Annotated in this window: 43 protein-coding genes, 1 pseudogene and 2 riboswitches (2 of these 46 cut by a window edge); of the genes and pseudogenes, 21 read left to right on the forward strand and 23 right to left on the reverse strand. The window is 60.7% G+C overall.

Going from position 1 to position 57,671, the window contains the following annotated elements:
- Positions 1 to 1,546, reverse strand: partial view of an NADP-dependent glyceraldehyde-3-phosphate dehydrogenase gene (locus B723_RS19035; RefSeq protein ID WP_017339205.1) — the 5' portion only. 80 nt of this gene lie to the left of the window's left edge; 1,546 of the gene's 1,626 nt are visible here — the first part of the coding sequence; the start codon lies at positions 1,544 to 1,546; its stop codon lies off the left edge, out of view.
- Positions 1,547 to 1,732: 186 nt separating this feature from the next.
- On the opposite strand from B723_RS19035, the gene B723_RS19040 reads away from it, so the two are divergent.
- The 6 genes from B723_RS19040 (at position 1,733) to B723_RS19065 (ending at position 9,414) form a co-directional block, all read left to right on the forward strand.
- Positions 1,733 to 2,620, forward strand: a complete 888-nt coding sequence (locus B723_RS19040) for a Dyp-type peroxidase (protein ID WP_017339204.1) — start codon at positions 1,733 to 1,735, stop codon at positions 2,618 to 2,620.
- A 16-nt stretch (positions 2,621 to 2,636) separates the two neighbouring features.
- Positions 2,637 to 3,605, forward strand: a complete 969-nt coding sequence (locus tag B723_RS19045; protein ID WP_017339203.1) for a Gfo/Idh/MocA family protein — start codon at positions 2,637 to 2,639, stop codon at positions 3,603 to 3,605.
- A gap of 77 nt (positions 3,606 to 3,682) precedes the next feature.
- Positions 3,683 to 4,300 (forward strand): transcriptional repressor LexA, encoded by a 618-nt coding sequence (lexA, locus tag B723_RS19050; RefSeq protein WP_017339202.1) that lies wholly within the window; start codon positions 3,683 to 3,685, stop codon positions 4,298 to 4,300.
- Entirely contained in the window at positions 4,300 to 4,917 is a 618-nt protein-coding gene (imuA, locus tag B723_RS19055; RefSeq protein WP_017339201.1) for a translesion DNA synthesis-associated protein ImuA, read from the forward strand. The genes lexA and imuA overlap by 1 nt, the downstream gene beginning before the upstream one ends.
- A 7-nt stretch (positions 4,918 to 4,924) precedes the next feature.
- Entirely contained in the window at positions 4,925 to 6,340 is a 1,416-nt protein-coding gene (locus B723_RS19060) for a Y-family DNA polymerase (RefSeq protein ID WP_017339200.1), read from the forward strand.
- Positions 6,316 to 9,414 (forward strand): error-prone DNA polymerase, encoded by a 3,099-nt coding sequence (locus tag B723_RS19065; protein ID WP_162491067.1) that lies wholly within the window; start codon positions 6,316 to 6,318, stop codon positions 9,412 to 9,414. The genes B723_RS19060 and B723_RS19065 overlap by 25 nt, the downstream gene beginning before the upstream one ends.
- Positions 9,415 to 9,639: 225 nt before the next feature.
- On the opposite strand, the gene B723_RS19070 is transcribed toward B723_RS19065, so the two are convergent.
- The 7 genes from B723_RS19070 to B723_RS19100 all read right to left on the reverse strand — a co-directional run bounded on the left by B723_RS19070 (position 9,640) and on the right by B723_RS19100 (position 16,987).
- Positions 9,640 to 10,302 (reverse strand): flavin reductase family protein, encoded by a 663-nt coding sequence (locus tag B723_RS19070; RefSeq protein WP_017339198.1) that lies wholly within the window; start codon positions 10,300 to 10,302, stop codon positions 9,640 to 9,642.
- Positions 10,303 to 10,314: 12 nt separating this feature from the next.
- Positions 10,315 to 11,802, reverse strand: a complete 1,488-nt coding sequence (locus B723_RS19075) for an amidohydrolase family protein (protein WP_017339197.1) — start codon at positions 11,800 to 11,802, stop codon at positions 10,315 to 10,317.
- Complete coding sequence (locus tag B723_RS19080) at positions 11,799 to 12,995, reverse strand: amidohydrolase family protein (protein ID WP_017339196.1); 1,197 nt, start codon at positions 12,993 to 12,995, stop codon at positions 11,799 to 11,801. Before B723_RS19080 ends, B723_RS19075 begins: the two co-directional genes overlap by 4 nt.
- A gap of 132 nt (positions 12,996 to 13,127) precedes the next feature.
- Complete coding sequence (locus B723_RS19085) at positions 13,128 to 14,180, reverse strand: extracellular solute-binding protein (protein ID WP_017339195.1); 1,053 nt, start codon at positions 14,178 to 14,180, stop codon at positions 13,128 to 13,130.
- A 17-nt stretch (positions 14,181 to 14,197) separates the two neighbouring features.
- Positions 14,198 to 14,986, reverse strand: a complete 789-nt coding sequence (locus B723_RS19090; RefSeq protein ID WP_017339194.1) for an ABC transporter permease — start codon at positions 14,984 to 14,986, stop codon at positions 14,198 to 14,200.
- The gene (locus B723_RS19095) at positions 14,983 to 15,900 is read right to left on the reverse strand and encodes an ABC transporter permease (RefSeq protein ID WP_017339193.1); all 918 of its coding nucleotides are present in this window, start codon (positions 15,898 to 15,900) and stop codon (positions 14,983 to 14,985) included. The genes B723_RS19090 and B723_RS19095 overlap by 4 nt, the downstream gene beginning before the upstream one ends.
- Position 15,901: 1 nt before the next feature.
- Positions 15,902 to 16,987: an ABC transporter ATP-binding protein gene (locus B723_RS19100; RefSeq protein ID WP_017339192.1), complete on the reverse strand. Its 1,086-nt coding sequence runs from the start codon at positions 16,985 to 16,987 to the stop codon at positions 15,902 to 15,904.
- A 141-nt stretch (positions 16,988 to 17,128) separates the two neighbouring features.
- Here B723_RS19100 and B723_RS19105 point away from each other — a divergent pair, with 141 nt between their 5' ends.
- The 4 genes from B723_RS19105 to B723_RS19120 all read left to right on the forward strand — a co-directional run bounded on the left by B723_RS19105 (position 17,129) and on the right by B723_RS19120 (position 23,175).
- Positions 17,129 to 17,818 carry a GntR family transcriptional regulator gene (locus B723_RS19105; RefSeq protein ID WP_010460977.1) on the forward strand — a complete coding sequence of 230 codons (690 nt, stop codon included), beginning with the start codon at positions 17,129 to 17,131 and terminating at the stop codon, positions 17,816 to 17,818.
- 142 nt (positions 17,819 to 17,960) lie between these two features.
- Entirely contained in the window at positions 17,961 to 20,072 is a 2,112-nt protein-coding gene (locus B723_RS19110; RefSeq protein WP_031318974.1) for a hybrid sensor histidine kinase/response regulator, read from the forward strand.
- 145 nt (positions 20,073 to 20,217) lie between these two features.
- Positions 20,218 to 22,848: an excinuclease ABC subunit UvrA gene (gene uvrA, locus B723_RS19115; protein ID WP_017339190.1), complete on the forward strand. Its 2,631-nt coding sequence runs from the start codon at positions 20,218 to 20,220 to the stop codon at positions 22,846 to 22,848.
- Positions 22,849 to 22,986: 138 nt separating this feature from the next.
- Positions 22,987 to 23,175, forward strand: coding sequence for a hypothetical protein (locus tag B723_RS19120; protein ID WP_017339189.1), 189 nt, complete (start codon positions 22,987 to 22,989; stop codon positions 23,173 to 23,175).
- Between the two features lie 69 nt (positions 23,176 to 23,244).
- Here the strand turns inward: B723_RS19120 and B723_RS19125 are convergent, their stop codons facing one another.
- Positions 23,245 to 23,766, reverse strand: coding sequence for a DUF4142 domain-containing protein (locus B723_RS19125; RefSeq protein WP_017339188.1), 522 nt, complete (start codon positions 23,764 to 23,766; stop codon positions 23,245 to 23,247).
- A 216-nt stretch (positions 23,767 to 23,982) separates the two neighbouring features.
- Here B723_RS19125 and B723_RS19130 point away from each other — a divergent pair, with 216 nt between their 5' ends.
- Together B723_RS19130 and B723_RS19135 are read left to right on the forward strand one after the other, a co-directional pair.
- Positions 23,983 to 24,225 (forward strand): DUF465 domain-containing protein, encoded by a 243-nt coding sequence (locus B723_RS19130; RefSeq protein ID WP_017339187.1) that lies wholly within the window; start codon positions 23,983 to 23,985, stop codon positions 24,223 to 24,225.
- 109 nt (positions 24,226 to 24,334) lie between these two features.
- Entirely contained in the window at positions 24,335 to 24,577 is a 243-nt protein-coding gene (locus tag B723_RS19135) for a hypothetical protein (protein WP_017339186.1), read from the forward strand.
- Positions 24,578 to 24,627: 50 nt separating this feature from the next.
- Here B723_RS19135 and B723_RS19140 read toward each other — a convergent pair whose 3' ends face one another.
- From B723_RS19140 to B723_RS19165, 6 genes are all read right to left on the reverse strand, one after another.
- Entirely contained in the window at positions 24,628 to 25,716 is a 1,089-nt protein-coding gene (locus B723_RS19140) for an SMP-30/gluconolactonase/LRE family protein (protein WP_017339185.1), read from the reverse strand.
- On the reverse strand, positions 25,713 to 26,858 hold the full coding sequence (locus B723_RS19145; RefSeq protein WP_052909696.1) for a sterol desaturase/SRPBCC family protein: 1,146 nt from the start codon (positions 26,856 to 26,858) through the stop codon (positions 25,713 to 25,715). The genes B723_RS19140 and B723_RS19145 overlap by 4 nt, the downstream gene beginning before the upstream one ends.
- Positions 26,859 to 26,964: 106 nt before the next feature.
- Positions 26,965 to 27,828, reverse strand: coding sequence for a LysR family transcriptional regulator (locus B723_RS19150; RefSeq protein WP_017339183.1), 864 nt, complete (start codon positions 27,826 to 27,828; stop codon positions 26,965 to 26,967).
- Positions 27,829 to 27,998: 170 nt separating this feature from the next.
- Positions 27,999 to 29,846 carry an amidohydrolase gene (locus B723_RS19155; protein ID WP_031318973.1) on the reverse strand — a complete coding sequence of 616 codons (1,848 nt, stop codon included), beginning with the start codon at positions 29,844 to 29,846 and terminating at the stop codon, positions 27,999 to 28,001.
- A 293-nt stretch (positions 29,847 to 30,139) separates the two neighbouring features.
- Positions 30,140 to 30,454: an SCP2 sterol-binding domain-containing protein gene (locus B723_RS19160; protein ID WP_017339181.1), complete on the reverse strand. Its 315-nt coding sequence runs from the start codon at positions 30,452 to 30,454 to the stop codon at positions 30,140 to 30,142.
- A 64-nt stretch (positions 30,455 to 30,518) separates the two neighbouring features.
- Positions 30,519 to 31,229 carry a histidine phosphatase family protein gene (locus B723_RS19165; protein WP_017339180.1) on the reverse strand — a complete coding sequence of 237 codons (711 nt, stop codon included), beginning with the start codon at positions 31,227 to 31,229 and terminating at the stop codon, positions 30,519 to 30,521.
- A 202-nt stretch (positions 31,230 to 31,431) separates the two neighbouring features.
- On the opposite strand from B723_RS19165, the gene sohB reads away from it, so the two are divergent.
- From sohB to B723_RS19180, 3 genes are all read left to right on the forward strand, one after another.
- Positions 31,432 to 32,454 (forward strand): protease SohB, encoded by a 1,023-nt coding sequence (gene sohB / locus B723_RS19170; protein ID WP_017339179.1) that lies wholly within the window; start codon positions 31,432 to 31,434, stop codon positions 32,452 to 32,454.
- Positions 32,455 to 32,588: 134 nt separating this feature from the next.
- Positions 32,589 to 37,454 carry an NEL-type E3 ubiquitin ligase domain-containing protein gene (locus tag B723_RS19175; RefSeq protein WP_031318972.1) on the forward strand — a complete coding sequence of 1,622 codons (4,866 nt, stop codon included), beginning with the start codon at positions 32,589 to 32,591 and terminating at the stop codon, positions 37,452 to 37,454.
- Positions 37,451 to 41,266: a dermonecrotic toxin domain-containing protein gene (locus tag B723_RS19180; RefSeq protein WP_017339177.1), complete on the forward strand. Its 3,816-nt coding sequence runs from the start codon at positions 37,451 to 37,453 to the stop codon at positions 41,264 to 41,266. The genes B723_RS19175 and B723_RS19180 overlap by 4 nt, the downstream gene beginning before the upstream one ends.
- A 54-nt stretch (positions 41,267 to 41,320) precedes the next feature.
- Here B723_RS19180 and B723_RS19185 read toward each other — a convergent pair whose 3' ends face one another.
- Together B723_RS19185 and B723_RS19190 are read right to left on the reverse strand one after the other, a co-directional pair.
- Positions 41,321 to 41,815, reverse strand: coding sequence for a DUF934 domain-containing protein (locus B723_RS19185; protein ID WP_017339176.1), 495 nt, complete (start codon positions 41,813 to 41,815; stop codon positions 41,321 to 41,323).
- Positions 41,799 to 43,457 (reverse strand): nitrite/sulfite reductase, encoded by a 1,659-nt coding sequence (locus B723_RS19190; protein ID WP_017339175.1) that lies wholly within the window; start codon positions 43,455 to 43,457, stop codon positions 41,799 to 41,801. The genes B723_RS19185 and B723_RS19190 overlap by 17 nt, the downstream gene beginning before the upstream one ends.
- Positions 43,458 to 43,981: 524 nt before the next feature.
- Between B723_RS19190 and B723_RS19195 the strand changes: the two genes are divergently transcribed.
- Positions 43,982 to 45,055 (forward strand): ABC transporter substrate-binding protein, encoded by a 1,074-nt coding sequence (locus tag B723_RS19195; RefSeq protein ID WP_017339174.1) that lies wholly within the window; start codon positions 43,982 to 43,984, stop codon positions 45,053 to 45,055.
- On the opposite strand, the gene B723_RS19200 is transcribed toward B723_RS19195, so the two are convergent.
- Positions 45,052 to 45,270: a DUF2970 domain-containing protein gene (locus B723_RS19200; protein WP_017339173.1), complete on the reverse strand. Its 219-nt coding sequence runs from the start codon at positions 45,268 to 45,270 to the stop codon at positions 45,052 to 45,054. The genes B723_RS19195 and B723_RS19200 overlap by 4 nt on opposite strands.
- Before the next feature lie 114 nt (positions 45,271 to 45,384).
- Complete coding sequence (metH, locus tag B723_RS19205) at positions 45,385 to 49,095, reverse strand: methionine synthase (RefSeq protein WP_017339172.1); 3,711 nt, start codon at positions 49,093 to 49,095, stop codon at positions 45,385 to 45,387.
- Between the two features lie 156 nt (positions 49,096 to 49,251).
- On the opposite strand from metH, the pseudogene B723_RS19210 reads away from it, so the two are divergent.
- The 3 genes and pseudogenes from B723_RS19210 to nfuA all read left to right on the forward strand — a co-directional run bounded on the left by B723_RS19210 (position 49,252) and on the right by nfuA (position 53,319).
- Positions 49,252 to 51,548, forward strand: a pseudogene (locus B723_RS19210) (fatty acid cis/trans isomerase).
- Between the two features lie 94 nt (positions 51,549 to 51,642).
- Entirely contained in the window at positions 51,643 to 52,677 is a 1,035-nt protein-coding gene (locus tag B723_RS19215) for an acyltransferase family protein (RefSeq protein ID WP_017339170.1), read from the forward strand.
- Positions 52,678 to 52,734: 57 nt separating this feature from the next.
- Positions 52,735 to 53,319 carry a Fe-S biogenesis protein NfuA gene (gene nfuA, locus B723_RS19220; RefSeq protein WP_017339169.1) on the forward strand — a complete coding sequence of 195 codons (585 nt, stop codon included), beginning with the start codon at positions 52,735 to 52,737 and terminating at the stop codon, positions 53,317 to 53,319.
- A 169-nt stretch (positions 53,320 to 53,488) separates the two neighbouring features.
- Here nfuA and cobM read toward each other — a convergent pair whose 3' ends face one another.
- The 4 genes from cobM to B723_RS19240 all read right to left on the reverse strand — a co-directional run bounded on the left by cobM (position 53,489) and on the right by B723_RS19240 (position 55,648).
- Positions 53,489 to 54,235 (reverse strand): precorrin-4 C(11)-methyltransferase, encoded by a 747-nt coding sequence (gene cobM / locus B723_RS19225; protein WP_017339168.1) that lies wholly within the window; start codon positions 54,233 to 54,235, stop codon positions 53,489 to 53,491.
- Positions 54,236 to 54,318: 83 nt separating this feature from the next.
- A complete protein-coding gene (locus tag B723_RS19230; protein ID WP_017339167.1) occupies positions 54,319 to 54,732 on the reverse strand; it encodes a cobalamin biosynthesis protein in 414 nt (137 codons plus the stop codon).
- Positions 54,729 to 55,433, reverse strand: coding sequence for a CbtA family protein (locus B723_RS19235; RefSeq protein WP_017339166.1), 705 nt, complete (start codon positions 55,431 to 55,433; stop codon positions 54,729 to 54,731). The genes B723_RS19230 and B723_RS19235 overlap by 4 nt, the downstream gene beginning before the upstream one ends.
- 11 nt (positions 55,434 to 55,444) lie before the next feature.
- Positions 55,445 to 55,648, reverse strand: coding sequence for a CbtB domain-containing protein (locus B723_RS19240; RefSeq protein WP_017339165.1), 204 nt, complete (start codon positions 55,646 to 55,648; stop codon positions 55,445 to 55,447).
- A gap of 120 nt (positions 55,649 to 55,768) precedes the next feature.
- Positions 55,769 to 55,996, reverse strand: a riboswitch (cobalamin riboswitch).
- A gap of 238 nt (positions 55,997 to 56,234) precedes the next feature.
- Positions 56,235 to 56,447: riboswitch (cobalamin riboswitch) on the forward strand.
- Between the two features lie 102 nt (positions 56,448 to 56,549).
- Between B723_RS19240 and cobW the strand changes: the two genes are divergently transcribed.
- Together cobW and cobN are read left to right on the forward strand one after the other, a co-directional pair.
- The gene (gene cobW / locus B723_RS19245; protein WP_017339164.1) at positions 56,550 to 57,611 is read left to right on the forward strand and encodes a cobalamin biosynthesis protein CobW; all 1,062 of its coding nucleotides are present in this window, start codon (positions 56,550 to 56,552) and stop codon (positions 57,609 to 57,611) included.
- A 3-nt stretch (positions 57,612 to 57,614) separates the two neighbouring features.
- Positions 57,615 to 57,671 carry the beginning of a cobaltochelatase subunit CobN gene (cobN, locus tag B723_RS19250; RefSeq protein WP_017339163.1) on the forward strand. Its footprint extends 3,837 nt past the window's final position, so only the first 57 of its 3,894 coding nucleotides appear in the window; its start codon is at positions 57,615 to 57,617; its stop codon lies beyond the right edge, outside the window.

Raw genomic sequence — 57,671 nt, forward strand, 5'->3', positions numbered from 1 at the left:
GAAACTTGGTCGCGACCAGCGTGCGAATCGAAAACACCCGCAGCGCATCATGTACCGACAACGTCCCTTCGGCGGAATTCTTGCGGCCGTTGAATGGGTAGGTGTCCGGGCCACGCTGGCACTGGGCGTTGAGGTTGATCCGCCCGACCTGGTTGGCGAAGGTGTCCACCAGCCGGCCGACCGCCACCGGGTTGGTGCCGAAGATACTCAGTTGCTGGCCGAAGTCCGACTCCAGGACGTAATCGATGACCGTATCCAGATGCCGGTAAGGCACGATCGGCACCACCGGGCCGAACTGTTCTTCCTGATAGACACGCATCTGCGGCGTCACCGGGAACAACACTGCCGGATAGAAGAAGGAGGCGCGGGCTTCACTGCCATTGGGGTTGACCACGCGAGCGCCTTTGCTCACGGCATCCGCAACCAGCGCGTGCAGATAGTCGACCTTGCCCGACTCCGGCAGCGGCGTCAGGGCCACGCCGCTTTCCCACGGCATGCCCGGTTTGAGGCTCGCGAGTTTGGCATTGAATTTGTCGATGAACGCTTCGACCACGTCTTCGTGGACGAAGAGGATTTTCAGCGCGGTGCAACGCTGGCCATTGAAGGACAAGGACCCGGTGACTGCTTCGTTCACCGCGTTGTCCAGATCCACCTCGGGCAAGACGATGCCGGGGTTCTTCGCATCCAGGCCCAGCGCAGCACGCAAACGATGCGGTTTCGGGTGGAGTTTTTTCAGGTCGCTGGCCGCTTTGTTGGTACCGATAAACGCAAAGATGTCGATCTTGCCGCTGGCCATCAGCGCACTGACCGTTTCGCGGCCGCTGCCGTAGATCACGTTGATCACCCCGGCGGGGAAGCTGTCGCGGAACGCCTCCAGCAGCGGGCGAATCAGCAGCACGCCAAGCTTGGCCGGCTTGAACACCACGGTGTTGCCCATGATCAGCGCCGGAATCAGCGTGGTGAAGGTTTCGTTCAGCGGATAGTTGTAAGGCCCCATGCACAGCGCCACGCCCAGCGGAACGCGGCGGATCTGGCCGAGTGTGTCCTGTTCCAGCTCGAAACGGCTGGAGCGGCGGTCGAGTTCCTTGAGGGCGTTGATGGTGTCGACGATGTAGTCGCAGGTGCGGTCGAACTCTTTTTCCGAATCCTTGAGGTTCTTGCCGATCTCCCACATCAACAACTTGACCACCGCGTCGCGCTGTTCGCGCATACGACCGAGGAAGGTTTCGACGTGCTGGATGCGTTCGGCCACGCGCATGGTCGGCCACAGGCCCTGGCCCCGGTCATAGGCGCGGACGGCGGCGTCGAGGGCGGTCAGTGCGGTGTCGGCATCGAGCAGCGGTGTGCTGCCGAGGATGACCTGTTCGTCGCCATTTTCACCGGTCAGGTACACCGGGCTGCGGACTTGGGCGAGGGGGCCTGACCAGGTTTTCAGTTCGCCGTCGACCAGGTATTCACGTTGCTCGGTCTGGCCGTCGAGGCGGTATTTTTCCGGGATGTCGCTGGAGTCGGGAAACAGGTTGCCGAGGATGTGTGCAGTGGTCATGTCGCTACTCCATGTGATGTAAGCCATGCGCTGGCGGCTTGCAGTTCAGAATTCACTTCAAGGGTTATACGCCTTATTGACCCGACTTTTTAAGTCCGGATTTCACGAACCAGCGATCTTTTGACCTGAGAACACACAACGGCGAACGCTGCGGGTAAACTTCGCGCTCTTTCTTAAGGAGTTCATATGAGTTACTACCAGCCGGGCATTCTCGCCACCCCAGTACCGCCTCAAGCCCGTCATATGTTCTTCGCGCTGGAATCCGTCGATGCACTGCCGGCCGCGCTCGACAAGCTGGCACAGCTGGTGGACGGGAAATCGGCAGTGGTCGGTTTCGGTGAATCCCTGGTCAAGGCGCTGCACGGGCAGATCGGAGGGCTGCGGCCGTTTCCGGCGCTGACCGGCGTCGGCGTCGACAATCCGTCGACCCAACACGCGTTGTGGTGCTGGTTGCATGGCGTCGACCGTGGCGAATTGCTCAATCGCAGCAATGCCATCGAAGCCGCGCTGGCGCCTGCCCTGCGTCTGGTGCAGATGAACGAAACCTTCCGCCACATGACCGGCCACGACCTGACCGGTTACGAAGACGGCACCGAAAACCCGCACGATGAAGCCGCCGTGGCTGCTGCGCTGGTCGGTGAAGGCGCTGACGGTCTGGTCGGTGGCAGCTTCGCCGCGATCCAGCAATGGCAGCATGACCTCAAAGGCTTCCACGCCATGCCGTCCGATGAGAAGGACAACATCATGGGCCGTCGCTTGAGCGACAACGAAGAAATCGATGACGCGCCGATCTCCGCCCACGTCAAACGCACCGCCCAGGAAAGCTTCGCCCCCGAAGCGTTCGTGGTGCGCCGTTCGATGCCGTGGATCGAAGGGGATCGTGCCGGCCTGATGTTCCTGGCGTTCGGTTTTTCCCTCGATGCCTTCGAAGCGCAACTGCGGCGCATGAGCGGTCTGGAAGACGGCATCACCGACGGTTTGTACCGCATCAGCCGGCCGATTACCGGCGGTTACTACTGGTGCCCGCCGCTCAAGGACGGTCATCTGGACCTGCGCGCACTGCGCATCGGGTAACGATCAAGGAGTGAATATGAACGTGGTGCGCTGGGGCATGATCGGGTGTGGCAGCGTCGCCGAACGCAAGAGTGGGCCGGCCTTCTACAAGGCACCCGGCTCGGCGTTGGTGGCGGTGATGGGGCGGCGACTGGACGCGGTGAGCGATTATGCCGCGCGCCACGGCATCGCCCGGGTCTACACCGACGCTGAAGCGCTGATCAACGATCCCGAGGTGGACGCGGTGTACATCGCCACGCCACCCGACAGTCACCACGCCTATGCCCTGATGGTGGCCGCTGCCGGCAAACATTGCTGCGTCGAGAAACCGATGTCGCTGAATGCCGGGCAGAGCCGTGAAATGCAGAAGGTGTTCGCCGAGGCCGGGCTGCATCTTTTCGTGTCCTACTATCGACGTTCGCTGCCGCGCTTCCAGCAAGTGCGGCAATGGCTGGAGGAGGGGCGGATCGGTGAGGTCCGGCACTTGACCTGGACGCTCACCAAGGCGCCATCGCCTGCTGATCTCGGCGGCGCGGACAACTGGCGCACCGACCCGACGATAGCCGGTGGCGGCTACTTCGCCGACCTCGCCAGTCATGGCTTCGATCTGTTCCAGTACCTGCTCGGCGACATCGTCGAAGTCGCCGGGTTTACCGCGCGGCAGGCTGGATTGTATGCCGCTGAAGACGCCGTCAGCGCCAGTTGGCGGTTTGCGTCGGGGGCGATGGGCATGGGTTGCTGGAACTTTGTCGCGGACCGTCGTGAGGATCGGGTCGAGGTGATTGGCAGCAAGGGGCGGATCAGCTTTTCGGTCTTTGATGAGCACCCGGTGGTACTCGAAGCCGAGGAATCCCTCCGCCTGGACATCGACAATCATCAGCACATCCAGTGGCATCACGTGCTGGGCATGAATGCGCACATTCGTGGCGAAGCGCAGCATCCCGCGGTAGCCGAACAGGCTCTGAAAACCGACTGGGTGATGGACCAGATTCTCAAGCGCGGCTAAAAAACCCAAAGATCGCAGCCTCGTTTCACTCGACAGCTCCTACAGGCCCTTGCCAGGAAAAAGCCAAAAGAGTACAAATGTACTCCATGACGACTTTAACTCCCCGCCGTACCGCCATCCTGACCTTTATCCGTGATCGAATCGCGGAGCACGGCCAGTCCCCGAGCCTCGCTGAAATCAGCGAGGCCTTTGGTTTCGCCTCTCGCAGCGTGGCGCGCAAGCATGTGCTGGCGCTGACCGAAGCCGGTTTCATCGAGGTCAACCCGCATCAGGCCCGGGGCATTCGCTTGCTCGGGCAAGCGGCACGGCCCGAGTTGCTGGACATTCCGGTTCTCGGCCGGGTGGCGGCGGGTGCGCCGATCGGTGCCGATGCCGAGGTGCACAGTCGGTTGTTGCTTGATCCATCGATTTTTTCGCGGGTGCCGGACTACATGCTGCGGGTCAAGGGCGACTCGATGATCGAGGACGGCATTCTCGACGGCGATCTGGTGGGCGTGCATCGCAATCCCGAGGCCTTTAACGGTCAGATCGTCGTGGCACGGCTCGATGGCGAAGTGACCATCAAGCGTTTCGAGCGGGTCGGCGATTCTGTTCGCCTGTTGCCCCGCAACCCGGCCTACAAGCCGATCATCGTTCATCCCGATCAGGACCTCGCCATCGAAGGGGTGTTCTGCGGTCTGGTGAGGCAAGGGTGATGGGGGCCGTCGTCGCGCTGGACACGCTGTTCAATGGCGGCCAGGTCTGGAAAGGCCGGCCTGCGGCCCCGACCGTCAGCCCGCAACCCACCGGGCATGCGGCGCTGGATGCGGCGTTGCCCACGGGTGGCTGGCCGGAAGCGGCGCTGACCGAAATCCTCCTGGCCGGGCAGGGCGTTGGCGAATTGCAACTGGTGTGGCCGGCGCTGGCACGGTTGTCGGCGGCGGGCGAGCGCATCGTGCTGGTGGCGCCGCCGTACGTGCCGTATCCGCAAGCGTGGCAGAACGCCGGGGTCGATCTGCGCCAGTTGTCGATCATCCAGGCCAGCGAGCGCGATGCGCTGTGGGCGGCGGAACAATGCCTGCGTTCGGGCAGTTGCGGCGTGGTGCTGTGCTGGCCGCACAAGGCTGATGACCGGGCGTTGCGGCGCTTGCAGGTGGCGGCGGAAACCGGTTCCACCCTGGCATTCGCCTACCGCTCGCTCAATGAGGCCATCAACCCTTCACCTGCGGCCCTGCGCATCGCCATCGATGCCAGGCCTGCGCAATTGCGCGTGCTCAAGTGCCGGGGCGGGCTGGCCCGTTCGGCGCCGATTGCCTTCCCCGTGGGGCATTGAGGTTGCCATGCGCTGGGTGTGCATTCTTTTCCCGCAATTGGCGCTGGACGCGGTACTGCGTCAGCGCGCCGACCCCGATGAGCCACTGGCGCTGCTGACCGGCCCGGCGCAACGTCGGGTGTTGCAGGCGGTCAACGTTTCGGCGCGGGCGCTGGGCTTGCGACCCGGTCAGTCGATGACCGCCGCCCAGGCGTTGAGCAAAGGCTTTGTCACGGCGGAATACGACGCTGCCGAGATCGAACACTGGCAGCAGTTTCTCGCCGCGTGGGCCTACCGCTTCAGTTCCCAGGTCAGCGTGCATTACCCGCGAGCGGTGGTGTTTGAAATCGAGTCCAGCCTGGGGCTGTTCGGGGACTGGCCGCAACTCGAAGCACGATTGCGCGCCGAACTCGGCGAGCTGGGGTTTCGGCACCGGATCGTTGCGGCCCCCAACCCGGTGGCGGCGCGGATTCTGGCCAATGCCTATGACAGTCTGGTGGTGCCCGACGACCAGGCCTTGCAGCATCATCTGGGGCAATTGCCCGTCGACCGGATCGGGCTGGAGACCAGCGTCGCCACGGCGTTGTCGCGCATGGGGTTGCGCACCTTGAGCCAGGTGCAGGCGTTGCCCCGGCACAGTCTGGCCCGGCGTTTCGAGTCTCAGGTGCTCAAACACCTCGATGCCCTGTCTGGCACGCGGCGACTGGCCCTGGCGTTCTACCTGCCACCGGACCGTTTCGATGTGCGCATCGAACTCAATTTTGACGTGCAGTCCCATCAGGCGCTGCTGTTTCCGTTGCGCCGGTTGACCGGCGATCTGTCGGCGTTCCTGTGCGGTCGCGACAGCGGCGTGCAACGTTTCGACCTGCACCTGGAACACGCCGGGTTACCTGACAGCGTGATCAAGGTCGGTCTGCTCAGCGCCGAGCGCGATCCGGCAATGCTCTTCGAATTGGCCCGAGGGCGCCTGGAACAGGTTCAGGTCGAGGCGCCGGTGCGCGGTTTTCGCCTGCGCGCCGAAGACTTGCCGGCCTTCGTTCCCCAGTATCAGGAACTGTTCGACGATCGTCCGCAGCAGTCCCTGCCCTGGGAGCAACTGCGCGAACGCTTGCGCGCGCGGTTGGGGGATGACGCGGTGCAGGGCTTGCGGTTCCAGGCCGATCACCGGCCGGAGTGTGCGTGGCAGGCCAGTGCCGACAGCCAGCGTTGCGGGGGGATGTCGGGCGTGCAGCGTCCGGGTTGGTTGTTGACTGAACCACAGGCGGTGCACGAGGGTTCGACGCGTATCCTCATGGGCCCGGAGCGTATTGAGTCCGGTTGGTGGGACGGCGGCGACGTGCGCCGCGATTACTACCTGATCGAAACCCGTTCCGGCCAGCAGGGCTGGGCCTATCGCGCAGTCGGTGAGGACGGCCCGTTGTGGTTGCAGGGCTGGTTCGCATGAGCATCGGCTATGCCGAGTTGCACTGCCTGTCGAACTTCAGTTTCCAGCGCGGTGCTTCCAGCGCCCTTGAACTCTTTCAGCGGGCAAAAAAACAGGGCTATCAGGCGCTGGCGATCACCGATGAATGTACCCTGGCGGGCATCGTCCGCGCCTGGCAAGCGGCCAGATCCGTGGAACTGCCGCTGATCATCGGCAGCGAAGTGCGTATCGAGAACGGTCCGAAACTGGTGCTGCTGGTGGAGAACCTCGAGGGCTACCAGAACCTGTGCCGGCTGATAACCCGAGCGCGGCGGCGCACGCAGAAAGGTCAGTACCAGGTGCTGCGGGAGGATTTCAGCGAGCCATTGCCGGGACTGCTGGTGTTGTGGGTGCCGGATGCGGTCGATGATTTTCAAAGCGGCCATTGGCTGAAACAGACGTTCGCCAAGCGCCTGTGGCTGGCGGTCCAGCTGCATCGCGGCCAGGACGATAGCCGACGGCTGAACGAGCTGTTGATGCTGGCGCGGGAACTGCGCATCCCGGCAGTGGCCAGCGGCGATGTGCACATGCACTCCCGTGGCCGACGCGCCTTGCAGGACACCATGACCGCCATCCGTCATCACGTGCCGGTGGCCGAAGCCGGGTTGCGCCTGCACCCCAATGGCGAGCGGCATCTGCGCAGCCTCGATGCCTTGCAGTCGATCTACCCGCAAGCGTTGCTCGATGAAACGGTGACCATTGCCCGGCGTTGCACCTTTGATCTTGGCCAGTTGCGTTATCAGTATCCGCGCGAACTGGTGCCGGAAGGTCACAGCGCCGCGTCCTGGCTGCGCGAGTTGACCGAATGCGGCATTCGCGAGCGCTGGCCCGAAGGCGCGAGCGAGAAGGTGCGCGGGCTGATCGACAAGGAGCTGGGGCTGATCGCCGAGCTGGGGTACGAAAGCTATTTCCTGACCGTGCAGGACATTGTCGCCTTCGCCCGACGCGAGAAAATTCTCTGTCAGGGGCGAGGTTCTGCGGCCAACTCGGCGGTGTGTTTCGCCCTGGGCATCACCGAGATCGACCCGGAGCGCATGAACATGCTGTTTGAGCGCTTTCTCTCGAAGGAGCGCAACGAGCCGCCGGATATTGATGTGGATTTCGAGCACGAACGCCGCGAAGAAGTCTTGCAGTACGTGTTCCAGCGTTATGGCCGGACCCGTGCGGCGCTGACCGCGGTGGTCAGCACCTATCACGCGGCCGGCGCGGTACGCGACGTGGCCAAGGCGTTGGGTTTGCCGCCGGACCAGATCAATGCCCTGGCCGATTGCTGCGGCCACTGGAGTGATGAAACGCCACCCGTGGAGCGCCTGCTTGAAGGGGGTTTCGACCCCGACAGCCCGGTGCTGCGCCGGGTGTTGGGCTTGACGCAACAGCTGATCGGTTTCCCCCGGCACCTGTCCCAGCACCCCGGCGGCTTCGTCATTTCCGAGCAGCCGCTGGACAGCCTCGTGCCGGTGGAAAACGCGGCGATGGCCGAGCGCACTATCATCCAGTGGGACAAGGATGATCTTGATGCGGTCGGGCTGCTCAAAGTGGATATTCTGGCCTTGGGCATGCTTAGCGCGATTCGTCGTTGTTTCGACCTGCTGCGCCGTCATCGCAACCTGGACTTGAGCCTGGCGACGGTGCCCTCCGAAGACCCGCAAACCTACGACATGATCAGCCGTGCCGACACCATCGGCGTGTTCCAGATCGAATCCCGGGCACAAATGTCGATGCTGCCCAGGCTCAAGCCCCGCAAGTTCTATGACCTGGTGATCGAGGTGGCGATCGTTCGCCCGGGACCTATTCAGGGCGGGATGGTGCATCCGTACCTGAGGCGGCGAAACAAGGAAGAGCTCGAAAGCTACCCCTCCGAAGAGTTGAGGGAAGTGTTGAAACGTACTCTCGGTGTGCCGCTGTTTCAGGAGCAGGTCATGCAGATTGCAATTGTCGCCGCCAGCTACAGTCCCGGCGAAGCGGATCAGTTGCGCCGCTCCATGGCGGCCTGGAAACGTCACGGTGGTCTCGAACCGCACAAGGATCGCCTTGCTGCAGGCATGAAGAAAAAAGGCTACACGCCAGAATTCGCCGCGCAGATTTTCGAGCAGATCAAAGGCTTTGGCAGCTATGGATTCCCCGAGTCCCACGCCGCCAGTTTTGCCTTGCTGACCTATGCCAGTTGCTGGTTGAAATGCCACGAACCGGCAGCCTTCGCCTGCGCGCTGATCAACAGCTGGCCCATGGGTTTCTATAGCCCGGACCAGATTCTGCAGGACGCTCGCCGGCATCATTTGCAGATTCGCCCGGTGGACGTGCGCGCCAGCGACTGGGATTGCAGCCTCGAACCGATTATCGGCGCGCAGCCGGCGATTCGCATGGGGCTGCGGATGATCAAGGGTTTTCGCGAAGACGATGCGCGGCGAATCGAAATCGCGAGGTCGAAGGGGGCGTTTATCGACATCGCCGACCTCGGCGAACGGGCGCGGCTCGATGCCCGTGCGCAGGAGCAACTGGCCGATTCCGGCGCGTTGCGAGGGCTGGCCGGTGATCGGCATCGGGCGCGCTGGGAGGTGGCGGGGGTGCAGAAACAATTGGGTTTGTTCGCCGGTTTGCCGAGCCAGGAAGAGGACGCGGTGGTGTTGCCCAAACCCACGGTCGGCGAAGACCTGCTGGCGGATTACAACAGCCTCGGCACCACCCTCGGCCCGCATCCGTTGGCCCTGTTGCGCGGCGAATTGAAAGCCCGGCGTTGCCGCAGTTCGAGGGAGCTGCTGGAGGTCGAGCATGGCCGACCGGTCAGCGTCGCCGGGCTGGTGACCGGTCGCCAGCGTCCGGGCACCGCCAGTGGCGTGACCTTCGTCACCCTTGAGGACGAGTTCGGCAACGTCAACGTGGTGGTCTGGCGTGACCTGGCTGATCGGCAACGGCAGGTGTTGGTCGGATCGCAGTTGCTCAAGGTCGATGGGCGCTGGGAGAAGGAAGGCGAGGTGCGGCATTTGATTGCCGGGCGTTTGAGTGATTTGAGCCCGCTACTCGACGGCATCCATGTGCGCAGCCGGGATTTCCACTGACCTGTGGCGAGGGGGAGCTTTTGTGTGAGGGGATTTTGTGGCAAGTGAGCTTTTTTGTGGCGAGGGGATTTATCCCCGTTGGGCTGCGCAGCAGTCGTAAACCCGGTGAGCGCGGTTAATCTGAAACTATTGCGGTAGCTGGTTTTAGGGCTGCTTCGCAGCCCAACGGGGATAAATCCCCTCGCCACAAAAGCTCCGTCGCCACAGGTTTTGTGTGGCGGCTGCTTACTTGGAAACAGGCCAAAACCGCTCGCCACCCCCCGGTGCATCCGTCCACGCCTGCAACGAGCGGGTCGGCAAGTCGAAATAATCCCGGGTACGCGCATACCCATGCCCACCCATCCGCCCGATCGCATCGAGTCCCAGTTGATCGATGTACAGGGTTTTCGGGTCAATCAGTTCGTCTCGCACATGGGCCATCAGCACTTCGCCGAAGATGATCTCCCGAGACTGCCCGATGGACAGCGCCATCATTCGTCGGCACTCCAGTGCAACGGGCGCCTCGCCGATGCGAGGGCATTTCACGGTGGTTCCGGGAATGGCCGTGAGGCCGGCGGCGGTCAGTTCGTCGAAGCCGGGGGCAAAGGGCACGGCGCAGACGTTCATGGCTTCCACCAGCGCATCGCTGACGATGTTGACGGTGAATTCCTGATTGAGCTGGATATTGCGGGTGGTGTCCTTGGGGCTTTGGTCGCCGTAGTTTTCCACGCCCAGTGCGAGGATCGGCGGGTCGGCCGACAGCGCATTGAAGAAGCTGAACGGTGCGGCGTTGATTCGTCCTTCGCCATCAATCGTGGTGACCAGGGCGATAGGGCGAGGCACCACGCTGCCGATCAGAATCTTGTATTTGTCCCGCGCACTCAGGGTGCGGAAGTCGAAGCTTTGCATGGGCAGAAATCTCTAGAGAAGGGGATCCATTGCGCTCAGCGGCGCGTGTGCGCTGTAGTCGTCGGCGAACGGGATGGCCGGTTTGAACAGGGTTTTCCAGTCCGGTTGGCCAAACGCCCGATCGCTGTGGCTGCGCATCAGTGTTTCGAATTGTCGTTGGGCCTGGCGTTGCAGGTCGGGGTAGTCGATGCCTTGAACCTGACCGTCCTGCATCACGCAGCGGCCATCAATGAAACTGGCGATGCAGTCGTCACCGCGCCCGGCCAGCACCAGGTTCTTCAGCGGATCGAACAGCGGCCCCAAATGCAGGCCGCGAAGACTGAACACCGTGATGTCGGCCTTGCACCCCGGCGCCAGTCGGCCGAGATCATCACGCCCCAGCGCCTTGGCCCCGCCGAGGGTGGCTGCGTTGTACATATCCAGCGTGCTGGTCAGCGAACCACCGCCCTCCATCAAACGAGCGATGTTCAACCCCTGACGCATGTTCTCCAGCACATCCGCCGGCCAGGTGTCAGTGCCCAGCGCAAAGTTGATGCCCTTGGCCCGATAGCGCCCGAACGAGTTCAGTGCCTCGCCGTCCCGGGTAAACACCACCGGGCAATGCACCAGGCTCGCGCCGCCATGCACCACCCGTTGCAGGTCTTCATCACCGTGGGTGTAGATGCCGTGGGGCAGCAGGCTGCGCGGCGTCAGCAGACCCAACTGCTCCAGCCACGCCAGCGGCGAAACACCGCGCAACTGCTCAACCATCGCCACTTCGCCAAGGCCCTGACAGCAATGCAAACGCATCGGCGCTTTCAGCTCATGGCTCAGCGCGGCGGTGCGATGCAGCAGCGCCGGGGTGCAGGTCTGGACGCGATCCGGCAGCAGCGCGCCACGAATCAGACCGTCATGTGAACTGTCAAAATCCTCGAAAAACCGCACCGCCGCGTCGAGCCCGGCCATGCCCCGTGCTTCATCCCAGTGATGCCCAAGGCTTCCATCGGCGCGCCAGTAACTCATGCCGCTCATGTAGCAGGGGCCAAGGTAAGTCCGCAGTCCAAGCTCGGCGGCCACACCGGCCACCGCAGCAAATTCGTCGTAGGTCTCGGCCCACTCGCGGTAGTACATCGAGGTGATCGGCATGGCGGTGGTGATGCCATTTCGGATCAACTGCGTGAAGGCGTAGCGGTACTTGAAGACTTCTTCATCCGCGGTGTAACTCTCCCGTGGACCGGCGGCCAGATAGTCTTCGGACCACATCCGGCCCATGTCGCGCTCATCGCCGTTGTCCAGCGTCAGCACCGTGGAATCGAGGTCGCCGAGTGCATCCAGGTCGATGAAACCGGGGCCGATCAGCGCGTTGCCGTAATCGATCCACTGATCCACCGGCCCCGGGTAATCACGCCCGACAAACACAATCCGCGAGCCTTCGAACACCACTTCGCCGTCGCGCCACAGCACATGCTGCGTGCCGTCGAAACCGACCACGCAGCTGCTTTTCAGGCCAATGCGCTTCACAAACGGCTTTCCAGCAGTCGGCCGCTGGAGGCAATCAGCTCGCCGCGCCGGTAAACCTGGCGCACGGGCCGCGAAACCACCGCTTCACCCAGCGTCTGCACCGGCATCAGCAGGAAGTCCGCCGGTTGACCGGTCTCCACGCCAAAATCTTCACAGCCCAGCGCCAGCGCGCCATTCACGGTCGCCGCTGCAAACGCCGCCGCGAGTTCCTCGTCCTTGTTCAGGTCGAAACGAAACGCCAGCAGCATCGCCCGTTCCAGCATGTCGCCGTTGCCCATGGGTGACCAGGCGTCACGAATACCGTCCGAACCCAGGCACACATTCACCCCGGCCTCGCGCAATGCCAGGAACGGCGGCACCGCGCAATCAGCGGGAGCCGAACTCATCAACGAAATCCCCAGCGCCGCCAGTCGTTCGGCCACCGGTTTGACCTGACTCCACGGCAGCATTCCGAGGCAATACGCATGGCTGATCATTACCCGTCCATGACGCCCGTAATGCTCGGTGTAATCGGCGATCAGCGCGATCTGCCAAAGCCCCAGTTCACCTTTGTCGTGCAGGTGAATGTCGACACCACGGTCGAATTCGCTGGCCAGTTTGAACACGAAATCGAGCTGGGCGACGGGGTCGTTGTCGATGCCGCAGGGGTCGAGGCCACCGACGTTTTCCACGCCCAGGGCCATGGCTTCGCGCATCAGTCCGGCGGTGCCGGGACGGCTGATCAGACCGGTTTGCGGGAACACCACCAGTTGCAGGTCGATCAGGTCGCGGTAGCGTTCGCGCAGTTGTTGCATGGCTTCGACATGGCGCAAACCGAAGTCCGGGTCGATGTCGACGTGGCAACGCATGGTCAGGGAGCCGCGAGCGATGCAGTTTTCCAGCAGGGCGCCGGCGCGTTCGGCGATGGGACTCTTCACGTCACGCAGCACGCGGCGCTCGTTGGTGATGTAATCCTTGAGCGTCGGCCCGGCGCTGTTCGGGCGCCAGGGTTGGCCCCAGAGGGTTTTGTCGAGGTGGACGTGGCTTTCCACCAGGGCCGGGGTGAGCAGTTGGTTCTGGCCGTCGATGTCGGTGGCGGTCAGGGCCGCGGACGATGCCGGGCGGCGCTGTTTGAACAGGCCGTTTTCGATCAGCAGGTCTTCGGCGGTGGAGCCGTAGGGGCGCACGTTGCGCAGCCAGCGGGGTTGGGTCATTTCAAACCTCTGATTCTGTGTTGTGTGTCAGGGCCTCATCGCTGGCAGGCCAGCTCCCACATTGGATCTGCGGCGTTCACAAAACGCCTGTGGGAGCTGGCCTGCCAGCGATGGCCGCGACTCGGTGTTAAGTCAGCCCTTGAGCTTCGACCAGATTCGGTCCTGCAGCGCCCGCGCCTTGTTGCTGCACTCTTTCTCGGGGCGCAGGCTCGAGGCGAACTCGTCGGGCATGTTGATCGCATCCATGACCCGCCATTTGGCGTCGATCAGCTTGTCGCTCTGAATGCCGTTGTCATAGGCGATGGCGTTGGACACGGCGGCGGCGTTTTCCGGTTTCATCATCCAGTCGATGAAGATCTTCGCGTTGCCGGGGTGCGGGGCGCTTTTTGGCACGGCGAAGTTGTCCTGGAACATCGCCAGGCCTTCCTTCGGATACACGTATTTGATCGTGCTCTTCTGCAAGGTGGCGCGGGCGGTGGAGCCGTTCCAGTTCTGCATCATGATCACTTCGCCGGAGGCCATGCGGTCGACGGTGTTGTCCGAGCTGTACATCTTCAGGAACGGCTTCTGCTTTTGCAGCAGCTCCAGAATGCGCTTGGCGTCCTGGGGGTTTTCGCTGCACTCGTCGACGTTCAGGTAGTGGCTGGCGGCATTGATCACGCTGCTGGACGTATCGAGGGCGGCGAGTTGCCCCTGCAGTTCCTTGCGCGGTTCGAAGAACTCTTTCCACGAGTCGTCGAGTTTGCCGCCGGGCACGCGTGCGCTGTCATAGGAAAACCCGGTGGTTCCCCACAGATACGGCGCCGAGAACTTGCGGCCAGGGTCGAAGCTCGGGTCGCGAAACGCTGGTTTGACGTGTTTGAAATTGGGCAGGGTCGACGCGTCGATTTCCAGCAGCAGGTCCTGATTGATCAGCGTGCGCATGATCGACTGCGACGGCACGATCACGTCATACGCCGCGCCGCCGGCCTGCAACTTGGCGAGCAGGGTTTCGTTGCTGTCGTAGCCGTCCATGGTGACCTTGATGCCGGTCTCCTTTTCGAACTTGGCCAGCAAGTCCACGGGGTAGTAATCGGTCCAGTTGTAGAAGAACAGTTCCTTGGGCTCGGCGGCCTGAACGCTGAACGCAGTGAAGCAACTGAGGGCCAGACCGGCGACACCGTAACGCATGCTTTTTGTTTTCATAAAAGAACGCTCCAGGATTATTGGTTTTTGCCGCGCTGTCCCAGCCAGAAGGCCAGCACCACCAGCACGATGGAAATCACCAGCATCAGGGTCGAGATCGCGTTGATCTCCGGCGTCACGCCGGCCTTGATCGCCGAGAAGATGTACACCGGTAACGTCGTCGAACCGGGACCGGCCACAAAGAAAGTCATGATGAAATCGTCGAGGCTGACCACGAACGCCAGTACCGAACCGGATAACACCGCCGGCCACAACAACGGCAACGTCACCCGGCGGAACACCTGCCACGGGTTGGCGTACAAATCGTTCGCCGCTTCCAGCAGGCTTTTGTCCAGGTCATTCAACCGCGCGCGGATCGGCAGGTAAGCGAAGGGAATGCAGAAGCCGATGTGCGCGATGATCACCGTCAGCAAACCGAGCTTGATCCCCAGCGCCATGAACAGCAGCAACGTGGCCACGGCGGTGACGATCTCCGGCAGGATCAGCGGCAGGTTGATCCCGCCCTCGACCATTTTCTGCCCGTAGAACGGCCGGTAAGTCGCCAGCGCCGCGAGCAGCGCAATGGCCGTGGCACAAACCGTGGCGATGCTGGCGACGATGATCGAGTTCAGCGCGGCGGTCTGGATCGACGGGTTGGCCAGAATCCGCCCGTACCAGGCGAACGAAAACTCGGTCCATACCGTCGCCGAGCGATTGGCGTTGAAGCTATAAGCAATCAACACCAGGATCGGCACGTACAGATACGCCAGGATCAGCAGGCTGACTTCGCGGGTCAGCGGCAGTTTTTTCAGGTGCAGGGCGATCATGCGGTGGCTCCCCGACGAAGCGTTTTGGCAGCGCTGCGGCTATAAAGGGCGTACAGCACCAGGGACAGCAGCAGAATCCCCAGCAACAGGAACGACAGCGAACTGCCCAGCGGCCAGTTGCGGGCGGTGCCGAACTGTTGCTGGATCAGGTTGCCGATCATCAGCGTCTTGCCGCCGCCGAGAATCGCCGGGGTGATGAAGGCGCCGAGGCTCGGCACGAACACCAGCAACGCACCGGCAATCACGCCGGGCATCGACAGCGGCAGGATGATCCGCTTCAGTGCGTGCCAGCGATTGGCGCCGAGGTCGTAGGCGGCTTCCACCAGACGCCAGTCGAGTTTTTCCAGGGTCGAGTAGATCGGCAGAATCATGAACGGCAGGAAGCTGTAAACCAGCCCGACGCTGACGGCGAAGTCGTTGTAGAGCAGGGTGATGCCGCCCGCCTGCGGGAACAGCGCGTTGAGGCTCTGGGCAACCCAGCCGTGTTCGCGCAGGATGATCAGCCACGCGTAGTTGCGGATCAGCAGGTTGGTCCAGAACGGAATGGTGATCAGCAGGACCATGAGGTTGCGCCGGCGCGGGGTCAGGCTCGACATCCACAACGCCACCGGAAAGCCGAACAGGAAGCACAGCAACGTCGTGCCGCCGGCCTGGAACACCGAGCGCAACAACGCCTGGGCATAGACCCAGTTCGGTTCCAGTTCACCGTCGAAACCTTCCTGGAAAAACAGCTGCACGTAGCTTTGCAATTGCCAGTCGGCCTGCCAGTCGACACCGCCATACACGTTGCGCGGCAGCAGGCTGATGTAGCCCATGATGCCCAGTGGGATGGCGATCAGCGCGAGCAAGGTCAACACCACCGGGCTGAGCAACAGCGCGCGGTTGAGAGCGGGAGAAGTGCTGCTGACGCTCATCTCAGGCCTCCATCAACAGGCAGGCGTGGGGCGGCAGGTTGACCGCGATGCGATCACCGACCACCCGGCCGCGGTTCAGGCCTTCGTTGTTTTCGCGCAGCATGACCTTGATGTCGTTGTTCAAGCGGCATTGGTAGAGGGTCGCGGTGCCGACATACAACACCGCTTCGATCACGCCGCGAAGGTGATGCGGTTGTTCCGGTTCAACCAGTTGCGAACGCTCCGGGCGGAACGCCAGTTGCACGTTGCTGCCGTCGAAGCCCTGGTCCGGGCAGGGGATTTCCACCGGCATGCCGCTGGGCACGAAAAGTTTTTCGTTCTGCAGGCCGCGCTTGAGGTGGCCGGGCAGGAAATTGATGTCGCCGATGAACTGCGCGACGAACTGATGCTGCGGCCGTTCGTAGATATCGTTGGGCGTGCCGATCTGCAGGATCTTGCCGGCGGACATCACGGCAATGCGATCGGACAAGGTCAGGGCTTCTTCCTGATCGTGGGTGACGAAAATGAAGGTGATCCCGGCTTCCTTCTGCACGCGCTTGAGCTCGACCTGCATCTCTTTACGCAGCTTGAGGTCCAGCGCCGACAGGGGTTCATCCAGCAACAGCACTTTGGGCTTCGGCGCCAACGCCCGGGCCAGGGCCACGCGTTGTTGCTGACCGCCGGACAATTCGGCGGGTTTGCGCCTGGCCAGGTGTTGCATCTGCACCAGCGCCAGCATCTCATCGACGCGCTGAGGAATAACCTTGTGATCCAGGCCCTGCATCTCGAGGCCGAAGGCGATATTCTGCGCGACAGTCATATGCGGAAACAGTGCGTAACTCTGGAAGACGGTGTTGACCCGGCGCTTGAACGGCGGCAAATCATTGACCGGCTCGCCCGCGAGACGAATGTCGCCCTCGCTGACGTGTTCGAAACCGGCGATGGTGCGCAGCAAGGTGGTTTTGCCGCAGCCGGAAGGACCGAGCAGGGTGAAGAATTCGTTGTCGGCAATGTCGACTGAAACGTTGTCGAGGGCGGGAGCCAGCCCCGGATCGTCGAAATACCGCTTGGAAACGTTACGCACTTCGATGGCGATTGGTTGACCCATAATGGTGCAATCCTCTAATTATTGTATGCAATATCTGGATGCAATCTACAAATAACCGGATTAATCTGCTCGTGCAACCCCCTTTTTCAAAGGCTGCTCATTCGCCTGGGGCCGGTTGTTTAGCGCTAAGGGAGTGTTCGAATGACCGACAAAAAACTCGAGACCACGGTCGACCGCGTCTACCAAGGGGTTTACGAGGCGATCAGCAAACGTTCGTTGCGTCCCGGCATGAAGCTCGGCGAAGCGTCGCTGGCCGAACTTTTCAATGTCAGCCGCACGTCGGTTCGTGCCGCGCTCAAGCAACTGGAAGCGGACGGCCTGGTCACCACCGAGCCCAACAAAGGTGCGTCGGTGTCGCTGCCCAGCGACGAAGAGATTCGTTCGTTGTTCGAAACGCGGCGCTTGATAGAGATCGGCATCGTCAGCGAACTCTGTCGCCGGCGTGATACCGCGGTGACCCAGGACCTGCGTGATCACCTGCTGCTGGAGGATGAAGCACACCGCAGTGGCGACCACGAACGGCTGATTCATCTACTCGGCGAATTCCACATCAAACTCGCGCGAAGCCTGAACAACCCGGTGTTGCTGGACTGGTTCCAGAAGCTGATTTCCCGCGCCTCGCTGTACGCCGCCGCGCTGGATGACGACAGCCACGAGGCCTGTCGCGACGATGAGCACCTGCGCCTGATCGAGTACATCGAGGCCGGCAACCAGAGCGCTGCGATCGAACTGACCTGCATGCATTTGAATGGCATCGAGAAGGCGATCCTCGACGTCGCCGCCACCTTGAAAACTGGCTACCATCCGCTCAAGCACCTGATCGAGGTGTAGCCACCCATCTTGAATCTGACGCTCCCACAGGGATCTGTAGCTGCCACGGATTGCCGCAAGAATCAGCTAATCTCTATGAAACCATTGGCAGCCGCGATGCTCGAAACAAACGGGCGCCAATCACAGGACTCAGAATCAGTCGATGCAGTTTCTAGACGATAGCCACGGGTGTGCCGGATGGGACGGCGAAATGGCCGGACGCATCCGCGCGTTCGACTGGAGCGTGACCGAGCTGGGGAGTATCGACACCTGGCCCGCCAGTCTGTGCAGCTCGGTGCAACTGCTACTCGCCTCGCCACTGCCGATGGTGATGCTGTGGGGCCGCCCCGGCTACATGATCTATAACGATGCGTACTCGTCGTTCGCCGGTGGCCGACATCCTTATCTGTTGGGCGCTCCGGTGGAATTGGGCTGGCCGGAAGTCGCCGAGTTCAACCGGCATGTGGTCGATACCTGCCTGGCCGGCGGGACCTTGTCCTATCACAACAAAGAGCTGGTGCTGTTGCGCGACGGCGTCCCCGAAGACGTCTGGCTGGATCTCTATTACAGCCCGGTGGCCAATGACGAGGGAACGCCGGCCGGTGTCATGGCGATGGTGGTCGACACCACTGACCATGTGATTTCCGAGCGCCGCCGCCAGGAAGCCGAAGATGCCTACCGCGCCGACAATGAGCGAGTGCGCCTGGCGTTGAATGCCGGTGCCTTGCTCGGCTCGTTCGTCTGGGACATCAAGGGCAATCTGCTCTCCGGCGATGAACGCTTTGCCCGGACCTTTTCCTATCCGGCCGGGCACAACCTCGGCGACTTGCCAACGGACTTTGCTGAAGCGCGGATCCACCCCGACGACCGCAGCTGGGTCAACGAGCAGGTCAATAAATCCGTGACCACCGGCGAGCCCTTCAATGCCGAATATCGTGTAGTGCGCCCCGACGGCAGTTATCTGTGGGTGCAAGCCAGTGGTTGCTGCGAGTTCGATGAGCAAGGCGAACCATTCCGCTTTCCCGGGGTGTTGATCGACATCCACGAACGCAAGACCGCCGAAGAATCCCTGCTCAAGTTCACCCGAAACCTGGAGCAGCGCATAGCCGATGAAGTCGGAGCGCGGATGGCGGCAGAAGAGCAGCTACGCCAGTCACAGAAACTCGAAGCTATCGGCGGACTTACGGGGGGCGTGGCCCATGACTTCAATAACCTGCTGCAGGTGATCGCCGGCAACCTGCACTTGCTGGCACGGCATGAGCCGGACAATGCCAACGTGCAGCGCCGGGTCAGCGCATCGATTGCGGCGGTGGAGCGTGGCTCGAAGCTGTCCTCGCAATTGCTCGCGTTCGCCCGCCGACAGCCGCTGTCGCCAGCGGTGTGCGACCCACGGCAAATCTTCGAAGGCCTTGGCGAGCTGTTACAACGGGCATTGGGCGAAACCATCCAGATAGATGTGCGCCTGCCCCGAGCGTCCTGGTACATCAACGTCGATCGCAATCAACTGGAAAACGCGATTCTCAATCTGGCCATCAATGCCCGCGACGCCATGCAGGGTGAAGGGACCATCGAACTGAGCGCCGAGAACGTCGCACTCGACCGCCAGTTCTGCGCAGGCAAGGGGATTTCGGCGGGCGATTATGTCCGTGTCGCCGTGGCCGATACGGGCGTCGGCATGTCGCCGCAAGTGCTCGCGCAAGCATTCGAACCGTTTTTCACCACCAAGGCCGATGGCCAGGGCACGGGGTTGGGGCTGAGCATGGTGTTCGGTTTCGTCAAACAGAGTGGCGGGCACATCGAGATGTCCAGCGTCGAGGGGCAGGGCACTCGGGTGCAGCTGTATTTCCCGCGAAGCCTGCGGCCTCTGCTCAGTGATACGGTGCACCATGACACACCGCAACGCGGCGGCCACGAAACCATCCTGGTGGTCGAGGACAATGAAGCGGTGCGCAGCTCGGCAGTGGAGTTGTTGCGTGAAGAAGGCTATCAAGTCCTGACGGCTGCCAACGGCGATGCCGCCATGCAGATGTTGCTGGACGGCCTGGCGGTGGAGCTGATCTTCACCGATGTGGTCATGCCCGGGCTGATCAAAAGTTCGGATCTGGCGGCCTGGGCCAAAGTGCAGACGCCACCGGTGGCCGTGCTGTTCACGTCCGGCCACACCCGTGACATTATTTCGCGCAATCACCAACTCAGCCCCGACACGTATTTGCTGAGCAAACCCTATAGCCCCGAGGCATTGACCCGGATGGTCCGCACGGTCCTCAATGGCTAACCCCGGAACCTGCAGGTGCTGCCGAAGGCTGCGATCTTTCGATCTTAGACGTCGCGCCAAAGAAAAATAAAAAGATCGCAGCCTCCGGCAGCTTCTACATTCTGAATCGCGTCCATCCGCTCGCAAACAACATTCAAGGCACCCCATGACCTCCAAGCGCACCTCCAATCCTCCTTCCGGCATGGTCAGAGTGCGCGGCGCCCGTGAACACAACCTCAAGAACGTCGACGTCGATATCCCGCGTGATGCGCTGGTGGTGTTCACCGGCGTATCCGGCTCCGGGAAGTCGTCCCTGGCCTTTTCGACCCTGTACGCCGAAGCGCAGCGGCGCTATTTCGAGTCCGTGGCGCCGTATGCGCGGCGCCTGATCGATCAGGTCGGTGTGCCGGACGTCGACTCCATCGAAGGCCTGCCACCCGCGGTCGCCTTGCAACAACAGCGGGGCACGCCGAGCACGCGGTCTTCGGTAGGCAGCGTGACCACGTTGTCGAGCCTGATCCGCATGCTGTACTCCCGCGCCGGCAGTTATCCGCCGGGGCAGCCGATGCTGTACGCCGAAGACTTTTCGCCCAACACACCCCAAGGCGCTTGCCCGGAATGTCATGGTTTGGGGCGGGTGTATGAAGTCACCGAAGCCCTGATGGTCCCGGACCCGAGCCTGACCATTCGCCAGCGCGCGGTCGCTTCCTGGCCCACGGCGTGGCAGGGGCAGAACCTGCGGGACATCCTCGTGACCATGGGCTACGACGTCGACAAACCCTGGCGCGACCTGCCGAAAAAGCAGCGCGACTGGATTCTCTTCACCGAAGAAACCCCGACCGTTCCCGTGTATGCCGGGCTCACACCCGAAGAAACCCGAGTCGCCCTCAAGCGCAACATGGAGCCGAGTTACCAGGGCACCTTCACCGGTGCCCGGCGCTACATCCTGCACACCTTCAGTCATTCGCAAAGTGCGCTGATGAAGAAGCGTGTCTCGCAATTCATGCTCGGCAGCCCGTGCCCGGTGTGCGACGGCAAACGGCTCAAACGCGAGGCGTTGTCGGTGACGTTCGCCGGTTACGACATCGGCGAGTTGTCGCAAATGCCGTTGCTGCAAGTGGCTGAAGTGTTGAAGCCGGTGGCGGCGCACAGTTACCTCGAACAGGCCGATGTGGCGGGCGAGGTCTTGACCCACGACCAGACCCGCGAAGCCCGTGAGGAGCGAGTGGCCCACGGCGCCAGTGGCCACGCCAACGCGCCGGATGTGCGCCACACGCCCAACCTGTCGGTGGAAAAACGCCTGGCCGCGCAGCGTATCGCTCAGGATCTGCTGGAGCGGGTCAGCACGCTGACCGATCTGGGGCTCGGTTACCTGGCGCTGGAGCGCAGCACGCCGACGCTGTCGTCCGGTGAGTTGCAACGCTTGCGCCTGGCGACACAACTGGGCTCACAGCTGTTCGGGGTGATTTACGTGCTGGACGAACCGTCGGCCGGTTTGCACCCGGCGGATGGCGAAGCGCTGTTCGAAGCCTTGCAGCGCCTGAAAGCCGCGGGCAATACCTTGTTTGTGGTCGAGCATGACCTGGAAACCATGCGCCGCGCCGACTGGCTGATCGATGTGGGCCCGGCGGCGGGGGAGCATGGCGGTCGTATCCTGTACAGCGGGCCGCCGCAGGGGCTGGTCGACGTGACGAACTCGCAGACGCGCGCGTACCTGTTCGCCGATCAGGTCCGTCAGCCGCAAACCAGCCGCAAGCCGACCGATTGGCTACGGCTGGAAGGCATCACCCGCAACAACCTGAGTAATCTCAGCGTCGAGTTTCCGCTGGGCTGCTTCACTTCGGTGACCGGCGTTTCGGGGTCCGGTAAATCAAGCCTGGTCAGCCAGGCACTGCTGGAACTGGTGGGCGCACATCTCGGGCGTGGCGCGAGTGACAGCGAACCCGAGGAACTGAGCCTGGAAGACGATGCGCCGCAAGTCAGTGGCGGCCAGGTCAGCGCAGGGCTGGAATCGATCAAGCGTCTGGTGCAAGTCGATCAGAAACCCATCGGCCGCACGCCGCGCTCCAACCTGGCGACCTACACCGGGCTGTTCGACAATGTACGCAAGTTGTACGCCGCGACAGCCGAGGCGCAGGCCAAAGGCTATGACGCCGGCCAGTTCTCCTTCAACGTCGCCAAGGGCCGCTGCCCGACCTGCGAAGGCGAGGGTTTTGTCAGCGTCGAGTTGCTGTTCATGCCCAGCGTCTACGCGCCATGTCCGACTTGCCACGGTGCACGCTACAACCCCGAAACGCTGGCGATTACCTGGCAGGGGTTGAACATTGCCCAGGTGTTGCAGTTGACGGTGGACGAAGCGGTCGAGGTGTTTGTTGAGCAACCGGGCATCCGTCGCTCGCTGGAAGTGCTGCGGGATATCGGTCTGGGTTATCTGCGTCTCGGGCAGCCGGCGACCGAGTTGTCCGGCGGCGAGGCCCAACGGATCAAACTGGCTACCGAACTGCAACGCAACCAGCGCGGCGCAACCCTGTATGTGCTTGATGAGCCCACCACCGGGTTGCATCCGCGGGACGTCGATCGCTTGCTCGAACAACTGAATACGCTGGTGACGGCGGGGCACACGGTGATTGTCGTCGAACATGAAATGCGCGTGGTGGCGCAGAGTGACTGGGTGATCGACATCGGACCGGGGGCAGGGGATCAGGGTGGCAGGATTGTCGTGGCAGGGACGCCGCAGAAAGTCGCCAAGAACAAAAAAAGCCGGACGGCGCCGTTTTTGGCTCGGTTGCTTGGCTGAGAATGAATCAAAAGATCGCCGCCTCCGCAACTCCCGCAGAATCGGTGGTCGATCCAATGGAACGATGCCTTCGGCAAAGCTTCGAATTTACAAGGCCGGTGTTTCAGCCGCGCATTGCCAGTGATGAACGAGGTGCATATGACCGATCAACGTGAGCTTGAGGAAAACGCTACAACCGCCGAACCGGAAAGTGCCGATAAAGCGGTTGACCAGAAGAATCGTCACACCGACAACGACAATGAGTTCAGCCCGGGCTTCAAGCCGCATCCGGATCGCCCGAAACCTGGCGAGGAGACGGACGCCGACATCGATACCGACGGCGGCTAGTACCGGCTACTGGCGCAAAAAAAGACCGCCTCCATGGATCATGGAGGCGGTCTTTTTATTTGGTGCGCGTTATTTGCTCGGATGGGCAGCTTGCAGTTTTTTCGCCGCATCCAGGTGCTTTTCCAGGCCCGGCAACATTTTCTGTGCGAAAGCTTTCAGTTCCGTGGCGCCTTTGACTTTGTCGTCGGTCACGGTGTTGGCTTCTTTCTTGAACAGTTCGATGGTGTCTTCGTGCGCCTTGACCTGATTGTTGGCGTACGCGGCGTCGAACGATTCGTCACGCATATCAAGAATCTTTTCCTTGGCCTGCTTCACCAGTGTCGTGGTGTCAGGCACCTCGATGTCGTGTTTCTTCGCGATGGTCGCCAGTTCATCGTTCGCCTTGGAATGATCGGTGATCATCATGTTGGCGAATTCCTTGACGTCGGCCGAGGCGCTTTTTTCCAGGGCGAGCCGGCTGGTTTCGATCTCGGCGATACCGCCGGCGGCGGCCTTGTCGACGAAATCGTTTGAAGTGGCCGCGAACGCCGCGCCCATGCTGGTGCTCAAGGCTACGGCCAAAGTGAGGTGGCGCAGGTTGAATCCGTCCATTGGTTTTCTCCACACAGGTTTTCATGGGCGATCAGGTGATCGTTAATCTGTGGAGGCCGACGGGCGGGAAAAGGTTTAATCGGCCTTGCAAAAGGACGACGAACGGACACCGCTGGTCTGATAGGCGGTCGACAGAACGCGCCAACCGAGGCCATTCTGATAGTTGGTGAGCGCAATCGATCGCGTTTGCCACCGATCAACAAACGGAGGTGTTCCATGCCGGTGCCACACGACCTTTATGCGGATTTGAAACTGTCAAAGGAAGATGTCCAGCAAAAACGCACCAAGGATCCGTTACTGGATTCACTGATCAACAAGTATTCGCAGGCGGACGCCGAGGTGGTAAAGGCTGAAACCGCCCAATCGGATGCGCCCAGTGATGAGGCTCTGAAGAAGCTCAAGGAGAAGCGCTTGCAGTTCAAGGACAAGATCGTCCAACAACTTCAGGCACCGTCCTGACGTGTCGCTTCAGCCACCGACGACCGGTGGCTGAAAAATTGGAACGGTGATAAATCCCGGCACCTCGAATGATCAGAGTCCGACTTTACGGCTCCATGCGAGGTGCCCAATGAATGACCCAAAATTCCCGAGCGAAGAGCAGGGCGGCTACGACCCCATCCCCACCCGTCCCGAGCCCTTGAGCCCCGGGCGCACCACCGTCAACCCTGAAGATGAACCGGGTATCGACGAACTGCCGAACAACGAAGGCGCCATCCCGATGGATCAGGACGACGGCACCGGCCTCGACCCGGAACGCGTGCGTGAAGAAACCGATAATGCGGTGCGCGATGGCGAGATGGATCCGCGTTGATTTGACCTGACACCTGTCCTGTGGGAGCGGGCAAACCCGCTCCCACAGGTTTACTGCAAGGCCTTGCTCAACGGCAACCGCACCATATGTCTGGCCTTCAACGACCCGAAATACAACCACTCCCCATACTCACGCACCGTGGTGATCGGTGAGTAGTTGTCGCGGCTGCCGTCCTGCAGATTGGCAATCACCTTGCCCTCGACATCCAGCCCCAAGGCAAACCCGCGTTTCTCTACCGGTTTGGGCAGGACGGTCATCGCCCGCACGATCATCTTGCGCACGAAGGGATATGCTGCAGTGGCGTCGAGCAGTGCGTTGCGCGGGGCATACAGTGCCACCCAGAAACGGTCCCTGCCATTGAATGCGAGGTTGTCCGGCAGGCCTGGCAGGTTGTCGATAAACAGGTCGTGGGTGCCGGCCTTCGGACCGCTGAGCCAGTATCGACTGATGCGATAGGCGCCGGTTTCGTTGACCAGCACAAACGCCTCGTCCGGTCCCAGGGTCACGCCGTTGGCAAACTCCAGTTTGTCCAGCAGGACTGCCGTTTTGCCGGTCTGGAAGTCATAGCGCAGCAAGCGACCATCGCCGCCGTGCTCGATGATCGCCTCGCCGTCGTGGCCGTATCCGAAGCGGCTGGAAGCATCACTGAAATAGGCGTAGTGCCCGGACTTGTCGATGACCACGTCGTCGGTGAACCCGAAGTCCACGCCATTCGCTGCGGTGGACAGGGCGATCAACCGCCCCTGGGCATCCAGCGACAGCAAGCCCTTGATCCCGTCAGCGATTACCAGCAAACCATTGGGGTGACGGGCCAGGCCCAACGGCCGGCCGCCGGTGTCGGCCAGCACTTTGGTGACCTTGCCGTCGAGGCTGGTGCGAATCAGCCGACCGTCATGCAGGCCGGTAATGAGCACGTTGTCCTCCAGCAGCAAGGCTTCCGGCCCATCGATATCCTCGGCGCCCACACGCTCCACGCCTTTGAGACGTTGATTGTCGGCGTACGGCCCACTGGTGAGAGACGGCGCCGGTGGCGGCGTCCAGGCCACGGGTTGCACTTTGGTCGGCATCAGCAGCAGGAACGCGGCAATGACCACGATCACCAGCAACACGACACGGCGAAACGCGACGGTTCGACTCACACCGTGACTCCTGCCGGGGCCAGGTGCTTGCGGGCCATTTCGCGCAAGGCCAGCATCGAGGCGGCCGATTCATGATCGATGCGCCGCTTCAGCAATAGACGGTTGGCGATGCGCATTCCAAGGCCGCTGAACTGGTATTCCAGAGTGCGGACAAAACGGGTGCCGTCGCCCTCGGCCTCGCATTCGTAAGTCACTACCAACGACAAGCCATGATCGCCCTGGGCGCGAGCGCTCCAGCGACGACCGGGCAAATACTCGTTCACTGCCCAGCTCAAATGGCCCTCGCGCCCGCCGGCCCGGATGTCTTCTTCGAAGCGTGACCCTGCATGCAGCGGCCCGCCTTGGCCCTTGACCTTGAGCGACGACGGGTGCCACTCCGGCCAACGGGTCACGGTGCTGGCGTAGGCGAGTACGTCAATCGGGTTGCCGGCGATAGTGATCTGATGCTGCATACGGGTCATGGGCGTTCTCGTCGGGTGCAGGTGCGTGGGTTCGGGCTCCCAATACAGGGTGCCGAACAGGTAGTCCGTCAGTGGAAAAACGATGTTGAAGTTGCGTTCCTGCATCAACTCCCGACGGTGATGCAGTTCGTGCAGGCGGCGCATCTGGCGGATCCATGGCCAGCGTGTCACCGGGTTTGAGGGCGGCAGGTGCTCGCAGGCGTGGAACACTTCATAGGTCAGGTAACCGAGGACCAGGCAGCCGCCGACCAGGCCGGCAACGTTGGCATCGAACTGCGCCAGCAGCCACCAGACGGGCAGGGTGATGACGAGCGTATGCACCACGATCAGCCAGGCTGGAAACAGGATCACCCGCCAGTCGCGGGCGCTGTCATACGTCATGTGTCCGGGAGCGAAGAAGCTGTGATGATCACCGGCATGGCGGGCATAGAACATCCGTGCGAAGCTTTTCTTGTGATGCCCAAGGTGACGATGCACGGCGTACACGCCGAAGTTGAAGAACAACAACGTCAGTGGCACGGCGAGCCATTCCAGCGGCAGCACCTGATGCACGGTGTTCCAGAATGCACCGATGGCCAGCAAGCCGAACAGCAGCACAAACCCGCCGTGCAGCCAGGGGTTGTAGCGTGGATGAATGTCCGCGCGATAGCGGCTGCGAAAAGCCTCGGTGGTCTGCCTCACTGCGTTCACCTGTGGTTATTGTTGTCCCAGCAGATTAGACGATCCCGCCGTTTCCGGCGGGCCAAAGCCAGGGGACACAAATGCCATGTTCCGGTGTAAAGCGGACTCAGGTCAGCGGGTTCCAGCGTTGCGACCAGTCATCGTCGGTCTGGATGACTTCGCGCAGCAGGTCGAAGGCGTGTTGCAGGGTGGCCGAGTCACGGTCGCGGGAGTAAACCAGATAGGTCGGGTAGCTGAATTCCGGAGCTTTCGGCACTTGTTCCAGCACACCGCTTTCCAGGTAACTCTGCACCACTCGAGTACGAAAGTAGCCACTGCCGCCGTTTTCCAGAATGTATTGCAAGGCCAGGGGGCCGAGGTTGAAGCTCAGCGCCGCCTTGGCTTTCTCCGGTAACGCGGCATCATGCTGCCGACGGAAGTCCTGCCCCCAGTCGATGTACACGTAGGGATCAGACTTTCCGGCCAGACGAACCAGAATCAGTTTCTCTTCCAGTATCTGCTCGACTTGCAGGCGCGGCCAATATTCGGGCTGATAGACCAGCGCCGCGTCCAGCACCCCCAGTTCCAGTTGACGCAGCAGATTTTCGCCGTCGCGGATCTCCATGCGCAGCGCGTGCCCGGGGATCTTCTCCCGCAGTTCGGCGGCCCAACTGAGCATCAACGGGTTGCACAGACTGACTTCGCCGCCGATGTGCAGTACGTCGTGGTATCCCTCAGGTAACGGCAAGTCCCGGCGCGCGGCTTCCCAGGTTTCGACCAGCTGATTGGCGTAGACCACAAAGGCTTCGCCGTTCGGAGTCAGACGAGCACCGGCGCGGTTACGCACGAACAGCGTGCTGCCCAGCTGGTTTTCGAGTTTCTGTACACGTGCGGTGATCGCAGTCTGGGTGACGTGGAGTTTTTCCGCTGCGGCGGCGAGGCTGCCGTGGCGGACGATTTCCAGGAAGGTACGGGCGAGATCGATGTCCATGGGGAGGCCGGTGCGGGAGATTCGGGCATTGTAAACGGATACACGCGGACTCGTTTGGTGCGCGTTTGTTGGGTTTGTTGAGGGGGTACATATCCGTTACCGCAGCAACGGATATGTACACCGCCGGTGAATTCCCACGAACCGGGAGAAGCGCTCTTCAGCCGTCCAGCTCAAAACGCAAAACACGAACAGCCAAACGCTCCCCAGAATCCCTGAAAGTCACTGACCGGTGCCGAAGACAATCGCGCCCGTTCATGGCTGTGAGCATGCACCGCACAAGCCCCGACGCATTGATGAACCTGTGCCGTCATCGGTGCCAGCGGTCTCCAATGCCCCGGCACATTAACCACCGGTGACCATTCCGGCACCACCGGCACGGGCGGCGGTCCGAGCTTCTCGAACTCGGCGGTGCCGTAGACAATCTTGCCGTCGACAATCGTCAGCACCGACTCGATCCATTTGACCGCTTCATCCTCAATATGGAAATAGTCCGCCGACAGCGCAATCAAATCCGCCAGTTGCCCGACCTTGATCTGGCCCTTCTTGCCTTGCTCGGAAGAAAACCAGGCACTGCCGTGGGTGAACAATTCCAGTGCGGTGTCGCGACTCAAACCTTGCGGATACAGCTCCAGACCACCGACGGTGCGGCCACTGACCAGCCAATACATTGAGGTCCAGGGGTTGTAGCTCGACACCCGCGTGGCATCGGTGCCGGCGCCGACAGGAACGCCCTCGGCGAGCATCCGCGCGATCGGTGGCGTGTGCTCGGCGGCCTTGGCGCCGTAGCGGTCGACAAAGTACTCGCCCTGGAAGGCCATGCGGTCCTGGATCGCAATCCCGCCGCCCAAGGCTTTGACCCGCTCGATGTTCTGTGGCGTGATGGTTTCGGCATGATCGAAAAACCATGGCAAACCGTCGAACGGAATATCGCGATTGACCTTCTCGAAGACATCGAGCATGCGGCTGATGGATTCGTTATAGGTGGCGTGCAGACGGAACGGCCAGCGTTGCTCGACGAGGTGGCGAACCACCGGTTCCAGTTCCTGTTCCATGGTTTGCGGCAGGTCCGGACGGGGTTCGAGAAAGTCTTCGAAATCCGCCGCCGAAAACACCAGCATTTCCCCGGCACCGTTGTGCCGCAGGAAATCGTCGCCCTGGCCATAGTGGGAAGTGCTGGTCCAGTTCTTGAAGTCGGTCAGTTCTTCCTTGGGTTTCTGGGTGAACAGGTTGTAGGCGATGCGCACCGTCAGCTGTTGGTCCTTGGCCAGTTGCTGAATGACCTGATAGTCGTCCGGGTAATTCTGATAACCGCCGCCGGCGTCGATGGCGCTGGTGACACCGAGGCGATTGAGTTCGCGCATGAATTGCCGGGTCGAGTTGACCTGATACTCCAGCGGCAGTTTCGGTCCCTTGGCCAGCGTCGAGTAAAGAATCATCGCATTGGGGCGGGCGATCAGCATGCCGGTCGGGTCGCCATTGGCGTCGCGCTGGATTTCACCGCCTGGCGGGTTCGGCGTATCGCGGGTGTAGCCGACCACTTTCAAGGCGGCGCGGTTGAGCAGGGCGCGATCGTAGAGGTGCAGCACGAACACCGGTGTGTCTGGTGCGGCCTTGTTCAGTTCATCAATCGTGGGCAGGCGTTTTTCGGCGAACTGGAACTCGTTCCAGCCACCGACGACCCGCACCCATTGCGGCGTGGGTGTACGGTCGGCCTGATCCTTGAGCATGCGCAAGGCATCGACCAGCGACGGCACGCCTTCCCAACGCAATTCGAGGTTGTAGTTCAAACCGCCACGGATCAGGTGCAGATGCGAGTCGTTGAGACCGGGAATCACCGTGCGACCGTGGAGGTCGATGATTTGCGTGCCCGGTCCTTGCAGCGCCATGGCCTGCGCGTCGCTACCGACCACCACGAAGCGCCCGTCCTTGATGGCGACGGCACTGGCCTGGGGTTTCTTGCGATCGACGGTGTGCAGGCGTCCGTTGTACAGAATGAGGTCGGCCGGGGTATCTGGCATGGTTTTACTCCCTGCGAACAGCGGGCTGATCCAGGCACCAACGGCACCTGCCGAAAGGCCTTGCAATACACGTCGGCGGTTGAAACCTTCGTGGTCCTCAGGTGGGGGCATGGCAGTGTTCTCCGCAAAAATGATCGGATTGAACAGCCGATGTCTGACGCATGCGGCCAGAAGGAATATAGACCGCAAATCTGCAGAGGGCGTTTTTCCAAAGGTGAAAAACGACGAATCCCGCCACAAGGGGCGGGATTCGTTTGCAACCAGAGAGGCTCCCGAACGCGGGAACCGCCGTCTTAGCTTGGGAACAGCTCGGACAGTTTCATGGCCAGCATCATGTCGCCTTCAGCGCGCAGCTTGCCGCCCATGAACGCCTGCATGCCGTCGGTCGAACCGTCAACGATGCCTTCCAGGGTTTCGCCGTCCATCACCAGAGTGACCTGGGCGTCCGGGTTTTCGCCTTCTTTCAGCTCGCAGGTGCTGTCCTTGATGATCAGCGAGAAGTTCTTGGTGTCGTCGATGCGGAAACCGAAGACCAGGTCCAGACCGGCAGCAGCGGCTGGGTTGAACTTGGCTTTCATTGCTTGTACGGCATCAGCTACGGAGGTCATGGTTCGATCCTTTCTTGGGTAATTAGAGCTGGGTGATTACAGCCAGGGTCACAATAGTCCGGACTCAGCGAAACGTGATGAGTTCCGGGGCTTTCAACAGCTGCAGGTGCGCATGACTGTTGAAAGAAGCCAGTGCCACCTCGCGACCACGGAATTTCAGTTGGTTGAGCGAGGTGTTGACGATTTGCCAGTTAAGTTCAAAGGCCTGCTTCGCCGGCATTTGCGTAATGAGGTGGAGCAGGGCGGTGATGGTGCCGCCGGAGGTGAACACGGCGATTTTCTGTGTATTGTCGGCGCTTTCGAGTATCCGGTGCAGGCCGGCCTGCACCCGCTCGACAAAACCCAGCCAGCTTTCAAGGCCCGGGGTGTCATACGTGCCGGCGAGCCAGCGCTCGATGATCAGAGCGAAAATACGCTGGAATTCGGCACGGTTTTGCGCGGCGTTGCGCAGGATTTCCAGCGCTTCGGGTTCGTCGTCGAGCATGGCCGGCAGCAGCGCACGGATCACCGCATCGGCATCGAATTCATTGAAGGCAGAATCGGTTTCCACGATCGGTGCCGGCAAGCCTGCGGCAGCGAACTGTTCCAGCGCACTGCTGGCAGTATGCTGCTGGCGGCGCAGGTCGCCCGAGAGGCAGCGATCAAAGCGGATACCCAGCCCGGCGAGATGCTGGCCGAGGACTTCTGCCTGGCGAACACCGGTCGGCGACAGGACGTCATAGTCGTCTGCACCAAAGGAGGCCTGGCCATGTCGAATCAAATAGATACTGCCCACGTCCGCGTCATCCCGGTACGTTGAAGGTTTGGCGAGGTTATGAGGATGAGGGTGAGCTGTCAATGAAAAAACATACGCTTGTTTGAAATGCCCGTTACAGCCTGTTGCCAGAGGTTTCACGGCTGGCCGGCGGGCCGGCGCATGGGTATGCTGATGCTATCCCGCGCGCGTTAATGCAGCGCTTTGTATTGAAGGAGTCCCTGTGGAGTTTCTGTCCGAATATGCCAGTTTCCTGGCTAAAACCGTGACACTGGTGATCGCCATTCTGGTGGTCCTGGCCAGTTTCGCGTCGTTGCGCAGTAAAGGTCGACGCAAGTCGGCCGGCCAGTTGCAAGTCAGCAAACTCAATGATTTCTACAAAGGGCTGCGCGAGCGCCTGGAGCAGACCTTGCTCGACAAGGAACAGCTCAAGGCCTTGCGCAAGGTCGAAGCGAAAACCGAGAAAAAACAAAAGAAGAAGCCCGAGGCAAAATCCCGGGTGTTCGTGCTGGATTTCGATGGCGACATCAAGGCCTCGGCTACCGAGAGCCTGCGCCATGAAATCACCGCGCTGTTGACCCTGGCCACGCCAAAGGATGAAGTCGTGCTGCGTCTGGAGAGCGGTGGCGGCATGGTCCACAGCTACGGTCTGGCGTCTTCGCAACTGGCGCGCATTCGTGATGCCGGCGTTCCACTGACCGTGTGCATCGACAAGGTTGCGGCCAGCGGCGGCTACATGATGGCGTGCATCGGCGAGAAGATCATCAGCGCCCCGTTCGCCATCCTCGGCTCGATCGGGGTGGTGGCGCAGTTGCCAAACGTCAATCGCCTGCTGAGAAAGCATGACATCGACTTTGAGGTCCTCACCGCCGGCGAATACAAGCGGACCCTGACCGTATTTGGCGAAAACACCGAAAAGGGCCGTGAGAAATTTCAGGAAGACCTGGACGTCACCCATCAGCTGTTCAAGAACTTCGTGTCCCGCTATCGCCCGCAACTGGCCATCGACGAAGTGGCCACCGGCGAAATCTGGCTCGGCGTTGCCGCGCTCGACAAGCAGCTGGTTGACGAACTCAAGACCAGCGATGAGTACCTCGCCGAACGGGCGAAAAAATCCGAGCTTTATCACCTGCACTATGCCGAACGCAAAAGCCTGCAGGAACGCATCGGCATGGCGGCCAGCGGTTCGGTCGATCGCGTATTGCTGAACTGGTGGAGCCGGTTGACTCAGCAACGTTTCTGGTAACACATGCTAATAATGGTCTCTTTCATTGTCTCGCAGTGAAAGGGGCCGTTTTTTTTTGTGGCGGTATATATGTAGCACTTTTTAAGAAAGTCGCTCGATAGGCTAGCGTTCCTAGTTAATTTCGAGTGGTCACAATGTCATCTCTGCCCGCGAACCCAAACATTCCTGTATTAACTCCAGATCAACAGGGTGTTTTTTTCGATTTGATTAAAAGTAATACACCAGGCTGGTTGTTGACCGCCTCAAGTCAACTGCGACGTGAGCTCTATGAAAGTCTGATCACCAGCCATCGTTCAAGGAGTGAGCTCGGCGACATCCTGAAGGGCTTGAAGTCGCCTGAAAGCTTCTGTACTCCGCTGCTGGCCCAAGCCATGTCGGACAAGCTGGGCACACCGCTTGATACGGTGGGCGTGATCTTTCAGCACGTACGGTCAACGTCCAGTCTGCTGGGGCTTCGCAAGAAGCTCGTCCTGCCGATTGATCGGGATTTGCTCTCCGCGGCCTGTGAAAATTTTGAACTCAATGAAACACTGCCCGGAAACTATAGTAATACTTCGTTGATTTACATCCCTGAATCAATCACCGGCACTGTCAACGAAATAGTATCGATAGAGCCGCATGAGTTTGCTGCATTGTGCCGAAAACTTGATCTTGGGAAACAATATCAGGCGCATGTTCAATCGTTGTTTCAACCGGCCTCCGGCATTAACGAATTGCGTAACAAGTATGTTGCGCACGCAAAGAACAGCTTTGAAGTGCAGCGGCATATAGCGCTGATGAAAAAGACTGTCAGTACGGAAATGCACCAGGTGTTAAAGGCCGTCAAGGAACAGCAGCCTGTCAAGCTGGGTACCAACACACTGGGTTACCAAGCGTTGACGATGTTTGATGTAACGATCAATGGGGCAATGTTTATCGGGCCGGTCGGCGAGCATGAGGATGACGATTACCGCTGCGTGGTTTATCTGCCGGATGACCCGTTGCATCCTTTGAAGGAGTACGTGTCGTTCAAGGATTTCGAGGTGGAATTGAGTGGGCGATTGAGAACCACCGCGTTCAGGAAATTCTTCATGCGCTACATCAAGCTGGGTGAACGGTCTGCGTTTCTGCAAGCCCTTGATAAGGGGTTGACGTCGCCTGCTTCCTCACCTCTTCCCGCGAGCAGTGTTTACGTCTCGCTGTCTGGTGCAGACATACAAGGTGACATGTTTCAGGAAATATTTCGTCAGTACACAAGCCAGGTCATGGCGGATACCCGGCTTCTGGTGGTGCCCACCGACGATGAAGACGAAAAAACCCGACTGGACAGACTGGAGACCTACAAGTCCATAGGTCTCAACCTCCTTTTGTTCGGTGCGTCGTTTGTACCGTTTGTAGGCCACATCCTGTTGGCAGTGACGGTCATGCAGCTGCTGTCGGAGGTGTATGAAGGCGTCGCCAGCTGGTCCAGAGGCGAGCAGGAACAGGCCACGGACTATCTGTTCGATACCGTCGAAAACCTGATTCTGATGGCCGCGTTTGCCGCAGGCTCGGCAGCCGTTGGCACGGCGTATAAAACCATCAGGACCTCCGTCTTCATCGAGCGCCTGAGAAAGGTTCCGGGCGTGGATTCCCGAGGCCGTTTGTGGAATCCGGACCTGTCGGGCTATCAACAGAGCCGGCGGTTACCTCGCACGCTCGCGCCTGATGTACGAGGACTGCATTGGGTGGGCGGTCAAGCGTACCTTCCCATTGATACGAGTCTTTATGCGGTACGTCCAAAACCGGCGACGGACCTGTGGGAGGTGATCCCCCCGGTTAATAGCGTCGGCACCTATGCGCCCGAGCTCGAAACCAATGATGCAGGGGCCTGGCGACATGACTCGGAACTGCCGCAAGAATGGGATCGGCTCAAATTGTTTCGCCGTTTCGGTTACACCCGCGAACAATTGTCAGATACCGCCGCAACGCAAATCCTTGCGGTCTGCGGGATCGATGACACCCTTTTGCGCCAGGCACACGTTGACCGCAGCAGGCCCCCGGCCTTGCTGGTCGATACGGTGCAACGGTTTCGGGCAGATGCTGCGGTCACGGACTTTATCGACCAGTTGAAAACCCCGTCCTCGGCTTCCCTGGCGGACCCCGATCTGCAATTGCATCTGCTGACGGCATCCAGTCATTGGCCAGTCAACTCTGCCATCAAAGTCGTCAATGCTGCGGGTCGGCAAGTGAGTTTCTATGGCGCGGCCACTGCGGTACCGGGAAAAACCGTCAGTCTCAATCAGGATGCGTTACATAAAGGGCAGTTACATACTGCCTTGCTATCCGCTCTGGACAATGCTCAACGCCAAAGCCTTCTGGGCTCGAATACCCAGGGCGCCACGGTCCAGGCAACGGCCCTGACAACAATCATTGCCAATCAAGCCGAAAGCAACAAACTTGCGCTGTTCGAGCGAATCCATGAGCGCACCGAAGTTCCCGGTGATGCCCGTGCGACGGTGTTGATGCAGAAGATTGCCCACTTACCTTCGGCGATTGCCGAAGAACTGGTGCGGCATGCCGACACCGGGGAGTGGAGCAGCCTGGAGGCTGGTAACGTACCGTTGCGGCTGGCTGAGGAAGCCCGTCGCTACATGCAGCTGGTGCATGTCAGCCGGGCTTATGAAGGGTTGTATCTCAACGCTGTGGGCGGATCGTCCACGGATCGTTTGGTACTCGACACCCTTGAGCAACTGCCTGGATGGGCCGGCAATGCGCGGGTACAGATAGAGGGGTCGTCAAGTGCTCACGACGAGGTGGCCGGTATTGGACTCGTGCAAGCGACGGAGAAGGTGCAGGTCAGCGTTCATCCCGATCGATACAGCGTGTCTGTCGGCGACAGCACACCCGCGACCACATTCCAGAAACGTACGCGCGAACATTATTTCAAGGCACTCTGGCATGGACTTTCTGCGCAACGCAAAACAGCACTGGGCGTGAACCTGGACGACGGCGGGGCTGCATTGCGACAGAAGATCACGCAGCTCGCCCTGACGCGGCGAGCAGCCATTGCGCAACTTATCGATGCTCAACCGTCGCGATCGGGCTACACCTCCCCGATGAGGCTGGCTGACAGGCCCATCACGTCGTTTTCTCCTGTGTTACCGGTACCCTTGGATATCAAAAGCACCCACGACGTCCTGGTACGCAGGGCGCTGGAACTTTATCCGATGCATTCTCCCGTAAAAATTCACGCCTTGGTGAATGCGCTGGGGGGGAACTTGACCGTCGTCCTGAAAAAGCTGGAAGCGCTGAGGCTGCAATTTCAAACCATCAGGCAGGTTCTGAGCCACTGGGTCAGTCGGCAAACCTGGCATCAGCCGCCCGAGGGCTCAAGGCAGGAGGTCAGTCGGCTCAGCAAAGAGCGCGTTGCTCAGGCAATCATTCGCTGCTGGCGCAACGAACCCGTGACGACAGAGTCTGGTGAGAAGCTTCTCACCACACTCACGATTGACGCCCGGCCCCTGGGCGAATTGCCAGTCATCGTCGCGGATTTCAGTCACGTAGACAGGCTGGTGATGGACGGCGTGGGCGCCAGCGCCGGGCTGAATGCTTTTCTGCAAAACTTCAAAAATCTTCGAAGCCTGTCACTGAGGGGCAATCAACTGACAAGGTTGCCGCTGGCGCTGGGCGCGATGTCCAGGCTGGTTCATCTGGATCTGAGCGATAACCTGATCCAACTGACCACCGAGTCGGTGACTCAATTGGCGGGCATGACCAGCCTGCAATCGCTGAACCTGGCCTTTAATCCGCACCTCACGAGGGCGCCCGATGTCAGCAGGCTGCAACACCTGGAGCACCTGAACCTGCAAGGGACCGGGATAAAAACGTGGCCTTCGGGCGCCTCCAGTCTGCCGCGACTGCGCGAGTTCGATCTACGTGACAATCAGATAGAAACGCTACCGGAGGAGGTATTCAGGGCCCATGCGGTCCCTAACAAGAGCACCAACCTTCATGGCAACCCGTTGTCTGCCGACGCGTTGAAAAAGGTCGCTGCACATCAGCAGAAAACCGGCGTGAGCCTCGGGGTCATTGCCTCGGAATATCGTCGTTCAACGGTGTACACGCCAGTCGAGGCGCAAAGTTCAGCGTGGCTTGCAGGTCCAGGCTCGACAGAAACCCTTCGCAAGCGTGAGTTGTGGGATTCCTTGCGGGCCTATCCAGACTCCAGGGGGTTTTTCAATGTACTTGCACGACTGTCCGAAACAGCCGACTACACCCATCTTTTCAACCACTTCAGCCAGCGGATCTGGAACGTTCTGGAGGTCGCGGCGGAAGACGAACGGATGCGACGCAGGCTGTTTCGCCTGGCTGAGGTCGGAAGGTTCAGCGTTGATGGCTACTCGGCACTCTTCAGTGAGATGGAAATACAGGTGTTGTTTTATCGGGCCATGACCGCGGCCCTGGCCGGGGCGGCATCGGTGGAGCAGCAACTGATCACCCTGCTCAGGGGGTTGTTCAGGTTACATGAGGTCGAGGGATTCGCGCTGGCGGATATCAATGCGCGGACCGGTCCGCAGTCTCGAAGCTACGAGCATGCCCTGGAGATCAGTCTTGCGTATCGCGTGGGGCTGGCCGAACGCCTGGGCTTGCCGGGTCAGCCGAGAACGCGGGTATCGGCGTTGAATGTCGAGGTGGCTCCGGCGGCACTGGAGCGGGCTTTTCAAAAAGTACTGAGCACCGAACGCACCAGCGCGTTACTGGAATGGACCATCACTCAACAGTTTTGGGTGGAATATCTGGAAGAATCACATCCAGACCGTTTCCTGGCCGTCGCCGACCGGTCGGCGCGGGAGTTTGCGCAAGTGGAGGGGCAGGCTGAACTCTCGCGCGCGGTGGCCACGGAACGCCTGAATGCCATTTTTGACAACTTCAAAAATGAGCGTCGGGCATTGCTCAGGCAACTCACTGGCGCGGCATTGACACGCCATCCCGCAGCGCCTGTCCCGAGTTCCAGCGCCCATTCGGGGGCGTCCCGATGAACGATTTCACTCACGATCCTGTCGACGGCCAGACGCCGTCGGCAATGCCAGGATGGCGTGCCGAACTGAAAGCCGGTATCGATCTCGCCTTGCCACAATCCCCGGGCCAGTTTGGCGAACGCTTGATCAAGGAAAAGTGGGGGGCGGGCATCGATCCGCAGACGGCCTTGCTGGTCACGCTCGATTACAACTACAAGGGGCATCCTGCAGAAAACGGTATCGAGCAGGGGCGGGTGGCGAGCTCCCGGTCGCTGCTGCAAACGTTGCTGTCCAACGACCAGACTGTGGGGGACGGCCGTTTCGCCGAAACCGCGTTCGGCTTGTACACGCCACCGGATATCGGACCCGCCGTACGCATCGTGGAAAATGCCGATGAGTTTGCCGATCACGGCAGCGGCAATCACCAGACGTATGAAGGTGTTTATCGCCGAACCGCACCGCAAGTCTACGGGCCGCCGACACAGATCAATCTCAGGCCAGCCGAGTTCAAGAAGTGGGTCTGGGAACTGGAATTGAAGGGCTTGTACGAAGCGTATCTCGGTCAAGCCTGGCCGGCCGATGACGTCATTCTCGCACCCAAACCTTATGCGTTGAGAACGTCGGTCAAAGCGGCGTTCGTCATGGCGGCCTGGTTGCAACTTCACGAACAGCGCCTGTCGCCAAAAGGCCTGAAGCTTGCGATGCAAGCGGCAGGTTTGCCGCCGGATCAGCCGTGGGAAACGCTGACCATCGAGCAACTGCAAGCACCGACTCTCGCTCCTTCAGCCGTCAGGGCCGGGCGGTTGAAGCTCTACCGTTACACCGCGACAGATATCTGGGCCTTCCGTGACACCGCCAGTGCCAGAGTGCTGTTGTTCATCCCCGGCAATTCTTCCCCGCTGCACGAATTCGCCGACGCGACTCAACTGCACCAATGGATTGCCGCACAAGGCCGGGTGAATGAAACGAAACAGGCTTTGGCCGCCCACTTTGCCGAGGATGATCGCGAGGACGGTACGTTTCATGCCGGTGTCCTGACGGCGCTGGATGGCATGGCGTTGTATCCGGGGAAACACTGGCTGACGAACAATGCCGGCTTTTTCAACAACGACGGCTACTGGGATCCGGACGAGTACATCGGCTACGACGATCCTGCATCCGCCACCGATGCGTTTGCCCACTGCGTGCTGACGATGAAGCAGGCCGCCCGGGCCACTGTCCAAAGCATCCGTGACGATGCCCAGGTCAATCGTGGCAATCTAAGCGCAGTCGTTGAACCGCTTGTGCAGTGGGTCAACCGGTTCGGGCCACTGGCGTTGTTCGTTCCGGGAGGCGAGGGGATACTGGCGCTGGCCGGACTTATTGACGCGGGCTACGGCATTGATCAGGTGGCCAATGGCACAACTTCACGCGATCGCTCAGAGGGCGTGACGCGCACTGTTTTTGGCTTGCTCAATGCGTTGCCGGTAGGCGCGGAGGTGGCGCTGAAAGGGGAAACGGCCATCGTCGATTCAGCAGCGGAAGAACTCAGGCCTGAGTCGGAAGTGGCCGTTGCCCCGACGCCCGATCCGGTGAGCGTGACGCCAGCGAGCCGCGTCGAGCTCATTCGCGCCATCGGCCCCTCGGTGGCGTCTTTCAGTGATGAAGTGCTGGCACAGATCGGCAAGGTCAGCGCGATTGACGACGATATGCTGCGGTTGATGCAGGCTGGCCGCTCGCCGACGCCCTTGCTGGCGGACACCATCAGTCGCTTCAGGATCGATCACGATCTCGGCCCGGTCGGGGAGGCTGCGCAATTCAGTCAGCGTTACGAAGCACTCCAGCGTTCGGAGCACGAATGGGTCCGTCTGTTCCAGCAGCAGTACCCGGACCTGCCAACAGCCGCGATCGAGCAAATGCTTGACCGCTACGGCGTGGACATCCAACAGACACCCGACGTGGCCGATGCCAGGCAGCTTTTCGCACGCCTGGACGGCAAGGCACGGGAATACCAACAACATGTGCGGCTCAATCGCGCCTATGAAGGTTTTTATCTGCGGGCGGTTGCGAATGCCGACACGGACACGCTGGCCTTGCACTCCCTGAAAAACCTGCCCGGCTGGCCGCAAGATTTGCGAATCGAGGTCCTCGACGGTTCGTCCACCGGCCGGGTTCTTGACCGTTGCGGGCCCCTTGATGCCACCCATTACCGAAGCGTCATCAAGGCAGGCAACGGTTACCTGCGGCAGGGTCGGCCAACGGATTTCTATGACGCGATCCTCGGCGTGCTGTCGGACGAGGAACGCTCGGTGTTGCATCTCACATCACGGAATCCGGCCAGCGAGTTGCGGCTAAGCCTCAGCGATTGTGCATTGTCCCGAGCTGAAACCCTGCTCGGTTTGCAAAGGCTCGATTCAGGGCTGACCTTCGAACGCCAGGGGTTGCGCGGTGGAGGCTACCCGTCGACGCCTCAGGGTGAAGCCATGGCATTGCAAGCCACCCGATTACAGATCAAGGATATTTACCCGGACTTCACCGATGCTGAGGTGGATCAGGTCATACAGCGCGAAGGCGTCTCGGTACAGGCGTATATCGATCGGCTGAATCTGCAGTTCCAACAACTCAACACCGAGTTGAATGGCTGGGTCGAGCAAACGGTGCAAGACATTGCCGACATGGACATTCCCATGCTGGCCATGGGCGATGAAGAGGCGGCGGGTATGAACCCTGCCCAAATTGCCGTGCACAATGCCCACTTCCTGCAAATGGCCTTGCACGAGGAACAGACAGTCAGGACGGAGCTCGCCGTGGAACTTGCCGCCATTTGGCAAAAGCGCGCGCCGAACCGCCGTGTCAGGCTCGATCTCGCCTTCGAGGACTATCACCGACTGCCCACCCTGAGCGTGCGGCTTGATGATGTGGTCGAATTGTCGATGCAAGGCTTCCATCTGACCGAGGAGGACAGTCTGAACGGCTTTCTCGAGAGCTTCCCGAATCTCGAGGTGTTGAATCTGGAAAACGTCGACTTGCGTCATTTCCTGGTGGACGGCCAGGAAGGGAATGCCTTGCCGCCTGCTCTGTGCCAGTTGAGAAACCTGTCCTCACTCAATCTGCGCGCCACCCAGCTGGTATTCAGTGAACGCGCTGCTTCACAACTGACTGAGCTGAAAAGCTTGCAAAGCCTCGACCTGAGCGACAACCCGTTGGGTGTACCGCCGATGGTGCTGGGCTTGAACAATCTGCGCCAACTCAACCTGCGCAATACCCGCATCAGCCATTGCCCGGTCGGGATCATGGATGAGCCATACCTGACGTCCCTGGATTTGCGCGATAACCAGATCACGCGCATCCCCCAAGCGGTGCTGAACCAGGCGATCGCCAGGGATCGGGTGCTGCTGTGGAACAACCCGTTGAGCGATGAAGACACCTTGCAGCGGCTGGTCGCGCATCGAGAACAAACGGGGATCAACCTGTGGTTGAGTGCACAGGGTGCTGACTATGCGAGTCCGTTGGCCTGGTTGAACGGGATTGAACCAGGGCTGCGCGAGGCCAGGATGCAGGTCTGGCTGCGACTGGCGCTCAAGCCGGGTGGTGGGCGGTTTCTAGGGACCATGAACACGTTGACCCTCACCCCGGATTTTCGGGTCAATTACCTGGATCTTCAGGCACGGGTATGGCGGCTGTTGAGTGAAGCGGATGCTTCGGATGAATTGTGGGGCCGATTGACCCTGAATCCACTGATGCCGGCGGGCGCGTTCGATAACCCGTTTGCGGTGTTCACCACACTGGAAAACCGTGCGCAGATTTACCGGGACTGGGTGGCTTTGGGGCGACCGATTCCGATCGAGCGATAGCAGATGGGTGGAGCCGATAAAGCCCTGATCCCATTGGACCAGGGCTTTATGTGGTCAGCGGCGACGGAACAACGGCAGCGGTTCGTCGGTGGCGGCCTGATAGGTCACCGAGAAGTCCTTGAGACCTTCCAGGGCTTCGTACGGATCTTTGTCGGCACGAATCGCAAAGGCGTCAAAACCACAGCGATGCATGTAAAACAGCTGGTCGCGCAACACATCGCCAATCGCCCGCAGTTCACCTTTGAAACCGTAACGGTCACGCAGCAGGCGGGCGTTGGAGTAGTTGCGGCCATCAGTGAAGGCCGGGAAGTTCAAGGCGATGACCTGGAAGTTCGCGACGTCTTCACCGATCTCTTCGGCTTCTTCATCGGCATCCAGCCATACACCCAGGCCGCCATCACGGGCCTTGAGCATGCGGCTGTGCTCGCGCCACAGTTGCAACGGGACGATCAGGTCGTCGCAGTTGCTGATCTCGTCGATGTTGAAGTCCTTTGGCAACAGGTGCCAGGTTTCGTCGACGACTTCGTTGTTCTTAATGATTCGCTGCATAGACGCGTTCCTTGAAGAGGTCGATGCCAATACGCTGGTAGGTGTCGATGAAACGCTCGTCTTCGGTACGTTGTTCGATGTACACGTCGATCAGCTTTTCGATCACGTCAGGCATGGCTTCCTGGGCAAAGGACGGGCCGAGGATCTTGCCCAGGCTCGCATCGCGGCTGGCGCTGCCGCCGAGGGATACCTGGTAGAACTCTTCGCCTTTCTTGTCCACCCCGAGGATGCCGATGTGGCCGACGTGGTGGTGACCACAGGCGTTCATGCAGCCGGAGATGTTCAGGTCGAGTTCGCCGATGTCGAACAGATAATCCAGGTCGTCGAAACGGCGCTGGATCGATTCGGCGATCGGGATCGATTTGGCGTTGGCCAGCGAGCAGAAATCGCCGCCAGGGCAGCAGATGATGTCGGTCAGCAACCCGATGTTCGGCGTGGCGAAACCTTGCTCGCGCAATTCGCCCCACATGGCGAACAACTGGCTCTGTTCAACGTCGGCCAGAATGATGTTCTGCTCGTGGGAGGTGCGCAGTTGACCGAAACTGTAACGATCGGCCAGGTCGGACACGGCGTCGAGCTGCTTGTCGGTGATGTCGCCCGGCGCAACGCCGGTCGACTTCAGGGACAGGGTCACGGCCACATAACCCGGCTTCTTGTGCGCCAGGGTATTGCGGGTACGCCAGCGAGCGAAGCCCGGGTGTTGCTTGTCGAGTTCGGCGAGTTCGGCGGTCTGGTTGTCCAGTGCCTTGTAGTCCGGGTCGACGAAGTGTTTGGCGACGCGATGCACTTCGGCTTCGGTCAGCGTGGTCTGGCCACCGCGAAGGTGTTCCATTTCGGCATCGACTTTCTGTGCGAAGACTTCAGGCGTCAGGGCCTTGACCAGAATCTTGATCCGCGCCTTGTACTTGTTGTCGCGACGGCCATAGCGGTTGTACACACGCAGGATGGCGTCGAGGTAGCTCAACAGGTCTTGCCACGGCAGGAATTCATTGATGAACGCGCCAACCACCGGGGTGCGGCCCAGGCCACCGCCGACCAGCACACGGAAGCCCAGTTCGCCCGCAGCGTTGTGTACCGGCTCAAGGCCGATGTCATGGACTTCGATGGCGGCACGGTCGGAGGTCGAACCGTTGATCGCGATCTTGAATTTACGCGGCAGGTAAGCGAATTCCGGGTGGAATGTCGTCCATTGGCGAACGATCTCGCACCATGGGCGCGGGTCGATCAGCTCATCGGCAGCGACGCCGGCGAACTGGTCGGTGGTGACATTGCGCAGGCAGTTGCCGCTGGTCTGGATCGCGTGCATCTGCACGGTGGCCAGCTCAGCCAGGATGTCCGGGATGTCTTCCAGCGCCGGCCAGTTGAACTGCACGTTCTGGCGGGTACTGATGTGGGCATAGCCCTTGTCGTAGTCGCGGGCAATCTTCGCCATCATTCGCGTCTGGCGCGAAGTCAGCTGGCCGTAAGGCACCGCCACCCGCAACATCGGGGCGAAACGCTGGATATAAAGCCCGTTTTGCAAGCGCAGAGGGCGGAATTCTTCTTCGCTCAGCTCGCCTGCCAGATAGCGTCGGGTCTGATCACGGAACTGCTTGACGCGGTCCTCGATGATCCGCTGATCGTACTCGTCGTATACGTACATATAAGTCCTGTTCTCAGGCTTGGGCCGGTCGGATCCAGTGGCGATTTTCGCTTGCTGACATCTCCGATACTGCCTCGGCAATTCTGCGCGCACGGCCGCGCACTCCCTACGGAGCCGGGGCAAGATACCAGTTTGGAGTTATGCGCAAAAGTGATGTTTGAGTATATGCAAAGAACCAAAACGACTAACGAGAACCGTTATTGATAAACCCGTATTTGTGGTGTGGGCAATCCTCGTCTTTACTGTGGTCGAGTCTTTATGCAATCACCGATAAAACCGACAAGAGGCGATGCAATGAGCAACCCTACCAAAGCTTCAAAGCCTGACAGTACGGTCGATGCGTGGGCCATTCTGTTTCTGATCATTCTGGTCGTAGGCACCGCGGTATTCTGGGTCAGCCATCAATAACCGACCCCGTCCGGGCCCGACGCTGACGATTGTCGGACAAAAACCGGAATAAACGCCGTTTTACGGAGGTTCGCTGGCTATAATGCGCAGCGAATTTCCGGGGGCTCGGACGATCAATGCTGAAGTTTTTCTACACCTTCCTGCTGATGCTGGGCGCGGCTTGCGGCCCTGCTGCGCGTGCGGAATCGGTGTTGTTCCTGAATCCGGGAAAGGTGGATGAAGCCTTCTGGGTCAGTTATTCGCAATTCATGCAGGCAGCCGCCACGGATCTGGGTATTGATCTGCGCATTCTCTACTCCCGGCGCATGCCGGAGCTCGCGCTGGCGCAAGCCCGTCAAGCGTTGCAAGGCCCCGATCGTCCTGACTATCTGGTGTTCGTCAACGAACAGTACGTTGCCCCGCAAATCCTGCGCCTGGCTCAGGGCAGCGGGGTGAAGCTGTTTATGGTCAACGCGTCGCTCACGGCAAATCAACTGAGCCTGTTGGGTGAGCGCCCTGATCGGCTGGGCAGCCTGGTGCCCAACGATGAAGAGGGCGGCTACCTGATGCTCAAGGAGCTGATCCGCCAGCATCCGCCCGTGGCGCCCGGTGAGGTGATCGAATTGCTGGCGTTCTCCGGCCTGAAGATCACGCCATCGGCGCAGCTGCGCGAGCAAGGCATGATGCGCGCGTTGGCCGAGCATCCCGAGGTGCGTTTGCGGCAACTGGTGTACAGCGGCTGGACTCGGGACCGTGCGTATGAACAGGCGAAATTGCTGTTTCGGCGCTATCCGAAGGTGTCGCTGGTGTGGTCCGCCAATGACGAAATGGCGTTTGGCGCCATGCAGGCGTATTCAGAGACCGGCGGCGTACCCGGAAAGGGCGCGTTGTTCAGCGCGGTCAACACCTCTACCGCCGCGTTGAAAGCGAAAGTGGATGGACGATTGAGCGTCCTGTTGGGCGGTCATTTCACCCTGGGTGGCTGGGCTCTGGTGGAATTGCATGACCTCGATCGGGGCGTGGACATCAGCCAGTACGGCGGTCGTGATCGCCAGATTCCATTACTGCAACTGGTCGACAGGGCAACCGCCAGGCGAATGCTGGCCATGGGCGACTCGCCGGATTACGGCGTGGACTTCCGCCGCCTGTCGGCCAAGGGACGGCCGACGTCCTATCGCTATCCGTTCAGCCTGCAAACCCTGATGCGCTAAACCCCTGCCAGCAACAGCACCAGCTGCACGATGCCGTAGAGCGCCAAGGCGAACACCGTCGTGAACAGAATCCCCAGAATCACAAAATGACTGGGCTTGCCGTGGGTGAAATCCCGGGCCCGGTTCTTCCCGCTCTGCACCCCGAACGCCGCCGCCATGACACTGTGCAGCATCTGCCAGAGCGTGGGCGGCTTGTTATCGACTGGATCGTCCATAAACCCCTCGTCACGAATGTGTGAAGGGTAAGCATAGACAATCCGCGGCCAGCACAAAGCAAATGTGGAAGCGGTCTCTCGACCGGCCACGGAATTGTGGCCGGGAGACTGATCCTAGTTGTCGTAACCGAGGTTCGGCGCCAACCAACGTTCGGTCACGCTCAACACCTGGCCTTTGCGCGAGGTGTAGCTCTGCACCTGATCCTTGTCGACCTTGCCCACGGCGAAGTATTGCGCCTGCGGGTGAGCGAAGTACCAGCCGCTGACCGCCGCCGCCGGGAACATTGCGTAGTGCTCGGTGAGGAACACGCCGCTGCGCCCGGCCTGCATCTCGCTGGCTTCAGGGTCGAGCAAGGCGAACAGGGTGCTTTTCTCGGTGTGATCCGGGCAGGCCGGATAGCCGGGAGCAGGGCGGATGCCGGTGTATTGCTCTTTGATCAGCGCCTCGTTGTCGAGCGTCTCGTCCTTGGCGTAACCCCAATAATCCTTGCGGACCTGTTGGTGCAACCACTCGGCGCACGCCTCGGCCAAGCGGTCGGCCAAGGCCTTGACCATGATCGAGTTGTAATCGTCACCCGCGTCCTGATAAGCCTTGGCCACTTCTTCGGCGCCGATGCCGGCGGTGGTGATGAAGCCACCCACGTAGTCGGTGATTTCACTGTCCTTCGGCGCCACGAAGTCGGCCAGGGAGAAGTTCGGCTTGCCGTCGGTCTTGATGATCTGCTGACGCAGGTGATGCAGTTTGGCCAAGGGCTTGCCGTCATCGCCGTAGACTTCGATGTCGTCGTCACGCACCTGGTTGGCTGGCCAGAAACCGAACACCGCACGGGCGCTGATCAGTTTCTCGTCGATCAGCTTGGCGAGCATTTCCTGGGCATCGGCGTACAGCGCCGTAGCGGCTTCACCGACCACTTCGTCCTGGAGGATGCGCGGGAACTTGCCGGCCAGGTCCCAGGAGATGAAGAACGGCGTCCAGTCGATGTATTCGGCCAGGACTTTCAGGTCGATGTTGTCCAGCACTTTAGAGCCGGTGAATGTCGGTTTGACCGGCGCATAGGTGCTCCAGTCGAACTGCGGCTTCTTGGCGATGGCGGCCGCATAGCTCAGGCGTTCGGTACGGGCACTGCGGTTGGCGGTGCGCTCGCGAACGTCGATGTATTCCAGGCGGGTCTTCTCGACGAACGCCGGTTTCAATTCCTTGGACAGCAACTGCGTCGCCACACCGACGGCGCGGGAGGCGTCGGTGACGTAAATCACCGCGTCGTTGCTGTACTTCGGCTCGATCTTCACCGCCGTGTGTGCCTTGGAGGTGGTCGCGCCGCCGATCATCAGCGGCAGGTGGAAGTCCTGGCGCTGCATCTCGCGGGCCACGTGGACCATTTCATCCAGCGAAGGCGTGATCAGACCGGACAGGCCGATGATGTCGCATTTCTGCTCCTTGGCCACTTGCAGGATCTTCTCCGCCGGCACCATCACGCCGAGGTCGACGATGTCATAGCCGTTACAGCCCAGCACCACGCCCACGATGTTCTTGCCGATGTCGTGCACGTCGCCTTTCACCGTGGCCATGAGGATCTTGCCCTTGGCTTCCGGCTTGTCGCCTTTTTCCAGTTCGATGAACGGGATCAAGTGGGCCACGGCCTGCTTCATCACACGGGCGGATTTCACCACCTGCGGCAGGAACATTTTGCCGGCGCCGAACAGGTCACCGACGATGTTCATGCCGGACATCAGCGGGCCTTCGATTACCTCGATCGGGCGCGCGAACGACTGGCGCGATTCTTCGGTGTCTTCGACGATGTGCGTGGTGATGCCCTTGACCAGTGCGTGCTCCAGACGCTTGTTGACGTCCCAGCCGCGCCACTCTTCGGTCTCGGCTTCCTTGACGCTGCCGTCGCCCTTGTACTTGTCGGCGATGGCGAGGAGGGCGTCGGTGCCTTCCGGGGTGCGGTTGAGGATCACGTCTTCGACGGCGTCGCGCAGTTCCACCGGGATCTGGTCGTAGATCTCCAGCTGGCCGGCGTTGACGATGCCCATGGTCAGGCCGTTGCGGATCGCATACAGCAGGAACACCGAGTGGATCGCCTCACGCACCGGGTTGTTGCCACGGAACGAGAAGGACACGTTGGACACGCCACCCGAGGTCAGCGCATACGGCAGTTCGTCGCGGATGTAGGCACAGGCGTTGATGAAGTCCACGGCGTAGTTGTTGTGTTCTTCGATACCGGTGGCCACGGCGAAGATGTTCGGGTCGAAGATGATGTCTTCCGGCGGGAAGCCGACTTCGTTGACCAGAATGTCGTAGGAGCGTTTGCAGATCTCTTTCTTGCGCGCTTCGGTGTCGGCCTGGCCGGCTTCGTCGAAGGCCATTACGACCACGGCGGCGCCGTAGCGCTTGCACAGTTTGGCGTGATGAATGAACTGCTCGACGCCTTCCTTCATGCTGATCGAGTTGACGATGCCCTTGCCCTGGATGCACTTCAGGCCGGCTTCGATCACTTCCCACTTCGAGGAGTCGATCATGATCGGCACGCGGGAAATGTCCGGTTCACCGGCAATCAGATTGAGGAAGGTCACCATGGCCTTCTTCGAATCGAGCATCCCCTCGTCCATGTTGATGTCGATGATCTGCGCGCCGGCTTCAACCTGCTGCAGGGCGACTTCCAGGGCTTCGCTGTAATTGTCTTCACGGATCAGTCGGGCGAACTTGGCCGAACCGGTGATGTTGGTGCGCTCACCAACGTTGACGAACAACGAGCTGCGATCGATGGTGAACGGCTCCAGGCCCGAGAGGCGGCAGGCCTTCGGAATGTCCGGGATTTCACGCGGTGCATAACCGGCGACGGCTTTGGCAATGGCTTCGATGTGGCCCGGCGTGGTGCCGCAGCAGCCGCCGACGATGTTGAGGAAGCCGCTTTGGGCGAATTCTTCGATGACCTTGGCCGTTTGCGACGGCAGTTCGTCGTACTCGCCGAATTCGTTCGGCAGGCCGGCGTTCGGGTGCGCGGAGACGTGGGTGCCGGCCTTGTTCGACAGCTCTTCGAGGTACGGGCGCAGTTCGCTGGCGCCGAGTGCGCAGTTCAGGCCGACGGAAATCGGTTTGGCGTGGGCCACGGAGTTCCAGAAGGCTTCGGTGGTCTGGCCCGACAGGGTGCGGCCGGAAGCGTCGGTGATGGTGCCGGAGATCATGATCGGCAGTTCGACGCCCAACGCTTCGAACACCCCTTGCACGGCGAAGATCGCGGCTTTGGCGTTCAGGGTGTCGAAGATGGTTTCGATCAGGATCAGGTCGGCGCCGCCTTCGATCAGGCCTTTGGTGGCCTCGGTGTAGTTCTCCACCAGCTCATCGAAGGTCACGTTGCGGTAACCGGGGTTGTTCACGTCTGGCGACAGCGAGCAGGTGCGGCTGGTCGGGCCGAGCACGCCAGCGACGAAGCGCGGCTTGTCCGGGTTCTCGAGGGTTTTCGCATCGGCGATCTTGCGCGCCAGGCGAGCGCCTTCTACGTTCAGTTCGTAGGCCAGTTCTTCCATGCCGTAATCGGCCATGGAAATCCGGGTGGCGTTGAAGGTGTTGGTTTCCAGAATGTCCGCGCCGGCATCCAGGTAGGCTTTCTCGATACCACCGATCACGTCCGGGCGCGTCAGCACCAACAGGTCGTTGTTGCCTTTGACATCGCTCGGCCAGTCGGCAAAGCGTTTGCCACGGTAATCCTGCTCCTCGAGCTTGTAGCTCTGGATCATCGTGCCCATACCGCCATCGAGAATCAGGATGCGCTCTTTAAGGGCGTGCTTGAGAGCTTGAAGGCGAATACTGCGATCGGACATTTGGACTACTCGGAAAGGCCATGACGAAGGGCCGGAATCATAGCAAACCTGTGCGCTTTTAGAGCATGTTCGGTTTTTGCATGAATATCGTTCATGTTGGTGTGGGCGCTGTCTCGGTAGAATCGCGGCGTTTTTTCAAGGATCGGGAACAGAGACATGTCGTATCGCGTCGTCATCAGCAGTGTATTGCTGGTTTTAAGCTGGGGCGCCGTGGCGCAGGATCCGGCAATTTCTGCTGCCATTTCCTACAGTCGCGACATCCAACCGATCTTCACCGAAAAGTGCGTGGCCTGCCATGCCTGCAATGACGCCCCCTGTCAGCTCAATCTGGGCAGTGGCGAAGGTGCTGCGCGCGGCGCGTCGAAAGTCTCGGTCTACGACGGCGAACGCAGCCAGGCTGCCGCACCGACCCGGTTGTTTTATGACGCGTTCGGCCAACACGCCTGGCAGCAAAAAGGCTTTAACCGGTGCTCGACGCCCAGGGCAGCCAGGCCGCATTGATGGCGCGCATGCTGGAACTGGGTCACAAGACGCCTCTGGCGCCCAACGCCAAATTGCCGGAAGACATCGTCCTGGGTCTGAACCGGGAAAACATATGCGCGATGCCGGCCGAGTTCGGCGGTTACGCCAGCGCTCATCCGAAGGAGGGCATGCCGCTGGCGGTCACCGGCTTGACCGATCAGCAGTACCAGACCCTGCAACGCTGGCTGGACTCGGGCGCGCCGATCGATGAGCAGGGCTTGGTGCCGTCGACGAAAGAAGCCTTGCAGGTGGTGCAATGGGAAAACCTGCTCAACTCGCCGGGCGCCCGCCAGAGCCTGGTGGGGCGCTGGTTGTTCGAACACTGGTTCCTCGCCCACCTTTACTTCAAGGACGGCGAGCCGGGGCATTTCTTTCAGTGGGTGCGTTCGCGCACACCGACCGGCCAGCCGATTGACCTGATCAACACGCGCCGCCCGAATGACGATCCGGGCACGCAGGTGTATTACCGCTTGCGGTCGGTGCAGGGCGTGATCGTGCAGAAGACCCACATCACTTATCCGCTGAGCGCGGCGAAGATGGCGCGGATCAAAAGCCTGTTCTACAGCGGCAACTGGCAGGTCTACGCCTTGCCGGGTTACGGGCCGGAGCGCCGGGCCAACCCGTTCACCACGTTCGAAGCGATACCGGCGCAGGCGCGTTATCAGTTCATGCTCGATAACGCCGAGTACTTCGTGCGCACGTTTATCCGCGGGCCTGTGTGCCGCGGCCAGATTGCCACCGATGTGATTCGCGATAACTTCTGGGCGCTGTTCCAGGCGCCGGAACACGATCTCTACATCACTGACCCGAACTACCGCGGGCAAGCCACGCCATTGCTGGCGATGCCGGGCCAGAACGACGACGTCGGCAGTGTCCTGAGCCTGTGGCATGACTACCGCGACAAGCGCAACGAGTACGAGGCGCTGCGTCGCGACAGCTACGCCGATGCGCCGGCGCCGAGCTGGTCGACCTTGTGGGCTGGCAACGACAACGCGCTGCTGACCATCTTCCGTCATTTCGACAGCGCATCGGTGAACAAGGGCCTGATCGGTGACGTGCCGCAAACCATGTGGTTGTTCGATTTTCCACTGTTGGAGCGCACGTATTATCAGTTGGCGGTCAACTTCGACGTGTTCGGCAACGTCTCCCATCAAGCACAGACCCGCCTGTATTTCGACCTGATCCGCAACGGCGCCGAGCAGAATTTCCTGCGTCTGATGCCCGCCGATTCCCGGGACGACTTTCTCGACGACTGGTACCAGAGCGGCGGCAAATTCAAGATGTGGCTGGACTATGAAGCCATCGACAACGACAAGCCGACGGCGCTGAAACTCGACGAGAAAGACCCGAAGCGCGACTTTGCGATGCAGTTGCTGGCTCGCTATGGCGAGCTCAACGCCCATCCCGATCCGATCAACCGCTGCGACGGCGCGTATTGCTCGCGACCGAACATTGACCCGGCGTTACAGAGCGCCGAGCAGGCCTTGAGTCGCCTGGTGTCGCGTCCGGCAGCAGGCCTGAAGGTCATCGATCAACTGCCGGAAGCAACGATGTTGCGTATCGAGTCCAGGAGCGGCAAGCGCGAGGTCTACAGCCTGTTGCGCAACCGCGCGCACAGCAATGTGGCGTTCCTGTTGGGGGAATCGCTGCGGTATCAACCGGGGCTCGACACGCTCACCATTTTCCCCGGCGTACTCAGCAGTTACCCGAACTTCATGTTCAATATTCCGGCCGAGCAAGTGCCAGCTTTTGTAGAAGCGATGGAAAACGCCAAAGACGCCAACCGTTTCGAGAAAATCGTCGAGCGCTGGGGAATTCGCCGCAGCCATCCGCAGTTCTGGTTTTACTTCCATGACTTGAGCAAGTACGTCCACGAAACCGACCCGGTGGAAGAGGGCGTGCTGGACATGAACCGCTACGAGAATCTTTGATCGACTTTTGACAGATGCCTGATGTCCCAATCTGAAGGAACCGTAGAAACCCTGTGGGAGCGGTGGATGGCGGAACGGAACGGGAGGGCGGTCAATGTTGATTTCAGTGCAGGCACTGCGCGCGCTCGCGGCCTGGACGGTGGTTTGCCACCATTTCATGCAGATTTTCTTCGACTTCAAGGCCCGTGGTCCGATCGGTCAGATGTTCATCGACAAGGGCGCGGTGGGCGTCGATGTCTTCTTCGTTATCAGTGGCCTGGTGATATTCCTCTCCACCGAGGGCAAGTCGCTGCCGCCGGGGCGGTTCCTGCTGTATCGGCTATTTCGCATCGTGCCGGCGTATTGGCTGTACACGGTGCTGATGGCGCTGGTGGTGGTATTCGCACGACCGGTGCTACCGGATCAGACGGTCGACTGGTCGCATTTCCTTCTGTCGTTGCTGTTCATTCCTACGGAAAACCCCGGCGGTTACGGGATATATCCGACGCTCAATGTCGGCTGGACCCTTAACTACGAAATGCTCTTCTACCTGCTGTTTGCCTGGGCGTTGCTGTTCCGTTTGCAGGCGCGGTTGCTGATCGTCGCGGCGCTGCTGTTTGCGGTGTGTCAGGCGTGGACTGGCTATGGCTGGATCAGCGAGTTTTACCGCTCGGACATCGTTTATGAGTTTCTGCTGGGGATTGCCATCGGCATGATCTACCGCCGTGGTTGGATCAAGCCCGCGCTATGGCTGCCATTGCTGGGGATTGGCGCTGCGCTGCTGGCGATTTATTACCTGGCGCCGCAGCCGCGGTTTTTTGCCTGGGGCCTGCCGAGCGCATTGCTGGTGATGGCGTGCATGGCGCTGGAGCGCTTTTTCGCGAACAGTCGGGTGTTCAAACTGCTCGGCGATTGTTCCTACTCGGTGTACCTGATGCACGTGTTGGTGCTGTCTGCCGGAGGATTTGTCGCACAGCGTTATGGCGTAAACCCCTACGTGATGTTCGCCGTTTGCGTCGCGACCATTGGCCTGGCGTCGTGGGCAAGTTACGAATGGGTGGAAAAAAGCAGCTATCGGTGGCTTAAAGCGAGGATTGACGGCGAAACGTCTGATCGGGGCGAACCGGCGCTTTCCCGACAAAAATACTAGGACTTTGTACGGCGCGATGATTGGCGTAAACTGCGCCCAAGCCTGCGAGGAGTTTCCATGACCGCTATTACCATCACCGACGCCGCCCACGATTACCTGGCTGATCTGCTCTCCAAGCAGAACACCCCGGGCATCGGCATCCGCGTCTTTATCACACAGCCTGGCACCCAGTACGCCGAGACCTGCATTGCCTACTGCAAGCCGGGCGAAGAAAAACCCGAAGACACTGCGCTGGGGCTGAAGAGCTTCACCGCTTACATCGACTCGTTCAGCGAAGCATTCCTGGACGACGCGGTTGTCGACTACGCCACCGACCGCATGGGCGGCCAGCTGACCATCAAGGCGCCAAACGCCAAAGTCCCGATGGTCAATGCCGACAGCCCGGTCAACGAGCGCATCAACTATTACCTGCAAACCGAGATCAACCCGGGGCTCGCCAGCCACGGCGGTCAGGTCAGCCTGATCGATGTGGTCGACGACGGCATCGCCGTGTTGAAGTTCGGCGGCGGTTGCCAGGGCTGCGGCCAGGCAGACGTCACCCTTCGCGAAGGCATCGAGCGCACCTTGCTCGAGCGCGTTCCCGAGCTCAAGGGTGTGCGTGACGTGACCGACCATACGCAGAAAGAAAACGCCTACTACTAAGGTGTTCGCTGCCGAAACAAATAACGGCACTGTGGCGAGGGAGCTTGCTCCCGCTCGATTGCGAAGCAATCGCAAAGCAGTTGGCGCATTTTCCCGTGATGAATGCGTTGACTGATGTTGGGACCGCTTCGCGGTCCAGCGGGAGCAAGCTCCCTCGCCACATTTCGCTTTATGGTCGATACAAATGTGCATGTCCGGCCCGGTAAAGCGATGACTCACTGAAGTGATCGCTACCCAACACCCGGCCCACCAGAATCAGCGCTGTACGCCGAAACCCCTTCGCCTCAACCTTCCCGGCAATGTCCGCAATCGTCCCCACCACCCAGTCCTGGTCCGGCCAGGTCGCCCGGTGAATTACCGCAATCGGACAGTCCGCGCCGTAATGCGGCAGCAATTCAACCAGGATTTTCTCCAGATGATTGACCCCAAGATGGATCGCCATGGTCGCCCCATGTTGCGCCAGACTGCCGAGCTCTTCACCCGCGGGCATCGCCGTCTTGTCGGCGTATCGAGTCAGGATCACGCTCTGTGACACGTCCGGCAACGTTAGCTCCGCACCCAAAAGCGCTGCACAGGCCGCCGTGGCCGTGACACCAGGAATGATTTCAAACGGAATATCGAGCTCACGCAGGTAGCGAATCTGTTCGCCGATCGCGCCATAAAGGCTTGGGTCGCCAGAATGCACCCGCGCCACATCCTGGCCATTGGCATGGGCGGTCTTGATCAGTTCGATGATCTGTTCCAGGTGCAGTTCGGCGCTGTTGACCACCTGTTCGGCATTATGGCCTTCCAGTACGGCGGCAGGCACCAGGGAGCCGGCGTAGATGATCACCGGGCAACTGCGGATCAGCCTCTGGCCTTTGACGGTGATCAGTTCCGGGTCGCCGGGACCTGCGCCAATGAAGTAGACGGTCATCGTCGTTTCCTGTCAGAAAAAGGGCCTGGGCAAGGCTTCAGATGAAGATTGCTCATGATCGAAGGCGGGGATTATCGAGGATTTTACGCGGCGCACGCCAATGCCAGGGTGGCCTGGGCGTATTTTTGTCGCGAGATCAGCAGTTTTGCCGGTGCCTGAGCCAGTTGTTCAGCGAGGGCGAGGGCGGCGCTTTCGGCTACGCCATAGCAGCCAGTGCGCTCAAAAGCGATGTCCGAGCGGTGGCTGAGTTGTGGTTGATAACCGGCCAGTTGCTCACTGCTGAAATACATCAAGGGCAGCGCGAGTTGTGCGGCGAGCTCGATCAGGCCAGGTTCGTCGCGCTTCAGGTCGATGCTGGCCAGGGCCTTGATCTGGTGAAGTCCGATTTGATGCGCCTGTAACGCCTGATCGAGTAACGCCCGCAGCGTGCTGACAGGGCAGCCGCGCTGGCAGCCCAGGCCGACCACTAAAGTCGGCGCTGTGCTGGTCTGCGTCATGCGTGGTATTGGCCATCGCTTTTGCGGCGGAACAACCAGGCACTGATCAGGCCCAGGGCCAGCCAGAACGCCACGTTGGTCAGCTGCGAAGCGATTTTGAACTGGGCTTCCAGGGCTTCCGGCGCGAGCATCGAGTGCACTTCCGGTTGCGGGGCGCCAATGACGTGGGGAACGGCGAGAATCGCTACGCCCAGTACCTTCATCAGCCAGTGACGGCTGAACACGATCAGCGCGATGCCGACGGCGGTCGACGCTGCCGTGCCGATCCACCAGATTTGCCGTTGTGCCAGGTCCGCCGCGGCAGTGCCCGGCAGTTCCGGTGGCAGGCCGAGTGTCGGCGCCAGTACAAACGTCGCGTAACCGGCCAGGCCCCAGAGCAGGCCCTGGGAGGTTTTGGTCGGCGCACGCAAGGTGTAGAGGCCGGCGAGCATCAGGGCGAAACCTACGGCTACCACCAGGTTGCCGCCGGTCGTCGACAGCACGCGCTGCCAGCCGTCTTCCGGTTCCCAGGCTTCGGCATCGTGGGCGTGAGCGGCGGTGCCAGCGGCGTGCTCATGAACTTCAACAGCGGCCGGCTCGGATTGTTCGTAAGTCTCGGCCTGCAAAATCAGCGGTGCGACCCAGAAGCTTTGCAGCAGGGTCAGCAACAGGGCGGCCAGCAGCCCGGTGAAGCCTGCGGTTTGCGCGATACGCTTGATCATGTCGACAGGTCTCAATGGCACGGGAAGGCGGAGCTGTGACGGGTATCGTGCGCGGCATTGTGCACGGCTTCGATGTGCGAGAAACCGGCAAAATACACGAGGCACGCGCCAAGGATCGATGCGCATACGGCAGCGGTCAGGCGTTGGGTCAGGGTCGTGGTGGTGCTGGCGGTGCTCTTATCGGTGTTGCTGCCGGTGCTGCTGATGATCGACATGGCGCTTCCCTCTGGTCTGTCAGCGGGTGAATAGAGCGCATGGAAGACCCCTGCGAATCGGGCTCGCAGAGGTTCAAACAGCGCCCGCCCACCGCGGGTTTGTTATTCAGTGAACGTAATCGTCACTTTGTGTTGCGGGCCGGTCTCCGGGCTCGCGAGGGGCTTTGGCATCAGCCGAAACCTGCAAGCGTCACCTTCCCATGCCGAACTGCTGGCACAGTGGATCTGACGCTTCGCTCGCTTACCGTTGCGGGGGCAGCACCGGACTGACATGGCTTTGAGTAAAGCACATGATTCACCGGTTTCCCGTTTCACCCTGTGAAGGGCACCCGTAACAAGGCGTGTAGGAGAGCATGGGCGGGGGTTGGGCGTCAATTGGCAAGGGTTCTCAACTCGGGGGCAAGGGCAAGGAGTGTTACCTGTGGCGAGGGGATTTATCCCCGTTCGGCGGCGAAGCCGTCGCAAAACCTGCTTGCGGGGCCCTGAAGGAATGCAGGGGGCCGCTTCGCAGCCCAACGGGGATAAATCCCCTCGCCACAGGGGATTGCAATCAACTGACGGACATTGACCCGCCCACGCACCATGCGTAGCCTTGCGCTTTCGAGGTTCTTCGGCGTTTGCCGAAGCTAAGAAGGGAACGCGGTCGATGCCGCGGCTGCCCCCGCAACTGTGAACGGTGATGTTCGCTGCCACGCCACTGCACGCTCCAGCCCTGGAGCCCGCGGGAAGGCGCAGCCAACGCCAGTCTAGCGACAGGCACACCGTCAGCCAGGAGACCTGCCTCGACACGAATTCTCACTACAACCGGGCGGGGTGATCCGGTGGCGAAATCTTCCGCGCGCCTGCCTGTGCAGCCGCGGTCGTCGTCCCGTATGCCCGCCACCTTGCCAAAGGGCATCCGATGAAAACACTGGCCAAACTCCCCGTCACCATCGTTACCGGCTTCCTCGGCTCGGGCAAAACCACTTTGCTGCGGCACATGCTCGACAACGCTCAGGGCCGCCGCATCGCGGTGATCGTCAACGAGTTCGGCGAACTGGGCATCGACGGCGAAATCCTCAAGCAATGCTCGATCGGTTGCACCGAAGAAGAAGCCAACGGCCGGGTCTATGAGCTGGCCAACGGCTGCCTGTGCTGCACCGTCCAGGAAGAATTCTTCCCGGTGATGCGCGAACTGGTTGCCCGTCGCGGCGACCTCGACCACATCCTGATCGAAACCTCCGGCCTGGCCCTGCCAAAGCCTTTGGTGCAAGCCTTCCAGTGGCCGGAAATCCGCAGCGCCTGCACGGTTGACGCGGTGATCACCGTCGTTGATAGCCCGGCCGTTGCCGCCGGCACGTTCGCGGCCTTCCCGGACCAGGTCGACGCCCAGCGTAAACTCGACCCGAACCTGGACCACGAATCGCCCCTGCACGAGTTGTTCGCCGACCAACTGGCCAGCGCCGACCTGGTGATTCTCAACAAGGCCGACCTGATCAGCCCCGAAGACCTGGCTCGCGTGCGCCTTGAAGTCGCCGAAGAACTGCCGCCCGCGGTGAAAGTCATCGAAGCCAGCAGCGGTCGCCTGCCACTGGAGGTGCTGATCGGCCTCGGCGCCGGTTCCGAAGAGCACATCGACGGCCGTCACAGCCATCATGATCACCACCATGAAGGCGAAGATGATCACGATCACGACGCGTTCGACTCCATTTCCATCGAGCTGCCACAAGCCGACGAAAGCCTGCTGATGGACGCGCTGACCCAACTGGTGGTCAAGCACGGCATCCTGCGGGTCAAGGGTTTCGCCGCCATCCCGAACAAACCGATGCGTCTGCTGATCCAGGGCGTGGGCACGCGTTTCGACAAGCACTTCGACCGTCAGTGGGGCGCCGACGAAGCGCGCACCACGCGTCTGGTGTTGATCGGTCAGGAGCTGGACGCCGGGCAACTCGAAGCGCAATTGCGCGCTGCGCTCAGCGTTTAACCCATGCACCTGCTCAGGACCCAGCCCGGCGGTTTCGTGTCGGACGACAACATTGCCGAC

Origin of the sequence: Pseudomonas fluorescens NCIMB 11764, assembly GCF_000293885.2 — a bacterium.
Classification (GTDB): domain Bacteria; phylum Pseudomonadota; class Gammaproteobacteria; order Pseudomonadales; family Pseudomonadaceae; genus Aquipseudomonas; species Aquipseudomonas fluorescens_B.

Excerpts from the sequence above, each read along its gene's own strand:
- B723_RS19160 (WP_017339181.1), bottom strand. The coding sequence starts at position 30,454 with ATGACCTCCGTAGCTGATGCCGTACAAGCAATGAAAGCCAAGTTCAAC.
- B723_RS19235 (WP_017339166.1), bottom strand. The coding sequence starts at position 55,433 with ATGATCAAGCGTATCGCGCAAACCGCAGGCTTCACCGGGCTGCTGGCC.
- B723_RS19155 (WP_031318973.1), bottom strand. The coding sequence starts at position 29,846 with ATGCCAGATACCCCGGCCGACCTCATTCTGTACAACGGACGCCTGCAC.
- B723_RS19135 (WP_017339186.1), top strand. The coding sequence starts at position 24,335 with ATGAATGACCCAAAATTCCCGAGCGAAGAGCAGGGCGGCTACGACCCC.
- B723_RS19070 (WP_017339198.1), bottom strand. The coding sequence starts at position 10,302 with ATGCAAAGCTTCGACTTCCGCACCCTGAGTGCGCGGGACAAATACAAG.
- B723_RS19100 (WP_017339192.1), bottom strand. The coding sequence starts at position 16,987 with ATGGGTCAACCAATCGCCATCGAAGTGCGTAACGTTTCCAAGCGGTAT.
- B723_RS19130 (WP_017339187.1), top strand. The coding sequence starts at position 23,983 with ATGCCGGTGCCACACGACCTTTATGCGGATTTGAAACTGTCAAAGGAA.
- B723_RS19060 (WP_017339200.1), top strand. The coding sequence starts at position 4,925 with ATGCGCTGGGTGTGCATTCTTTTCCCGCAATTGGCGCTGGACGCGGTA.
- B723_RS19125 (WP_017339188.1), bottom strand. The coding sequence starts at position 23,766 with ATGGACGGATTCAACCTGCGCCACCTCACTTTGGCCGTAGCCTTGAGC.
- B723_RS19185 (WP_017339176.1), bottom strand. The coding sequence starts at position 41,815 with ATGCAGCGAATCATTAAGAACAACGAAGTCGTCGACGAAACCTGGCAC.
- B723_RS19215 (WP_017339170.1), top strand. The coding sequence starts at position 51,643 with ATGTTGATTTCAGTGCAGGCACTGCGCGCGCTCGCGGCCTGGACGGTG.
- nfuA (WP_017339169.1), top strand. The coding sequence starts at position 52,735 with ATGACCGCTATTACCATCACCGACGCCGCCCACGATTACCTGGCTGAT.
- B723_RS19175 (WP_031318972.1), top strand. The coding sequence starts at position 32,589 with ATGTCATCTCTGCCCGCGAACCCAAACATTCCTGTATTAACTCCAGAT.
- lexA (WP_017339202.1), top strand. The coding sequence starts at position 3,683 with ATGTACTCCATGACGACTTTAACTCCCCGCCGTACCGCCATCCTGACC.
- imuA (WP_017339201.1), top strand. The coding sequence starts at position 4,300 with ATGGGGGCCGTCGTCGCGCTGGACACGCTGTTCAATGGCGGCCAGGTC.
- B723_RS19195 (WP_017339174.1), top strand. The coding sequence starts at position 43,982 with ATGCTGAAGTTTTTCTACACCTTCCTGCTGATGCTGGGCGCGGCTTGC.
- B723_RS19230 (WP_017339167.1), bottom strand. The coding sequence starts at position 54,732 with ATGACGCAGACCAGCACAGCGCCGACTTTAGTGGTCGGCCTGGGCTGC.
- B723_RS19200 (WP_017339173.1), bottom strand. The coding sequence starts at position 45,270 with ATGGACGATCCAGTCGATAACAAGCCGCCCACGCTCTGGCAGATGCTG.
- B723_RS19090 (WP_017339194.1), bottom strand. The coding sequence starts at position 14,986 with ATGATCGCCCTGCACCTGAAAAAACTGCCGCTGACCCGCGAAGTCAGC.
- B723_RS19240 (WP_017339165.1), bottom strand. The coding sequence starts at position 55,648 with ATGTCGATCATCAGCAGCACCGGCAGCAACACCGATAAGAGCACCGCC.
- metH (WP_017339172.1), bottom strand. The coding sequence starts at position 49,095 with ATGTCCGATCGCAGTATTCGCCTTCAAGCTCTCAAGCACGCCCTTAAA.
- cobM (WP_017339168.1), bottom strand. The coding sequence starts at position 54,235 with ATGACCGTCTACTTCATTGGCGCAGGTCCCGGCGACCCGGAACTGATC.
- B723_RS19045 (WP_017339203.1), top strand. The coding sequence starts at position 2,637 with ATGAACGTGGTGCGCTGGGGCATGATCGGGTGTGGCAGCGTCGCCGAA.
- B723_RS19085 (WP_017339195.1), bottom strand. The coding sequence starts at position 14,180 with ATGAAAACAAAAAGCATGCGTTACGGTGTCGCCGGTCTGGCCCTCAGT.
- B723_RS19180 (WP_017339177.1), top strand. The coding sequence starts at position 37,451 with ATGAACGATTTCACTCACGATCCTGTCGACGGCCAGACGCCGTCGGCA.
- B723_RS19095 (WP_017339193.1), bottom strand. The coding sequence starts at position 15,900 with ATGAGCGTCAGCAGCACTTCTCCCGCTCTCAACCGCGCGCTGTTGCTC.
- uvrA (WP_017339190.1), top strand. The coding sequence starts at position 20,218 with ATGACCTCCAAGCGCACCTCCAATCCTCCTTCCGGCATGGTCAGAGTG.
- B723_RS19105 (WP_010460977.1), top strand. The coding sequence starts at position 17,129 with ATGACCGACAAAAAACTCGAGACCACGGTCGACCGCGTCTACCAAGGG.
- B723_RS19150 (WP_017339183.1), bottom strand. The coding sequence starts at position 27,828 with ATGGACATCGATCTCGCCCGTACCTTCCTGGAAATCGTCCGCCACGGC.
- B723_RS19110 (WP_031318974.1), top strand. The coding sequence starts at position 17,961 with ATGCAGTTTCTAGACGATAGCCACGGGTGTGCCGGATGGGACGGCGAA.
- B723_RS19120 (WP_017339189.1), top strand. The coding sequence starts at position 22,987 with ATGACCGATCAACGTGAGCTTGAGGAAAACGCTACAACCGCCGAACCG.
- cobW (WP_017339164.1), top strand. The coding sequence starts at position 56,550 with ATGAAAACACTGGCCAAACTCCCCGTCACCATCGTTACCGGCTTCCTC.
- B723_RS19080 (WP_017339196.1), bottom strand. The coding sequence starts at position 12,995 with ATGACCCAACCCCGCTGGCTGCGCAACGTGCGCCCCTACGGCTCCACC.
- B723_RS19190 (WP_017339175.1), bottom strand. The coding sequence starts at position 43,457 with ATGTACGTATACGACGAGTACGATCAGCGGATCATCGAGGACCGCGTC.
- B723_RS19040 (WP_017339204.1), top strand. The coding sequence starts at position 1,733 with ATGAGTTACTACCAGCCGGGCATTCTCGCCACCCCAGTACCGCCTCAA.